Annotated in this window: 58 protein-coding genes (2 of these 58 cut by a window edge); 20 read left to right on the top strand and 38 right to left on the bottom strand. The window is 69.5% G+C overall.

The annotated features are described in order from the left end of the window. The 4 genes from P1K31_RS13660 to sufU form a co-directional block, all read left to right on the top strand. Positions 1–410: the 3' portion of a tetratricopeptide repeat protein gene (locus P1K31_RS13660; RefSeq protein WP_276303880.1), read on the top strand. The gene continues 319 nt to the left of window position 1, outside the view; only the last 410 of its 729 coding nucleotides appear in the window; its start codon lies off the left edge, out of view; its stop codon occupies positions 408–410. Between the two features lies 1 nt (position 411). After that, a complete protein-coding gene (locus P1K31_RS13655) occupies positions 412–702 on the top strand; it encodes a DUF424 domain-containing protein (protein WP_276303879.1) in 291 nt (96 codons plus the stop codon). 88 nt (positions 703–790) lie between these two features. Further along, on the top strand, positions 791–2,068 hold the full coding sequence (locus P1K31_RS13650; protein WP_276303878.1) for an aminotransferase class V-fold PLP-dependent enzyme: 1,278 nt from the start codon (positions 791–793) through the stop codon (positions 2,066–2,068). A 614-nt stretch (positions 2,069–2,682) separates the two neighbouring features. Beyond that, positions 2,683–3,099 carry a Fe-S cluster assembly sulfur transfer protein SufU gene (sufU, locus tag P1K31_RS13645; RefSeq protein ID WP_276303877.1) on the top strand — a complete coding sequence of 139 codons (417 nt, stop codon included), beginning with the start codon at positions 2,683–2,685 and terminating at the stop codon, positions 3,097–3,099. 57 nt (positions 3,100–3,156) lie between these two features. Here sufU and radA read toward each other — a convergent pair whose 3' ends face one another. From radA to htpX, 3 genes are all read right to left on the bottom strand, one after another. Then, on the bottom strand, positions 3,157–4,185 hold the full coding sequence (gene radA, locus P1K31_RS13640; protein ID WP_276303876.1) for a DNA repair and recombination protein RadA: 1,029 nt from the start codon (positions 4,183–4,185) through the stop codon (positions 3,157–3,159). 122 nt (positions 4,186–4,307) lie between these two features. Beyond that, positions 4,308–4,958 carry a PspA-associated protein PspAB gene (pspAB, locus tag P1K31_RS13635; protein ID WP_276303875.1) on the bottom strand — a complete coding sequence of 217 codons (651 nt, stop codon included), beginning with the start codon at positions 4,956–4,958 and terminating at the stop codon, positions 4,308–4,310. 762 nt (positions 4,959–5,720) lie between these two features. Then, entirely contained in the window at positions 5,721–6,590 is an 870-nt protein-coding gene (htpX, locus tag P1K31_RS13630; protein ID WP_276303874.1) for a zinc metalloprotease HtpX, read from the bottom strand. A gap of 298 nt (positions 6,591–6,888) precedes the next feature. On the opposite strand from htpX, the gene P1K31_RS13625 reads away from it, so the two are divergent. From P1K31_RS13625 to P1K31_RS13615, 3 genes are all read left to right on the top strand, one after another. Beyond that, positions 6,889–7,143, top strand: a complete 255-nt coding sequence (locus P1K31_RS13625; RefSeq protein ID WP_276303873.1) for a hypothetical protein — start codon at positions 6,889–6,891, stop codon at positions 7,141–7,143. Between the two features lie 31 nt (positions 7,144–7,174). Continuing rightward, a complete protein-coding gene (locus tag P1K31_RS13620; RefSeq protein ID WP_276303872.1) occupies positions 7,175–7,558 on the top strand; it encodes a hypothetical protein in 384 nt (127 codons plus the stop codon). Between the two features lie 141 nt (positions 7,559–7,699). Beyond that, a complete protein-coding gene (locus P1K31_RS13615) occupies positions 7,700–8,815 on the top strand; it encodes a 60S ribosomal export protein NMD3 (protein WP_276303871.1) in 1,116 nt (371 codons plus the stop codon). Between the two features lie 260 nt (positions 8,816–9,075). Here the strand turns inward: P1K31_RS13615 and P1K31_RS13610 are convergent, their stop codons facing one another. The 5 genes from P1K31_RS13610 to P1K31_RS13590 form a co-directional block, all read right to left on the bottom strand. Further along, complete coding sequence (locus tag P1K31_RS13610; protein ID WP_276303870.1) at positions 9,076–9,210, bottom strand: hypothetical protein; 135 nt, start codon at positions 9,208–9,210, stop codon at positions 9,076–9,078. A gap of 58 nt (positions 9,211–9,268) precedes the next feature. Next, entirely contained in the window at positions 9,269–10,033 is a 765-nt protein-coding gene (locus P1K31_RS13605; RefSeq protein ID WP_276303869.1) for a hypothetical protein, read from the bottom strand. Between the two features lie 549 nt (positions 10,034–10,582). Continuing rightward, the gene (locus P1K31_RS13600; RefSeq protein WP_276303868.1) at positions 10,583–12,304 is read right to left on the bottom strand and encodes a helicase C-terminal domain-containing protein; all 1,722 of its coding nucleotides are present in this window, start codon (positions 12,302–12,304) and stop codon (positions 10,583–10,585) included. A gap of 63 nt (positions 12,305–12,367) precedes the next feature. After that, entirely contained in the window at positions 12,368–12,574 is a 207-nt protein-coding gene (locus P1K31_RS13595) for a DUF7561 family protein (protein WP_276303867.1), read from the bottom strand. Between the two features lie 292 nt (positions 12,575–12,866). Beyond that, entirely contained in the window at positions 12,867–13,040 is a 174-nt protein-coding gene (locus P1K31_RS13590) for a DUF5786 family protein (RefSeq protein WP_276303866.1), read from the bottom strand. Positions 13,041–13,213: 173 nt separating this feature from the next. Here P1K31_RS13590 and P1K31_RS13585 point away from each other — a divergent pair, with 173 nt between their 5' ends. Continuing rightward, complete coding sequence (locus tag P1K31_RS13585; RefSeq protein WP_276303865.1) at positions 13,214–14,257, top strand: DUF5784 family protein; 1,044 nt, start codon at positions 13,214–13,216, stop codon at positions 14,255–14,257. 398 nt (positions 14,258–14,655) lie between these two features. On the opposite strand, the gene P1K31_RS13580 is transcribed toward P1K31_RS13585, so the two are convergent. Next, on the bottom strand, positions 14,656–14,943 hold the full coding sequence (locus P1K31_RS13580; protein ID WP_276303864.1) for a DUF5789 family protein: 288 nt from the start codon (positions 14,941–14,943) through the stop codon (positions 14,656–14,658). A gap of 95 nt (positions 14,944–15,038) precedes the next feature. On the opposite strand from P1K31_RS13580, the gene P1K31_RS13575 reads away from it, so the two are divergent. Continuing rightward, positions 15,039–15,824, top strand: coding sequence for a PHP domain-containing protein (locus P1K31_RS13575; protein WP_276303863.1), 786 nt, complete (start codon positions 15,039–15,041; stop codon positions 15,822–15,824). A 37-nt stretch (positions 15,825–15,861) separates the two neighbouring features. Then, the gene (locus tag P1K31_RS13570) at positions 15,862–16,026 is read left to right on the top strand and encodes a DUF6757 family protein (protein ID WP_276303862.1); all 165 of its coding nucleotides are present in this window, start codon (positions 15,862–15,864) and stop codon (positions 16,024–16,026) included. Positions 16,027–16,039: 13 nt separating this feature from the next. On the opposite strand, the gene P1K31_RS13565 is transcribed toward P1K31_RS13570, so the two are convergent. Beyond that, positions 16,040–16,381, bottom strand: coding sequence for a 4Fe-4S dicluster domain-containing protein (locus P1K31_RS13565; protein ID WP_276303861.1), 342 nt, complete (start codon positions 16,379–16,381; stop codon positions 16,040–16,042). Positions 16,382–16,476: 95 nt separating this feature from the next. Between P1K31_RS13565 and P1K31_RS13560 the strand changes: the two genes are divergently transcribed. Both P1K31_RS13560 and P1K31_RS13555 read left to right on the top strand, forming a co-directional pair. Then, positions 16,477–16,944, top strand: coding sequence for a cupin domain-containing protein (locus P1K31_RS13560; protein WP_276303860.1), 468 nt, complete (start codon positions 16,477–16,479; stop codon positions 16,942–16,944). Positions 16,945–17,045: 101 nt separating this feature from the next. After that, positions 17,046–17,417, top strand: a complete 372-nt coding sequence (locus P1K31_RS13555; RefSeq protein ID WP_276303859.1) for a thiol-disulfide oxidoreductase DCC family protein — start codon at positions 17,046–17,048, stop codon at positions 17,415–17,417. Positions 17,418–17,422: 5 nt separating this feature from the next. Here the strand turns inward: P1K31_RS13555 and P1K31_RS13550 are convergent, their stop codons facing one another. Continuing rightward, positions 17,423–18,358 (bottom strand): phosphotransferase enzyme family protein, encoded by a 936-nt coding sequence (locus P1K31_RS13550; protein ID WP_276303858.1) that lies wholly within the window; start codon positions 18,356–18,358, stop codon positions 17,423–17,425. Between the two features lie 182 nt (positions 18,359–18,540). Then, positions 18,541–19,704, bottom strand: coding sequence for an acyl-CoA dehydrogenase family protein (locus P1K31_RS13545; protein WP_276303857.1), 1,164 nt, complete (start codon positions 19,702–19,704; stop codon positions 18,541–18,543). Between the two features lie 106 nt (positions 19,705–19,810). Between P1K31_RS13545 and P1K31_RS13540 the strand changes: the two genes are divergently transcribed. Further along, entirely contained in the window at positions 19,811–20,347 is a 537-nt protein-coding gene (locus tag P1K31_RS13540) for an HPP family protein (protein WP_276303856.1), read from the top strand. Here the strand turns inward: P1K31_RS13540 and P1K31_RS13535 are convergent. The 5 genes from P1K31_RS13535 to P1K31_RS13515 form a co-directional block, all read right to left on the bottom strand. Next, a complete protein-coding gene (locus P1K31_RS13535) occupies positions 20,340–21,065 on the bottom strand; it encodes a type 1 glutamine amidotransferase (RefSeq protein WP_276303855.1) in 726 nt (241 codons plus the stop codon). The two genes, P1K31_RS13540 and P1K31_RS13535, sit on opposite strands and share 8 nt — an antisense overlap. Positions 21,066–21,187: 122 nt before the next feature. Further along, a complete protein-coding gene (locus P1K31_RS13530) occupies positions 21,188–22,381 on the bottom strand; it encodes a hypothetical protein (protein ID WP_276303854.1) in 1,194 nt (397 codons plus the stop codon). A 260-nt stretch (positions 22,382–22,641) separates the two neighbouring features. Then, positions 22,642–23,409: an alpha/beta fold hydrolase gene (locus P1K31_RS13525; protein WP_276303853.1), complete on the bottom strand. Its 768-nt coding sequence runs from the start codon at positions 23,407–23,409 to the stop codon at positions 22,642–22,644. A gap of 130 nt (positions 23,410–23,539) precedes the next feature. Further along, positions 23,540–26,428 carry an alanine--tRNA ligase gene (gene alaS / locus P1K31_RS13520; RefSeq protein ID WP_276303852.1) on the bottom strand — a complete coding sequence of 963 codons (2,889 nt, stop codon included), beginning with the start codon at positions 26,426–26,428 and terminating at the stop codon, positions 23,540–23,542. Positions 26,429–27,123: 695 nt separating this feature from the next. After that, complete coding sequence (locus tag P1K31_RS13515; protein WP_276303851.1) at positions 27,124–28,101, bottom strand: replication factor C small subunit; 978 nt, start codon at positions 28,099–28,101, stop codon at positions 27,124–27,126. Positions 28,102–28,276: 175 nt separating this feature from the next. Between P1K31_RS13515 and samp2 the strand changes: the two genes are divergently transcribed. Together samp2 and P1K31_RS13505 are read left to right on the top strand one after the other, a co-directional pair. Further along, positions 28,277–28,483: a ubiquitin-like small modifier protein SAMP2 gene (gene samp2 / locus P1K31_RS13510; RefSeq protein WP_276303850.1), complete on the top strand. Its 207-nt coding sequence runs from the start codon at positions 28,277–28,279 to the stop codon at positions 28,481–28,483. Further along, on the top strand, positions 28,480–28,890 hold the full coding sequence (locus tag P1K31_RS13505) for a GNAT family N-acetyltransferase (protein ID WP_368410812.1): 411 nt from the start codon (positions 28,480–28,482) through the stop codon (positions 28,888–28,890). Before samp2 ends, P1K31_RS13505 begins: the two co-directional genes overlap by 4 nt. Positions 28,891–29,058: 168 nt before the next feature. On the opposite strand, the gene P1K31_RS13500 is transcribed toward P1K31_RS13505, so the two are convergent. The 4 genes from P1K31_RS13500 to larB all read right to left on the bottom strand — a co-directional run bounded on the left by P1K31_RS13500 (position 29,059) and on the right by larB (position 31,859). Next, positions 29,059–30,435, bottom strand: a complete 1,377-nt coding sequence (locus tag P1K31_RS13500) for a phosphohexomutase domain-containing protein (RefSeq protein WP_276303849.1) — start codon at positions 30,433–30,435, stop codon at positions 29,059–29,061. A gap of 106 nt (positions 30,436–30,541) precedes the next feature. After that, positions 30,542–30,787, bottom strand: a complete 246-nt coding sequence (locus P1K31_RS13495; protein WP_276303848.1) for a GIY-YIG nuclease family protein — start codon at positions 30,785–30,787, stop codon at positions 30,542–30,544. Positions 30,788–30,842: 55 nt separating this feature from the next. Beyond that, a complete protein-coding gene (locus P1K31_RS22085; protein ID WP_438268316.1) occupies positions 30,843–30,992 on the bottom strand; it encodes a DUF7563 family protein in 150 nt (49 codons plus the stop codon). A 90-nt stretch (positions 30,993–31,082) separates the two neighbouring features. Next, complete coding sequence (gene larB / locus P1K31_RS13490) at positions 31,083–31,859, bottom strand: nickel pincer cofactor biosynthesis protein LarB (RefSeq protein ID WP_276303847.1); 777 nt, start codon at positions 31,857–31,859, stop codon at positions 31,083–31,085. A gap of 177 nt (positions 31,860–32,036) precedes the next feature. Here larB and P1K31_RS13485 point away from each other — a divergent pair, with 177 nt between their 5' ends. Then, on the top strand, positions 32,037–32,204 hold the full coding sequence (locus P1K31_RS13485) for a DUF1931 domain-containing protein (protein WP_276303846.1): 168 nt from the start codon (positions 32,037–32,039) through the stop codon (positions 32,202–32,204). A 71-nt stretch (positions 32,205–32,275) separates the two neighbouring features. Here the strand turns inward: P1K31_RS13485 and rpiA are convergent, their stop codons facing one another. Continuing rightward, entirely contained in the window at positions 32,276–32,959 is a 684-nt protein-coding gene (gene rpiA / locus P1K31_RS13480; protein WP_276303845.1) for a ribose-5-phosphate isomerase RpiA, read from the bottom strand. 210 nt (positions 32,960–33,169) lie between these two features. Here rpiA and glmM point away from each other — a divergent pair, with 210 nt between their 5' ends. Then, a complete protein-coding gene (gene glmM / locus P1K31_RS13475) occupies positions 33,170–34,462 on the top strand; it encodes a phosphoglucosamine mutase (RefSeq protein WP_276303844.1) in 1,293 nt (430 codons plus the stop codon). A gap of 8 nt (positions 34,463–34,470) precedes the next feature. On the opposite strand, the gene P1K31_RS13470 is transcribed toward glmM, so the two are convergent. Beyond that, positions 34,471–34,629 carry a DUF7563 family protein gene (locus P1K31_RS13470; RefSeq protein WP_254545546.1) on the bottom strand — a complete coding sequence of 53 codons (159 nt, stop codon included), beginning with the start codon at positions 34,627–34,629 and terminating at the stop codon, positions 34,471–34,473. Positions 34,630–34,855: 226 nt separating this feature from the next. Here P1K31_RS13470 and P1K31_RS13465 point away from each other — a divergent pair, with 226 nt between their 5' ends. Continuing rightward, positions 34,856–35,734 carry a ketopantoate reductase family protein gene (locus P1K31_RS13465; protein ID WP_276303843.1) on the top strand — a complete coding sequence of 293 codons (879 nt, stop codon included), beginning with the start codon at positions 34,856–34,858 and terminating at the stop codon, positions 35,732–35,734. A gap of 247 nt (positions 35,735–35,981) precedes the next feature. Here the strand turns inward: P1K31_RS13465 and P1K31_RS13460 are convergent, their stop codons facing one another. The 5 genes from P1K31_RS13460 to P1K31_RS13440 form a co-directional block, all read right to left on the bottom strand. Continuing rightward, positions 35,982–36,347 (bottom strand): NifU family protein, encoded by a 366-nt coding sequence (locus P1K31_RS13460; protein ID WP_276303842.1) that lies wholly within the window; start codon positions 36,345–36,347, stop codon positions 35,982–35,984. A gap of 50 nt (positions 36,348–36,397) precedes the next feature. Beyond that, positions 36,398–36,718: a DUF5783 family protein gene (locus P1K31_RS13455; protein ID WP_276303841.1), complete on the bottom strand. Its 321-nt coding sequence runs from the start codon at positions 36,716–36,718 to the stop codon at positions 36,398–36,400. Positions 36,719–36,845: 127 nt separating this feature from the next. After that, positions 36,846–37,538 carry an exonuclease/endonuclease/phosphatase family protein gene (locus P1K31_RS13450; RefSeq protein WP_276303840.1) on the bottom strand — a complete coding sequence of 231 codons (693 nt, stop codon included), beginning with the start codon at positions 37,536–37,538 and terminating at the stop codon, positions 36,846–36,848. Between the two features lie 178 nt (positions 37,539–37,716). Continuing rightward, on the bottom strand, positions 37,717–38,367 hold the full coding sequence (locus P1K31_RS13445; protein WP_276303839.1) for an alpha/beta hydrolase: 651 nt from the start codon (positions 38,365–38,367) through the stop codon (positions 37,717–37,719). Beyond that, positions 38,364–39,302 carry a ring-cleaving dioxygenase gene (locus tag P1K31_RS13440; protein ID WP_276303838.1) on the bottom strand — a complete coding sequence of 313 codons (939 nt, stop codon included), beginning with the start codon at positions 39,300–39,302 and terminating at the stop codon, positions 38,364–38,366. Before P1K31_RS13440 ends, P1K31_RS13445 begins: the two co-directional genes overlap by 4 nt. A gap of 127 nt (positions 39,303–39,429) precedes the next feature. On the opposite strand from P1K31_RS13440, the gene P1K31_RS13435 reads away from it, so the two are divergent. Next, positions 39,430–39,780: a winged helix-turn-helix transcriptional regulator gene (locus P1K31_RS13435; protein WP_276303837.1), complete on the top strand. Its 351-nt coding sequence runs from the start codon at positions 39,430–39,432 to the stop codon at positions 39,778–39,780. 59 nt (positions 39,781–39,839) lie between these two features. Here P1K31_RS13435 and P1K31_RS13430 read toward each other — a convergent pair whose 3' ends face one another. The 10 genes from P1K31_RS13430 to hemB all read right to left on the bottom strand — a co-directional run bounded on the left by P1K31_RS13430 (position 39,840) and on the right by hemB (position 51,839). Then, entirely contained in the window at positions 39,840–40,061 is a 222-nt protein-coding gene (locus P1K31_RS13430) for a hypothetical protein (RefSeq protein WP_276303836.1), read from the bottom strand. Positions 40,062–40,353: 292 nt separating this feature from the next. After that, positions 40,354–41,772, bottom strand: coding sequence for a RecJ family nuclease (recJ, locus tag P1K31_RS13425; protein ID WP_276303835.1), 1,419 nt, complete (start codon positions 41,770–41,772; stop codon positions 40,354–40,356). Positions 41,773–41,878: 106 nt separating this feature from the next. Next, on the bottom strand, positions 41,879–43,045 hold the full coding sequence (locus tag P1K31_RS13420; protein ID WP_276303834.1) for an MFS transporter: 1,167 nt from the start codon (positions 43,043–43,045) through the stop codon (positions 41,879–41,881). Positions 43,046–43,147: 102 nt separating this feature from the next. After that, complete coding sequence (locus P1K31_RS13415) at positions 43,148–43,888, bottom strand: uroporphyrinogen-III synthase (RefSeq protein WP_276303833.1); 741 nt, start codon at positions 43,886–43,888, stop codon at positions 43,148–43,150. Between the two features lie 222 nt (positions 43,889–44,110). Further along, positions 44,111–44,938 carry a uroporphyrinogen-III C-methyltransferase gene (cobA, locus tag P1K31_RS13410; RefSeq protein WP_276303832.1) on the bottom strand — a complete coding sequence of 276 codons (828 nt, stop codon included), beginning with the start codon at positions 44,936–44,938 and terminating at the stop codon, positions 44,111–44,113. A 1-nt stretch (position 44,939) separates the two neighbouring features. Further along, positions 44,940–46,043, bottom strand: coding sequence for a hydroxymethylbilane synthase (hemC, locus tag P1K31_RS13405; RefSeq protein ID WP_276303831.1), 1,104 nt, complete (start codon positions 46,041–46,043; stop codon positions 44,940–44,942). Positions 46,044–46,111: 68 nt separating this feature from the next. Next, complete coding sequence (locus P1K31_RS13400; RefSeq protein ID WP_276303830.1) at positions 46,112–46,540, bottom strand: hypothetical protein; 429 nt, start codon at positions 46,538–46,540, stop codon at positions 46,112–46,114. 114 nt (positions 46,541–46,654) lie between these two features. Continuing rightward, on the bottom strand, positions 46,655–47,995 hold the full coding sequence (hemL, locus tag P1K31_RS13395) for a glutamate-1-semialdehyde 2,1-aminomutase (protein ID WP_276303829.1): 1,341 nt from the start codon (positions 47,993–47,995) through the stop codon (positions 46,655–46,657). Positions 47,996–48,855: 860 nt separating this feature from the next. Then, complete coding sequence (locus P1K31_RS13390) at positions 48,856–50,523, bottom strand: ammonium transporter (protein ID WP_276303828.1); 1,668 nt, start codon at positions 50,521–50,523, stop codon at positions 48,856–48,858. Positions 50,524–50,840: 317 nt separating this feature from the next. Then, on the bottom strand, positions 50,841–51,839 hold the full coding sequence (gene hemB / locus P1K31_RS13385) for a porphobilinogen synthase (RefSeq protein ID WP_276303827.1): 999 nt from the start codon (positions 51,837–51,839) through the stop codon (positions 50,841–50,843). A gap of 616 nt (positions 51,840–52,455) precedes the next feature. On the opposite strand from hemB, the gene P1K31_RS13380 reads away from it, so the two are divergent. Further along, positions 52,456–54,582, top strand: the 5' portion of a protein-coding gene (locus P1K31_RS13380; protein ID WP_276303826.1) for a PAS domain S-box protein. Its footprint extends 1,596 nt past the window's final position; only the first 2,127 of its 3,723 coding nucleotides appear in the window; the start codon lies at positions 52,456–52,458; its stop codon lies beyond the right edge, outside the window.

The following is a 54,582-nucleotide window of genomic DNA, read 5'->3' as shown; positions in this document are numbered from 1 at the left end:
CGCACGCCCAGCTGGAGGAGTACGACGACGCCATCGGCGCGTACCGCGAGGCGCTCTCGATCGACGACGACAGCGAGCACGCGGCCACCGCCGAGACGAACCTCGCCTACGCGCTCTGGGAGGACGGCCGCACCGAGCAGGCGCTCGAACACGCGGAGCGCGCCGTCGAGATCGACCCGCGCTTCGGGCAGGCGTGGTACAACCGCGGCTTCTTCCTCGCGGAGCGCGGCCTCCACGAGGACGCGGTCAACTGCTTCGACAACGCGATGCGACTGGACTTCCGCACGCCCGAACTCCTGGAGGAGAAGGCCGCCTCGCTCGAACACCTCGGCGAGGACGAGGAGGCCGAACGCCTCGCGGAGGAGGCCGACGAGCTCCGACAGCGCGCCGAGCAGCGACTGGTGGAGTGAGATGCTGCTGACCGAACGCGAGACAGACGAGGGCCTGCTCGTCTCCGTCTGCGACCCCGACATCCTCGGCGAGACGTTCGAGAACGGCCAGGTGTCGCTCACCGTCGAGGCGGACTTCTACGACGGCGAGCGGGTCGACGAGGAACGGGTCGTGAGCGCGCTCGCCCGCGCGAGCGTCGCCAACATCGTCGGGACGCGCGCGGTCGCCCTCGCCGTCGAACACGGCTTCGTCGACGAGGCCACGGTGCTCGAACTGGACGGGACGCGACACGCGCAGCTAGTTCGGCTCTGATCCCTCGGTTCTACCCCCGCCGAACGCGTCGTACCGGTCGCTGACCCAACCGAAGGAGTGTTTTGTTCGCGGCCCCTCCCCTCCGGTAATGAGCACGCAAGAGATCGAGCCGCTCGACGTCGAGCGCATCCGGGAGGACTTCCCGATCCTCGCCCGGAAGGTCGGCGGCGACGTGACCGTTCCCGGCGAGGGGCCGGGCGACGACACGCCGCTCGTCTACCTCGACAACGCCGCCACGAGCCAGACCCCCGAGCAGGTCGTCGAGGTCATCGCCGACTACTACCGGAGCTACAACGCCAACGTCCACCGCGGCATCCACAGCCTCAGCCAGGAGGCCAGCGTCGCCTACGAGGAGGCCCACGACCGAGTCGCGGAGTTCGTCGGCGCGGACGGCCGCGAGGAGATCATCTTCACGAAGAACACCACCGAGGCGATGAACACCGTCGCCTACGCCTGGGGGCTGGCCGAACTCGGCCCCGGCGACGAGGTGATCCTGACCGAGATGGAGCACCACGCCTCGCTCGTCACGTGGCAGCAGATCGGGAAGAAGACCGGCGCGGACGTGCGGTACGTCCGGGTCGACGAGAACGGCCGCCTCGACATGGACCACGCCCGCGAACTCGTGACCGACGACACGCGCATGGTCAGCGCCGTCCACGTCTCGAACACCCTCGGGACGGTCAACCCGGTCGAGGAGCTGGCCGACCTCGCGCACGACCACGGCGCGCTGATCTTCGTCGACGGCGCGCAGTCGGTCCCCAACCGCCCCGTGGACGTGACGGAGCTCGACGCCGACTTCTTCGCCTTCTCCGGGCACAAGATGTGCGGTCCGACCGGCGTCGGCGTCCTCTACGGCAAGCGCCGCCTGCTGGAGGAGATGCAGCCGTACCTCTACGGCGGCGAGATGATCCGCAAGGTCACCTACGAGGACGCGACCTGGGAGGACCTCCCGTGGAAGTTCGAGGCCGGCACGCCCGTCATCTGCCAGGGCATCGCGCTCGCCGCCGCCTGCGACTACCTCGACGAGATCGGCCTGGAGCGCATTCAGGCCCACGAGGAGGGGCTGGCCGAGTACGCCTACGACCGCCTACGCGAGTACGACGACGTGGAGATCTACGGCCCGCCGGGCGACGACCGCGGCGGCCTCGTCGCGTTCAACCTCGACGGCGTCCACGCCCACGACCTCTCCAGCATCCTCAACGACTACGGCGTGGCGATCCGCGCGGGCGACCACTGCACCCAGCCGCTGCACGACAAGCTCGGCGTGGCCGCCTCCGCCCGGGCGTCGTTCTACCTCTACAACACGCGAGCGGAGGTCGACACGCTGGTCGAAGCGGTGGACGCGGCGCGCGACCTCTTCGCGTAGCCGCCGTCTCACCCGCCACTCGCGTCGGCGCGCCGTACCACGAGCGACCAACGGGAGCGAGCGGGCCGAGGAGCGACCAGAGGGAGCGATGAGGCTTTTGGTCCGGCTTTTGCCAGGGAGCGAGCGAAGCGAGCGACCGCAGCGAAAGGTGGACGAACAGGCGACGCCGCGGGCGATTCGCAGGGCGTGGCGTCGCGCAACCGCGGGCACCCTGCGACGGAAGTCAGCGCACGGGGGGTCTGGTCCCGCTCTCGGATATAAACGTACGGACGACTTGCTCGACATCACCGCCGACGTCAGTACGGCAGCCGCGAGGAGCGCGGGACTCGCTGAGCCCCTCGGACAACGCGAACGGGCGGCAGCGCCGGCCGTGAGCGAGCCGTCAGGCGAGCGAGCGGACCGAGGAGCGACTAACGGAGCACGAGCGAAGCGAGGGCTCCGGCAGTCCCGCGAGCCGGAGGCGAGCGGGAGCACGCCGGACGAGCACCGCGAGTCCGGCGGTGGGAGCGACGAGGGTTTTGGTCCAGATTTTGCCAGCGGGCGGCGAAGCCGCCCGCACAGCAAAAGGTGGGAGAGCAACCCTTTTCCCCCGCACTATCGTAACGGCGACAACAATGGGACTCGGCTCGGACATGTACCGGCAGCAGATCCTCGATCACTACAAGAACCCGCGCAACCACGGGACGATCGAGGACCCGACCTTCTCGCACGTCGGCGAGAACCCCTCCTGCGGCGACACCATCCGGATGGACGTGCGGCTGGCCGACGACGGGGAGACCATCGAGTTCGTCTCGTTCACGGGCGACGGCTGCGCCATCAGCCAGGCCAGCGCGTCGATGCTCACCCAACAGCTACCGGGCATGACCCTCGACGAACTCGACGCGATGGACCGCGACGACGTCACCGACATGCTCGGCGTCGAGATCAGCCCGATGCGAATCAAATGTGCCGTGCTCGCGGAGAAGGTCGCCCAGGACGGCGCGAAGATCCACACCGGCGAGATCGAGATCGAGAAGACCCAGACCGAATAACCCGACCTTTTGCTCTGCGCTAGGGCGCTTCGCGCCCTCGCTCGGCAAAAGGTCGGGTTATTCCGGTTTCAGCCCCGCGCCCTCGACGCGCATGACCGCCTCGCCGTCGGGGAGGTTGGGCGCGTCGACGAGCTTCACGATGCGCTTGTTGCCCTTGGACTTGCGGAGGTACATCCGGAAGGTGGACTTGTGGCCGAGGATGTTCCCGCCGATGGGCTTGGTCGGATCGCCGAAGAAGGCGTCCGGGTTGGACTGCACCTGGTTCGTGACGAGCACGGCGGCGTTGTAAAGGTTGCCGACGCGGTCGATGTCGTGGAGGTGCTTGTTGAGCTTCTGCTGGCGGGAGGCGAGCTGGCCGCGGCCGACGTACTCCGCGCGGAAGTGCGCCGTGAGCGAGTCCACGCAGAGCAGCCGGACGGGGAAGTCGGAGTCCTCGTGCTCCTTCGCGATCTCCTTTGCCTTCTCGGCGAGGAGGATCTGGTGGTTGGAGTTGAACGCCTTCGCGACGTGGATCTTGTCGAGGAACGACGCGATGAGCTCCTCCATCGCCGCCTCGTCGTCCGGCGATCCCTCGATCTCGCGGTCGTCCATCGTCGCCTGGAGGAGTTCGTCGTCGAGGCCGCGGATCATCTCCTCGATGCGCTCCGGACGGAACGTGTCCTCGGAGTCGATGAAGATGACGCTGCCGCCGAGCCCGCCCACCTCCTGGGGGAGCTGGACGTTGACCGAGAGCTGGTGGGTGACCTGGGACTTGCCGGCCCCGAACTCGCCGTAGACCTCGGTGATGGACTGCGTCTCGACGCCGCCGCCGAGCATGTCGTCGATCTCGGGGACGAGCACGCGGAGTTTCCCGATGCGCTCGCGGCGCTCGAGGACCTGCGCCCCCGTCTCGAACCCGCCGATGTCGGCGGCCTCACGGGCGGCCTGGATGATGTCGTGGGCGGTGCTCTCGCCGACGTCGGCGGTGTTCGACAGTTCGCCGGGGGAGGCGACCGCGATGGACTGGTACGAATCGTAACCGTTCTCCTGGAGTTTCTCCGCGGTCGCCGGCCCGACGCCGGGGAGGTCTTCGAGGTCTGCTGCCATGGACGTGGCTTGCGCCGGTTCGGGTATAAAGCCTCGTTAACAGGGTAGTGAAAGTGAAACCGGACGGCGGCGAGGCGGTCAACGGTCAGGAGGTCAGAACAGTTATCGGGGAGAGGGGACGCTCACTCCCAGGGGTGGCGGCCGCGGTCGGGCCAGAGGGGGTACCAGTATTCCTTCTCCTCCTCGACCGTCAGTTCGCCGTCGAGGACGCTCTGGAGTTTGAACTCCGCGCCCGAGTCGCGCTCGTGGCCCGGCCGCGGGGCGAAGGGGTAGTACGCGCCGCGGCGGAACGAGTAGATCCAGTAGACGGGCGTACCGCCTTCGACGGTCGCACCGTCTCCGGTCCGACGGCCCGACGGCCCGGCGCGCTTTTCGAAGGCGAACACCGCCGCGAGCAGGCGATCGCCGAACCCCTCCTCGATGAACGTGTCGGCGGCGAAGTGGATGCTCGTCACGAGGTCCTCGAAGTCGGTGTCCTCGAGGACGACCCACTGGTAGCCGTGGGAGTCAGTCTCGAAGCGCGCCGTCGTCCCCGTCTCGACCTCGCCGGCTTCGAGGATGCGTTCGACCTCCCGCTCGGTCCGCTCGAAGTCCGTGCTGTCCACCCCCGCGAAGCAGAGCGCCGCCGCGCCGGCGGGGTCGTAGCCCAGGTCCGCCTCCATCGTCATGTAGGCGGTACTCATACCGAAGAGGTCCTCGGGGCTGGCCGGACGGGTCGCGTCCGCCTCGGCGCTCATGCCGAGGGCCTGTCGGAGGGAGTCGAGGATGCCCATGGCGACGCGTACGGAGGCCGACGGCTTATACTGACGGCCGTGCGCGCGTCCCGAGCGGCAGCGAGGGCGCGCGACCCGGGGAAGGGCAGGCGTACTGCGCGGTACGGTGCGGTGAGGTGCTGTCTCCTGGCGTTCCGTGAGCGAGCGGCGCGAGCGAACGGAGGCTCGGGAGACGAGTACGACGAGTCTCCTGGCGGACTGAACGGGCGTTCCCGCGAGCCGGGCGGGACCTCCGGTCCCGCTGGAAGCCGGCCATCGGTCGGCGATGAGGCGAGCGGGAGCTCGTCGGAGCTGCGCTCCGACGGCGAAGGGGGCTTTCGAGGGGGTTCCGACTGCTGTCGAGGACGTGAACGTGGCCTCGAAAGCCCTCACGGTCCGGACTCGCGCACCCCGCTGTCGACGAAAGGCGCGTAGCGCCTTTCGTGATCTCGGAAGACCACCGGTCTTCCGATGACTCGTCGGAGCAGCGAAGCTGCTCCGAGATGACGAGAGACGCCAGAGGCGTCTCTCGAACCACGCTCCTCGGCTCACTGCGTTCGCCCGCAGTGCTTACGTCGTCGTGCCTCGCGAGACGAGCGAAGTGAGTCTCGCGGAGACTTCGCCCAGACCGCTCGCCCTTTCAGTCCACCAGGAGCCGCACCCTGTACACCCACCTTCCCGGAGGGCTTGCGAGGTTCTCGGAGCGTCCACATCGCGTTTCTCGACCCCGAAAACGCGCGGGATCCGCCCCCGTTTCGACGGAACGGGGAATCTTCGACGCCCTTACGCCTCCAGTTCGCGCTCCATCGCGCGGAGGCGCTCGACGCGCTTCTCGGTGCTCGGGTGCGTGCTGAACAGCCGCCCGACGATCCCGCTCTTGATGGGGATGATGAAGAAGGCGTTCATCTCCGCCTCCTCGCGCAGGTCGTTCTTCGGCACGCGGTCCATCTCGCCGGAGATCTTGAGCAGGGCGCTGGCGAGCGCGCTCGGCCTGCCCGTGATGATCGCCCCGCCGCGGTCGGCGGCGAACTCGCGGTAGCGCGAGAGCGTCCGGATCAGGAGGAAGGAGACGATCCAGACGACGAGCGAGGCGAGGATGGCGACGATCACGCCGCCGTTGTTCCGGTCGCGCCCGCCGGTGAACAGCCAGCCCCACCGCACGACGAGGAACGCGAGCGTCGAGAGGAACGACGCGATCGTCATCACCATCACGTCGCGGTTCTTCACGTGCGCGAGTTCGTGCGCGAGCACGCCCTCCAGCTCGTCGCGGTCGAGCGTCCGCAGGATCCCGGTCGTGACGCAGACCGCGGAGTTCTTCTGCGAGCGCCCGGTCGCGAAGGCGTTCGGTACGCGCGTGTCGGCGACCGCGACCTTCGGCTTCGGGAGGTCGGCCTGCTGGCTCAGCCGCCCGACCATCGCGTGCAGTTCGGGATACTCGTCCTCGTCGACGACCTTCGCGCCCATGCTGTAGAGCGCGAGCCTGTCGCTGAAGAAGAACTGTCCGAGCGAGAACAGTCCCATGACGATGACGATCGTCAGGATGCCGGCCCCATATGCGGCCAGCACCCCGATGAACACGATGTAGAGGGCGAAGAGCAGGAACATCGTGAGCGCCATCCGCCCACGCAGTCCCCAGTCTGGTTTCCACTGCATACCCCTACTATGCCGTCTGTGGATTAAATATCTCTTCCTCGTGGGACTCCACATCGCGGTGTCCGGGGGCGGAGGATCGGGACGCGATCGCCGTTTCACTTTCACTCGCGTGTTTCCGGGACCGAATCGGGCCGCGTTCGGGCGCGCGGGCGGCGTTCAGCGCGCGTATCGCTCCCGGCATCCGACGCCCCGTTCGTCCCCTCAACCGGACCGCCCTCGGTCACTTTCGCCGTGGCGTTCAGTTTCACCCCGCCCGTGAATCTCGATTAATATCCCCACCGGCATTTGTGAACTCAACATGCCCGCACTCGTAGCGCGTGCAGACGGGAGCAGCGAGGCCGACGCGGTCGGTCGCGTGGTCATCGACCGCGCCGATCCGCTGGTCCGCTGGCGGTTCGTCTGCCCGAACGGCCACGTCGATTGGGACCCGACGAACAACCACATCTGGTGCGCCGCCTGCGCGCAACTGCACGGCGTCCAGCCGGAGTACTGGGAGCTGTTCGACAAGAAGACCGGCGAGACGGTCCCCTGGGCGGCCGTCGAACTCCGCTAACCGCGAGCCCGGGAACACGATCACCACTGCCATGCCGACGACCTCAGAGCCGCGGCCCTCGACCGCGCACGACGCCGAGCCGAACCGCCCGCCGAACGACACCGAGGGGAACGACGGAACCGTCGAGACCGGCGGGACCGTCGGGACCGACGGGGAGCCGCGTCCGTCCCCCTGGACGGCGGTCGGGTGGCTGCTCGCGGCGACCGCGCTCCGGGCGCTGCTGGTGCTGTTCGAGAGCGCCGTCCCGCTGGTGACGCTCGCCCTGCTCGTCGGCGTCGAGGCGCTGGTCGCGGGGGGACCGCGCGTCGCCGTCTCGACGCCTGGCGGCGAGCTGTCGCTCCCGCTGACGGAGGCGCTCGTCGCGCTCGCGCTCCTCGAACTCGCCCGGCGGCTCTACGCGCTGAACGCGCCCTGATACTGTCGGACGTACCGGCGTGACGCTACTCGCCACCACGAGGTGGCGGGATTCGTGGCGGGCGTACGTCCGACAGTACGACGAGCGACACGCCGCAGGCGACACGCGGAACTTAAACGCGCGAGGGCGGTAGTACCGCCGATGAGTTCATCGGGCGAGTTCTGCCCGCGCTGCGGGAAGCCGGTCGCGCCGCGGGAGGAGCCGCGGGTCGGCGACCCCCGCGGCCGACGGGCGCACCTGTGCGACGCGTGTTACTTCGAGGACTTCGACCTCGTGGACGCCCCCGACGAGCTGACGGTGCGCATCTGTCCGCGTTGCGGGGCCGTCTACCGGGGCAATCGCTGGGTCGACGTCGGCGCGGAGGACTACACCGACGTCGCGATCGAGGAGGTGACGGCGGCGCTCTCGGTCCACGTCGACGCCGACGAGTTCTCCTGGCTGGTCGACCCCGAACAGGTGGACCAGAACACGGTCCTCATGCACTGTCACTTCTCCGGCGTCGTCCGCGGGACATCCGTGGAGGCCGACCGCGACGTGCGCGTCCGCTTCAGCCGCGAGACGTGCACCCGGTGCTCGCGCATCGCCGGCGACTACTACGCCTCGATCGTCCAGGTGCGCGCCGAGGGGCGCACGCCCACCGACGCGGAGCGCGAGCGCGCCGTCGAGATCGCCGAGGAGTACGTCGAGAACCGGGACGCGAAGGGCGACCGCAACGCCTTCATCTCCGAGGTGAAGGAGCATCGCGACGGCGTCGACGTCAAGATCTCGACCACGCAGATGGGCCGCGCCGTCGCCCAGCGCATCCGGCGGCGCTTCGGCGGGACGATCACCGACTCGCGGACGCTCGTCACCGAGGACGCGGACGGCAACGAGGTCTACCGCGTCACCTACGCGGTGCGCCTCCCGCCGTACCCCGCCGGGACGGTCATCGAACCCGAGGGCGACGATCCGGTACTCGTCCGCAGCGCCCACGGCAACCTGAAGGGCGACTACCTCACGACCGGCGAGCGCTACGAGGCCGACAGCGAGGCCGGGATCGCCCCCGAGGCCCGCCGCCTGGGGAGCGTCGACGACGCGCGGGAGACGACGCTCGTCGCCGTCGAGGACGAGCGCGCGGTGCAGGTGCTCGACCCCGACACCTTCGAGACGAAGACCATCGCCCAGCCGAGCTACCTCGACCCCGACGCGGAGACGGTCCACGTCCTCAAGAGCCGGGCGGGGCTGCACGTACTGCCCGAGGACGCCGTCGAGGGGTGACGATCGCGGTGCGTCGCGTCGCACCGAGCCGCGATCCGAGCGCACCACCGCCGAAACCCGTATCTCCGCTGACATTCTGTGGGGACCTATGACCGCAAAGCAGTGGCTGGTGCTCCTGTTCGTCCTCCTCCTCGTCACCTCGACGGCGGCCTACGGCATCGCGTCGGTGTTCCTCTAGCGCCGCGCGTCGGAGAGCGTTCAGCTTCGTCGAAACGATACCTGTTCAGAGACGGGTGATCCGGGCGACGAGGTCCCAGAAACTACTTCGACTTCTTCGCCTTCTTCCGCTTCTCGTCCGTGAAGTTACCCTTGAACACGGGCTGGCCTCGGATGTTCGGCCGTTTCGGAGTACCGTCTGAGCTGTCATCGCCGTCCGAGTTGCCCTTCTCGCCCATATTGCTCCTTTACAGACGCAAGGGTAAGAATCATTCGCAGCGATCAGAGTACACGACTTCACTCACTGTCGCTCACGTTAACCCCAGCCGCGGTCGGATCTTTGTTGGTATCCGAACCGTTTTCGCTATCGTGATCGCGCTCGTCGTCACCGACACCGTGAGACTCGGTCTCGTCCGCGGCGTCAGGGTCGTACTGTCTCACCTCGGTCCAGTAGCGGCGGAATTGCGTCAACATACCGGACCATTTCGCGAGTAAGAGCAGACCGATGGCCACAGCTCCGTCGGTGAGGATTCCGACCCCGACCGCCGCCTCTACGACTCCGAGGACGAAGAACGCCAGGGCAGCAACCGTCAGATAGATCGTCAGCGTGATGCCGAGGGCGTTCGTGATGTTCGTCCGGAAGTTTTTCTCTATGAACTCGGCGTAGCCGAGCGCGAGCCCTTGGTGTACGCCTTCGAGCGTATACTCTACCTCGACGAGATCGACGACGTCGGCTGCGGAGATGCCAGCACGATAGTCGCTCGCGTTGTACGTGAGCGCGCCGGACGCGATCGAGAGCAGCAACGCGACAGCGCCGAAGATCGTGTAGGTGTTTGCAACGATGTCGAATCCGACCTGATCTGTTCGCGCAATGATCGAGAGCCCGGTGAGGATAAGCCCGAGTAGAACACCGTCGAGGCGAAGGATCGCGATCGCCTTGCTGTCGATGTCCGTGAGCGTCTGTATCTGGTCGTCGACCGTCCGGCGAGCCTCCTCGAGCGCTAGCTTGGAGATCTCTTCGTCTTCGAAGAAGCTATCATTACAATCGGCGTCGGACGTCACTCGTCCAATCAAGACTGTCCTGATGGTTTATTTCTTTCCGTTGGTCGTTCCTTCCCTACGATCTCAGGGCCTTCGAACGGTCGACGTGTGCCCCGGTGAGCGTTCGGCTCCGCTCGACGCCCATCGATTACTCGTCCTCTCACCGGACGCATAGCCACGAGATACCCGGGGACCGATCACGACCCGCCAGTAGTGGTTCGTCTCCTCCTGGTCGCCGTCGCGGCGACCGACGCCGTCTCGTCGGTGTTCCTCTAGCGCCGCGCGTCGGAGAGCGGATGGTATTCCCACGATCAGGGGCACGCCCACCGGACGACCCGTCGGCACTCCTTCCAGCGTCCGGAATCGAACTGCGGTCGATTATCTAAATCTGAATTTTACTAATCGCTATTTTACTAATCGCCGGTCGGACGATCCCGTCCGTTCGACGCGAAGCTACGCGACGGCCGCATCGAGCACGACGGGCGAAGGAGGGTCGGAAGGTGCGTTCTACCGAGGTAACGAGCGGAGGAGCGCGGGAGAGATCGAACGAGCGCGGTCAGTCGTACGCACTCACCGCCACACGTCGGAGAGCGGGTGGTCGTCGAGCGAGCGGGGACGCGGCCGTCCGCGTGGCGGCCCGTCGCCCCCGCCGTCGCCGAGCGCCGCGCCGGGGTCGAACGCCGGGAGGTCCGGTTCGGTCATCCGGTCGACCTGCGCCGCGAACCACTCGGGCATGTCGCCCCTCGCGCGCTCGAAGAGGTCGAGCAGGCTGGAGTCGGCGAGGTAGGTCGCGCCGTGATCGTCCGGGGCGCGCACGACCCGCCCGCAGGCCTGGATCACCGTCCGGAGCGCGGCGCGGTAGTACCACGCCCACTGCCCGTCCTCGAGCCGCCGGGCGACCCGCGAGTCGCGCGTGTTCGGATAGGGGGCCTTGCAGAGCACCTGCCAGCGACAGAGGTCGCCCTTCAGGTCGAGCGCCTCCTCCATCTTGACGGCGACGAACACGTCCGCCCCGTCGCTCCGCTTCCACGAGTCGAGCGCCGCGTCGCGGTTCGCCCTGTCGTGCGTCCGGACCCGGTCCGCGACGCCGAACTCGGAGAGGCGGGCGACGAGTCGCTCCGCGATGGCGTAGGAGTGGGCGTGGATCAGTCCCTTCTCGTCGGGGTGTCGCCCCATGAGCCGGACGATCAGGCGGGCGATCCGCGGGAGCGTCTCGTCGCGGTGGTCGTAGGTCATCTTCCCCTGGGCCACGTCGTACAGCGGACGGTTCTCGACGGGAAAGGTGTGGGCTACGTCCACGAGCGCGACGCGGGCGGGATCGAGGCCGGAACTCCGGCAGAACGCCTCCTTGTTGAGGATCGTCGCCGAGAGGAGCGCGAACGTCTGTCCGCGGTCCCAGATGGTGTAGCGGAGGTACCGCTCGGGGTCCATCGGCTTGATCACCACCCGCGACCCCTCGCCGTCGGGCTGATCGACCACCCACGTCGTCGCGCTCTCCGGGTCCCGGGCGTCCTCCGCGAACCACCCCAGCTCGCGGACGAGTTCCGCCAGGTGGTCGCGCTCCCCGGCCTCCTCCGGGGTGAGCTCCTCCTTCCCGCGCAGCTCCTTCTGACGGCGCGAGCACACCGCCTTCAGCCCCTCCGCGTACCGGATCGCGTCCTCGGTGTCGCTCACGGCGGGCGCGGGCTTGGCCTCCCACATCGGTACCGTGTCCGGCCCGAGTTCGATGGTCGCGTACATCTCCGCCCACTCCGCGAGGCCGTGGGCCTCGTCGATCACCACGACGTTCCGCTGGCCGAACACCTCCGACCCGGCCATCTGCATGAAGTACGCGAGCGTCATCGCCGCGATCGGCCGGTTGGCCGCGACGTCGCGGTCCGCGAAGTACGGACAGCGGTGTCTCACCGGGCAGTCGAACCCCCGCTCGCGGGCGCAGGGCGCGCGGTCGACCGTCGTCGTCGTCTCGCCCGGCAGAATGCAGGAGTAGTTTCCCTTCCCGCGGATCACCGCGAGGTCGGAGAGCAGGTCGTCGCCGGCCACGTCGTCGAGCTGTGACACCTGCGGCGTCGTGTAGTACGCGCCGATCGGCTCCTCGGGGCGGGCCTCGCCGGGACGGCGGGCGCAGCCCGCGATGGCGCGCGCGAGCAGCGACTTGCCGCTCCCGGTCGGCGCGCGCACCAGCACCACGTCGTTACCGGCCTCGAACGCGGCGCGGATGTCCCGGAGCGCGCCCTCCTGCGCCCCGCGGTAGGAGGGCGCGGGGAACTCCTCGTCGATTCGCGCGGGGTTCACACTCGTGACAACGACGCCGTCGGGGTAAACTCACCGGTCGCCGAGACTCGCCGGTCGTCGGACTCACCGGCCGTCGAGCGCGGCGACGTCGTCCGGCGTCGGGTCGTCCGGGAGCCGACCGAGGCAGTCGAAACAGAGGAAGTACTCCGTGCCGTCCGCGAGCTCCAGCGTCAGCCCGCCGCTGGGCCCGCCCTCGAACGACCAGAGGTCGCCGATCCCGCCCGCGATCCGGACGCGCTGGCCGCAGCCGTCGCACCGCTTTCTCGCCATGGTCCGGGTTAGGGAACGAGCGGGATAGCCCTTCCGCGAGGGCGACCCACGGTATATTACGCAAGCCGTCTCTCCCGGCCGTGCGCGTTCTCGTCACCGGCGCGACGGGGGTCGTCGGCGGACGGCCGGTCCCCGTCCTGCTCACGACCGGCTGGCTCGTGACCGGCCTGTCCGCGCTGCTGGTCACGGCACGCCCGGGACGGGAGAGGGGGTCTCGACGGGTCGAGAGGTGGGGCTCCCCGAGTCGAATATCACCGCGAGTGGAAGAGCAGTCGTCGCGACCCGACGACGGTCACTGCGACTTGATTCGCTTGAACTGATCGAGGAGCGCCTCGGCGGAATCGCCCGACTCGAACGTCAGCTTCCCGTGGTACTGGATCCGCTCGTCGTCGAAGTCCGTGTCGACGGCCGTCGCCTTCGCCTCTCGGCGCTCGTGCTCGTCCTCGTCATAGGCACCCATTGACATGGTATATCATCACTTGCGATTTCTCGATTATCAATGTAACGGTGATCCGCCCGAATTTCCGATAACTGTTAAGCCGAAGTGTCTGGATCGCAAACACGCCGTGCCGCGAGACGCCCGGTACGGGGGCGGGCCGCGGTCGCAACCCATAACCGCACGGACGCGAAGTACCGACTGTGGCAGGTCCCCTCCGCTTTCGCCGGTCGCACGCGCGCTGGACGGACGAGCGCGTCCGCCGCGACCTCCTCGCTCCGCTCGACGAGTCGTTCGGAGCGACGGTCGGCCAGGGGCGCTTCGGTCCCCCGAAGGGCTATCGCGCCCACCGCATCGACATGAACAACGGCGACGTCGCGCTGTTCGCGTGGCGTCACGACCCGCAGGAGGCGTTCTGGCTCGGCAACACGACGACGCCCGAGGCGCTCTGGCGCACCGAGAAGTGCGGTCTCGAGGAAGCGCCGTACCCCGTCTCCCGGTGGGCGCAGCGCGAACTGCTCGCCGATCTCGAGGAGCAGGACCCGGAGCTCGCCGCCTACCGACACGTGAGCTGGTTCTTCCTCCCCGTCTTCTTCTCGAAGGACGGCCGGACGAGCACGCGGCGGTTCTTCACCGAACACGCCGCGGGCTTCCCCGACGCCGACCCCGAGACCGCCCTCCGGTTCTACGAGGAGTTCCTGCGCTCGGGCGTCCTCGACCCGTGTCGCGAGACGATGGCCGGCAAGCTCGGAACCAGCCCGCACGTCGACCACGTGCGGATGAACGCCGCCATGGGCGAACTGAACGCCGCGAAGCTCCTCCACGACGCGGGCCACGAGTTCGTCCCCGAGATCGCGCTCGACAGCGGCCACGCGCTCGACTTCGCCGTCGGCGACGGCGTCCGCGCGGTCCGCGCCGACGGCGGCGGTCACCGCACCTCCGACGCGCTCGTCGAGGTGACGCGCCCGCTGCCGCCCTCCCGTCGCACCGCAAACACGCCCGTCGCGGCGGTGCGCGCGACGGCCAACGCGAAGACCGACGATCAACTCGACGCCCACCCGGACGCCCTCCTGCTCGTCGACTGCTCGTCCTTCCGCGACGACGATTGGAACACGATCCGCGCCGAGCAGCCCCCCGTCAAGCACACCCCCGCGGTCATCTACCGGATGCGCCCGAACGGCTCCGCCGAGGCGTACGCCCACGGCGACCCCGGGATCGACCTCGGGGGCGCGGTGCGGTGGGCGTGACGCGGGCGGAACGGGCGTAGAGCCGGCCGCCGGCCCGCGTAACCTCGGCGTTCACGCCGGAAAAGCTCGGAGGCGCACCCCTCGATCGCGAACGGATTAAGCGACGTCACGGTAGCGTCCGCGAGCGAGTCAGCCTCCGGCTGACGAGCGAGCGGTTCACCGCGGACGCGGAGCGTCCGCGGCGTTTTTAGTCCACTGCTGGGCTCGCGTCGCTCGTCCAGCACCCTCCCGGCGGTCACTCGCGAGCACGGGTCGTTGCCGGGGTTCGATCCGTGTTGTACCGCGAGCGAGTGAGCGGAGCGACCGAGCGAGCGGCCTTTTTGGTCCAGATTTTTCGAGGGGGTTCGACTGAGCGCCCGCAGGGCGCGAAGGAGGACCCCCTCGAAAAAGGTGGTGGGCTAGAACGACACCTGCTCCGGCCCGAACTCCCCCACCGCGTACGGGTCGCGGTCGGAGTAGAACTTCCGCCCGATCGCCTTGCTCGAGACGCCGCTGTAGAGCGCGTAGCGCGCGTCGTCGGCGTCCGAGAAGACCTCGTCCGGCACGCTCCGGAGCGCCTCGCCGACCGTCTCCGAGCCGTTCGGGAGGTCGAGTTCGAGGTCGCCGTAGGCCTCGATGAGGTCCTCCGTCGTCGCCGGATAGTTGTGCGCGTCGAGCTTCTCGTTCGCGTCGGTGAACAGACGCATACCGGGACGAACTCGCGAATCCATCATAAACGTTCACCATAGACTCCTAGCCCAAATATAAGGAATTTACATGTCCCGGCCGCCTACCGACGACGATGGTCGTCGCCGACCTGCACGTACACACGACGAACTCCGACGGGACGCTGCCGCTGGCCGCGGTCCCCGGGGCGGCGCGGGAGGCGGGCGTCCGCGTCGTCGGGATCACTGACCACGACCGGCTCCACCCCGACCTGCGGACGCCGGTGGCGCACGTCGGTGGCGTCACGCTCGTCCACGGCATCGAGCTCCGCGTCGAGAGCGACGCCGGGGCGGTGGACCTCCTCGGCTACGGCGCGCGCCGCACCGACGCGCTCGCGGCGGAGCTGGAGCGCCTCCAGCGCGACCGGATCGAGCGCGCCCGGCGGATGGTGGAACGCGTCGAGGCCGAGACGGGGGTCTCGCTCGACGTGTCGTTCGAACCGGGCGTGGGGCGGCCGCACGTCGCGCGCGCCGTCGCCGAGAGCGACGCGCCGTACGACGTCCAGGGTGCGTTCGATCACCTGATCGGCGACGGCGGGCCGTGTTACGTCCCGCGGGACGTCCCGTCGTTCGAGCGCGGCGCGGCGCTGCTCGACGACGCCTGCGGGCTGGTAAGCCTCGCACACCCGCTGCGGTACGACGACCCCGAGGCGGCGCTCGCGCTGACCGCGGGGCTCGACGGCGTCGAGTATCACTACCCATACGGCCGCGTGGTCGATCTGCGGCCGGTCGAACGGGCCGTCGACGAACACGGCCTCGTGGTCACTGGGGGGAGCGACGCCCACGACCGGACGCTGGGTCGGGCGGGGTTGGACCGCGACGAGTACCGACTGTTTCGCAATCGCGTCCGATTGGGCCGGTAGCGCAGGGTTCAGTATCGTCGGGGACGGAAGGGGGCGTATGCAGTGTCACTACTGCAGCGACGAGGCGGACATCGCCGTCGAGCGCGGCGGCGTGAAGGTCGGACTCTGTCAGACGCACTTCCGCGAGCGCCTCGACGAGCTGCAGGACCAGGGGTGGCTCGACGACCTCAAGAGCGAACTCGAGATGGACCGGTTCGACTGATCGCGCCCGTTTCTCAGGCCCGACCGCCGTCGACGTCGATGGCGTCGACTGGACAGACGTCGACGCAGAGCATGCAGTCGATGCACTGCGCCTCGTCGACGGGCACGGCCTTCACCTCGCTCGCGGGGTGGCCCGGCGTCTCCACCCACTCGAAGACGTCGACCGGGCAGTTCTCGAGACACGGTCCCTCGCCCGTGCAGACGTCGAAGTCGACGGCGACGTGCGTCCCGTGGACACCCAGCGTCTCGGGCGGCTCGACCGGACCCCACGCGTCGTAGTCGGCGTCTACGTCGAGGCCCGTCTCCGCGACGGGGGTTCGCTCGCGGCTCGCGGCGAAGTTCGGATCGATGGACACGGAGGCGCTTCGCCGCTCTCGGTTAAACCGCACGCGATCCGGTCCGCTCCGACTCGATGAGCAGAGCTATCACCCCTCACTCCGACGGAGCGCGCATGAGGAAGGTGCGCATCGACGACGTGGCGGGGTGGATGGGTCCGGCTGACGTGAAGCGACCGCTCGGACGCGAACTGGGGACGGAGGACGTGGCCGTCAACTACTTCGAACTCGCCCCGGGCGAGAGCTTCGCGTTCGGCTACCACCGCCACGCCGACCAGGAGGAGGTGTTCTACGTCCAGCGGGGGACGGTCACGTTCGAGACGGAGGACGGCGAACTGCTCGTCGAGGCGGGCGAGGCCGCCCGCTTCGCGCCCGGCGAGTACCAGCAGGGGTGGAACCGTGGGGACGAGCGCGTCGTCGCGCTGGCGATCGGCGCGCCCGCCGACGCCACCGAGACGGAGATCCTGCGGGAGTGCGCCGACTGCGGCGACCGCACCCCCCAGCGCATCGAACCGACCGACGGCCGCGACGCGCTCGTGACGCTGTGTGCGGGCTGCGGGGCCGAGACGGGCCGGTTCACCTGACCGCGGTACGTCGCCGGGTGCGAAGGACCCATCGAGGCGGAGGCCCGCCGCGTGACGCTCCTCGTCTGAGCCTTCTTGCCCCCGGATCCCGTAGGGGGTGCATGGCCGATCCGCCCCTGCTCGTCTACGACGACGACTGCGGATTCTGTACGTGGTCCGCCCGCTGGGCGGTCCGCCACGCCGACGTCGAGCCCGTCGGGTTCTCCGAGCTATCCGACGACCTGCGGGCGCGCCTGCCCGCGGACTACGGGCGGTGCGCCCACCTCCTCGCCGACGGCCGGATCTACTCCTGCGGCGCGGCCACGGAGCGAACCCTCGAACGGGTTCACCCCGCCCTGCGGGGGTCGTTCGCCGTCCTCCGGCGGGTTCCGGGGTACGCCCACCTCCGCGAACGCCTGTACCGCTGGACAGCCGACCGACGCGCGTGGTGGGGGAAGGTACTGAGCGCAGGGGCGGCCCGCGATTCGGCGTAGTCCTCCTACGCGTAGCGCTCGCGCAAGCCGTCGAGCGCCTCGCGGACGTATCGGGTCATCCACTCCGCGCGGCGGGCGGTCCCCGCCGGTCCGTGCCGATCCTGGAGATGGAGCGACTTCAGGTACGAGACGGTATTGATCATCCGATAGAGGTCCGCACGCCGGGCGAAGCCGTCCGGGAGCGGCCGGACCGATTCGTAGCCGGCGCGGAAGGCGCGGCCGAGCGCCGGCCGGCCCCGCGCCTCGAAGGCCGGCAGCGCCGCACGCCAGTAGTCGTACTCGCCGGGGGCGACCAGCGCGTGCTCGAAGTCGATCGCCGCGACGACCTCGCCGTCCTCGACGCCGACGTGGTCGGGCACCCAGTTGCCGTGACAGAGCACCGGTTCCCCGGCACCCGCGAACGCCTCGGGGTGTTCGTCGACGAACGCGACGACCTCGACCGCGACCGCGCTCCCCTCGTCGCGCCCGCGCGCCGCGAGGAACGCACGGCAGTCGAGGAGGAGCGCCCGGAGGGTGTCGGTCCACGACGGATGACCGTCGAGCGCGAGTCCCTCCCCGGCGGTTCCCCGGGGGAAACCGGTCGCCGCACAGTCGCCCGCGGTCGCCGCGTGGAGTTTCGCCATCCCCGCCCCCGCGGCGCGCGCCCACGCCTCGTCCACGCGCGGTTCCTCCGGCACCCCCTCCAGCCACTCGGCGACGAAGTAGTCCGGCCCGACGGCGAGAATCCGGGGGACGGGTATCGGGGCGTGCCGCGCCACGTGCTCCATAACCCGGGCCTCCGTCGCCGGATCGCCCTCGTCGTTCGTGGCGAGTTTGCAGACCGCGCGACGGCCGTCGAGCGCCACCTCGTAGGTGGCGTGCGGCGGGACGCGGTGCAGTTCGCGGCGGACCTCGAACGCCGTCGCGTGCGATGCGAGCGCGTCGTGTACGTCTCGTGTCATGGGTTCGCCGCGTCACGCGCGGCCGACGGTCGCAGCGCGGGCGGTGCCGCAGCTACGACCGGAAGAAGCGGGTGAACGGGTATCGCCGAGAGACGACCTCGATCGTTCGGCGTTCGACCGCCGTTCGCGCCGCCGGGCGTCCGAACGGGACGGACCGCGACACCTCCAGCGGCGAGGGGGTACTACTCGAAGGCGGGGATCCCCGTCAAATCCTGGCCGAGGATGAGCGTGTGGATGTCGTGGGTCCCCTCGTAGGTGTAGACCGTCTCCAGGTTCGCCATGTGGCGCATCGGCGAGTAGTCCGCCGTGATCCCGTTACCGCCCAGCATCTCGCGGGCGATCCGCGACTGGTCGCGGGCCACCCGCACGTTGTGGCGCTTGGCCATCGAGACGTGCTGCGGGCGGAGGTCCCCGCGCTCCTTCAGGTCGGCCAGCCGGTGGGCCAGCAGTTGCGCGGTCGTGATCTGGGTGGCCATCTCCGCGAGCTTCGCCTGCTGGAGCTGGAACCGCGCGATCGGCCCGCCGAACTGCTCGCGGTCGAGCGCGTACTGGCGAGCGGTCTCGAAGCAGTCGCGCGCCGCGCCGATCGCCCCCCACGCGATGCCGTAGCGCGCCTGGGTCAGACACGACAGCGGCCCCTTCATCCCCTCGACGTTCGGCAGCACGTTCGCCTCCGGGACGCGAACGTCGTTCAGGCCGATCTCGCCGGTGATCGACGCCCTGAGCGAGAGCTTCTCCTCGATCTTGTTCGTGCTGACGCCGTCGCGGTCCGTCTCGACCAGGAACCCTCGAACGGGGGTGTCCTCGGCCGATCGGTCTCTCGCCCAGACGACGGCGACGTCAGCGATCGGCGAGTTGGTGATCCAGGTCTTCGAGCCGTTGAGGACGTACCCCTCGTCCGCGCGCTCCGCGCGCGTCTCCATCGCGGTGGGGTTCGAGCCGTGCTGGGGTTCCGTGAGGCCGAAGCAGCCCACTGCCTCGCCCGCGCCGAGCGCCGGCAGCCACTCCTCCTTCTGCTCCTCCGAACCGAAGGCGTAGATGGGGTACATGACAAGCGCGCCCTGCACGGAGGCCATCGAGCGCAGCCCCGAGTCGCAGGCCTCCAGTTCCTGCATCAGCAGGCCGTAGGCCGTCTCGCTCACCCCGGGGAGGCCGTAGCCCTCGAGGTTCGGCGCGTAGAAGCCCATCTCGCCCAGTTCTGGGATGAGGTCGGTCGGGAAGGTCCCCTCGATCCAGTGCTCGCCGATGTCCGGTCGCACCTGTTCCTCGACGAACTCGCGGGCGGTGTCACGGATCATCCGCTCCTCGGCGCTCAGATCGGCTTCGAGTTCCACGTAATCGAGCATGATACTCCTCCGGGGCGGGGGGGTAAAAACGCTCCTCTCGGTCGGGTCGGCGCTCGTGCCGAGTCGAAACGGCCGTCGTTATACCGCGGGCGGACGGAGCGCGAGTATGGCCCAGCGGACGCAGGTGCGCCGCGGCGTGCGGGCGAGCATCGTCGCCGGCGGACTCCTGACGGTACTCGGCGTACTCACGTGGGCGTCGGGACTGACGGGACTGTTCCCGAGTCTCGGTCCCTCCGCGTACGTCCTGGCCGTCAAGCCGGAGGCCGAGGAGGCCACGCCGCGACGCGTCGTCGGGGGGCACGTGCTGGGCGTCGCGGCGGGCTTCGTCGCCTACCACGCCGTGGCGGAGGGGCTGACGGTCGTCCGCCCCCATCCGGCGTGGTCGCCGGCGTCGCTCGCGCTCGCCGTCAGCGGGACGCTCGCGCTCGCGCTCACCGTCGCCGCGATGGAACTCACCGACCTCAGGCACGCCCCGGCGTGCGCGACGACGCTGATCGTGGCGCTCGGACTCCTCACGAGCGCGATCGAGGCGCTCGTCATCGTGGCGGCGGTCGTCGTGCTCGTCGTCGTCCAGCGGGGGCTGCTCGTCGCCCAGCACCGCTGGCTCGTCTCGGCGCTCAGGCGGCTCGGGATCGTCAGGTGATCGACTCGGCGGAGGGTTCGGCGGAGCGCACCCGCCGGACGTGCTCGGTGAAGTTCTCGAACAGCCGCTTCGTCTCGCAGGCGCGGGCGTAGTTCTCCTCGGTGATCCCCCCGAGCACCCGCTCGATGCGCTCCTCGCCGAGGAACTCCTTGGAGAGCGTCACCGCGCGGGCGGTCTCGCGGTCGTACTCGGGGTGGAACTGCACACCGAAGGCGTCCCCGACCCGGAAACCGTGGAGCCCGTAGTCGTTCTCCGCGGTGACCTCGGCACCCTCCGGAAGCGCGGTCACGGTGTCGCCGTGGGTCGTGAAGGCGGTGAACCGCTCGTCGAGCCCTGCGAGCAGCGTCGCCTCGCCGACGCGCCGCACCTCGCGGTAGCCGATCTCGAAGTTCCCCATCGACTCGACGGTGCCGCCGAGCGCGCTCGCGAGCAACTGGTGGCCGAAGCAGACGCCCAGGATCGGCAGTCCGCGCTCGTGGGCTTCGCGAAGCCACCCGCGCACCTCGTCGATCCACGGCGCGTCCCAGTACGTCGACGCGCCCGAGCCCGTGACGACGACGCCGTCGAAGCCCTCGACGCCGACCGGGGGCGGGAGCCGGCCGTCGCTGACGGTGAACTCCGCCAGGTCGGCGTCCAGTTCCCGCCGAAAGTTCCTGCTCGTGTCCTCTCGCGTGCCGTTCAGCGATGCGTTCAGTAACGCGATCCGCAACCGTGCCATCATGGCTACCTTCGCGAGTCGCCCGTTTGTGGGTTGCGTTTGTCGACATCTCTGCCGGCGACGGCGTTCGCCGTCGCTACCGGGGCGAGCGTCGAAGAAAAGCGAAGGCGGTCGTTCGGCGGTTACCCGTCGAGGTCGATCTCGAGCGTGGCGTTCTCGCCGGCGTCGAGCGTGACCGTCTGGCTGTCGACGAGTTCCTGTTCGTCCGCGCGGTCGCGGACGAACTCCTGGGTCCCGTCGGGCAGTTCGTAGCCCGCGAGCGAGAGCGTCACGCCGTCACAGTCCTGACCGGCCGAGACGTCCACGCTGAGGACGCCGGTCTCGGGGTCGTAGTCGTACTCGCCGTAGGAAACCGAGCACTCGCCGTGCTCGGCCGTCCGGTGTTCACCGTGGGCCGTCCGGAACGTGCGAGTGAACTCGCCGTCCTCGGTCATCGAGGCGGCCGTGATGAGCCGACCCTGCGCGCCGTAGAAGGCGTCCTCCGAGTCGCCCAGGTTCTGGATGGGCTCGCCGTAGGCGAGGTCCACCTGGTAGGCGTTCTCGTGACCATCGTGGCCATCGCCGCCGTCGCCACCGTCACAGGCGACGAGTTTGACGTCGATCGTCGCGACGACCTCGCCCCGGTGCTCGACCGTGACGACGCCGGAGTCCTCGTCGAACGAGGTCGTGAGAACTGCGACGACCTCGCCGTTCTCGCTGACCTCGATCGTACCGTCGTCGAGGGTCCCGCTGACGTTGAGGGTGAAGCCGTCGACGGTGTACTGGCCGGGCACGAACAGCTGCTCGGCGCTCTCCTTCGTCTCCTGACAGATTGTCACCTCCTCCTTGATCGGGAGGTCGACGGGGAGATCGCCGTCGGCCGGCATCTCGCCGTCGCCGCTGTCCGTTTCGTTGCCGTCGGTCCCGTTGCCGTCGGTCCCGTTGCCGTCGTCCGCCCCGCACGGCGTGTCGGCCGCGGGGAGCATACCGACGACCTCCTCGGTCTCGAGCGCCGCGACGACCGTGGTGGATCCGTCGGTGTTCAGGTCGACGGTGAACGTGGCGCTACCGCCGGCAGGGACGGTGACGACGCCCGTCTCGTCCGTCTCGAGTACCGTGAAGGCGACCTCCGTGTCCTGCGATCGCTCGCTGTCGATGCGGTAGGTGGCGGTTCCGTCGCCCTGGTCGGAGCAGACGGCCGTGAGTTCGAGGCCCGCTGCCGTCTCCTGGGTGGATGCGTTCCCCGCGCCCGACGACGCGAACGTGACGCCCGCGACGGCGAGGGAAGACGTGACCACCAGGAGGGCGGCGAGCACCGCTAACAGTCCCCGCTTCATGGTACCTTCGTGCGATACAGCTGCGCTGTTCTCTGCGCCTCACCTTTCGGCAAGATTTTTCTCAATGCCATACAGTGCTGCAATCATTATCGAGGATGTTAGTTATAGATCATATTCAGAACGTCAGAGACCTGATACCGTCTCGGGGGAGGGAACACGAAAACCGGACGACAGGATGGGGTTATCCGGCGACTATCACTGTAAAGACCAGGCGAACGTAACGATTATCCGAGAATAATGACGGCGAGGAGCTCACGGATCTATCGGGGTCGCTCGAGCGATTCGAGAAAGCCAACGACGGCGTCGTTCGCCGGTCTGGACGCCTCGACGAACGCGAGGTGGCGGCCGGGGAGCGTCTCGAATCGGCCCCGGGGGAGCGCCTCCGCGAGCGTGAGCCCCGCCGCGGGGGGGACGACCGGGTCGTCCGCGCCGTGCAACACGAGCGCCGGAATCGTCACCTCGTACGGCGCGTCGCACTCGAAGGCCCGCATCGCCGCCGCCTGCGCCGCCCGCGCATCGGGACCGGCGTCGTCGGTCTCGCGCCACGACCGTATCCCCTCGACGACCTCGCGCTGGCGCTCGACGAAGTCGGGCGAGAGACACGGCGACAGCGACTCCGGGCCCCGCCCTCCCATCGCGTCGAGCGCCTCGGCGTCGACCGACCCGCCGTCGAGGGCCGTCCCGAGGAGGACGAGCGAGCCGGCGCGACCGTACCGCCGGGCGTAGTCGAGCGCGACCATCGCCCCGAGGCCGGCCCCGACGAGGTGGGCGCGGCGCGCGCCGTGCTCGCGGAGGACGGCGTCGAGGTCGTCGGCCAGCGTCTCGACGGCGTACGGCCCCGGCGGGGCGTCGGACCGACCCGTCCCCCGCGGATCGAGGACGAGCGCCTCGAACGGCCCCGCGAGCGCGGCGTGCTGCCACCCCCAGAGCCACGCGCCGTACCCGACCTCGTTCAGGAACGCGACGGTCGGACCCGAACCGGCCGCCTCGTAGTAGAGGGCGACGCCGTCGTTCTCGGCGAAGGGCATACCCGTCGTCGGGTCGGGAGGCGGTTAGCTACTCCGACTCGGCCCCGACGCGGCGCTCTGCGGCGTCGCCGTCGTCGAGGTCGAAACGCGGAGATCGAACGGCGGCCAACAGCGCGGTCGATCCTCGGACCTATGCGTTCAGCACGTGCCGGAGGACCTCGGGGGCGTCGTCGAGCGCGTCGTCGAGCGCGTCCACGTCGGGGCCGCCACCCTGCGCGAAGTCGGCGGGCCCGCCGCCGCCGCCGCCGACGCGGTCCGCGAGCTCGCCGACGACCTCGCCCGCGTTGACGGCGACGCCGTCGGGGACCGCCACGACGAACTGCGCGCTCCCGCGGCCGCTCCCGAGTACGGCGATCTTGCCCTCCTCGACGATGGCGTTGGCCGTCGCCCGGAGCTCGTCCATGTCGGCGTCGAGGCGACGGACGACGGCGACGCTCTCGCCGACCTCGACCTCCTCGCCGCCGCCGGCCTCGGCGCGGGCCTCGGCGAGCTCCTCCTTCAGCTCCTCGATCCGCTTGCCGCGGGCCTTCCACTCCTCGAAGAAGCGCGCGGCGGTGTCCGGTACCTCCGTCGGCGAGACGTCGAGCACCGCCGCCGCCTCGTAGAGGGCGTCCTCGGTGCGCTGGGTAGCCTCGATGGCCGCGTCGCCCGCGGCGAAGACGATGCGCTCGACGCCGTCCTGGACGCGCTCCGTCGAGAGGATCTTGATCGCGCCCACGTCGCCGGTCCGCCCGACGTGGGTCCCGCCGCAGGCCTGGACGTCGTCGTCGACGTGGATCAGCCGGATGTTCGTCCCCGGCGGGATGCCGCCCTGGTAGAGGTCGAAGCCGTACTTCTCCTCGGCCTCGTGGCGGTCGGGCCACTCCTGGAGGACCGGCGTGTTGTCGGTCACGATGGAGTTCGCCACGAGTTCGATGCGCCGCACCTGCCCGCGGGAGATGCGCTCGTAGTGCTGGACGTCGATGCGCGAGCTGTCGACGCCCTTCTGCGCGCCCGCCTGCCGGATGTGCTCGCCGAGCACCTGCCGGGCGGCGTGGACGACGATGTGGGTCGCGGTGTGGTGGGCCATCAGCCGACGGCGGCGCGGCGCGTCGATCCGCCCGCGGACGAACTCGCCCTTGCCGAGCGGCTCGTCCGTGCGGTGGAGGATGACCCCCTCCTTGCGCGTCACGTCCTCGACCTCGACCGTCCGGTCGTCCGTCGAGAGCGTCCCGTAGTCGGCCGGCTGGCCCCCGCCCTCGGGATAGAACATCGTCTGATCGAGGACGACGTCGTAGGCCTCGCCCCCCTCGCGCTCGATGACGTCGATGACGACCGCCTCGAACTCGGTGCGGTCCTGATCGTCGTAGTAGAGGCGGTCGGTCTCCGGCAGGCCGGCGATGCGCTCGTCCACCTCCGTCCGCGCTGCCGCGCCCGCGCCCGCGTCCTCGCTACCGTGGCGCGCGGCCACCTGCGCGTGGAAGTCGTCCGGGATCTCGACCCTCGCGCCGCGCTCGGCGGCGATCTCCTCGACCATGTCCGGCTGGATGCCGTGGGAGTCGTACAGCTCGATGACCTCGGAGAGCGGGATCGGCTCGTCGCGGTCGGCGTACGCGTCGGCCAGCTGCCGCACCCGGCGGCCGCCGCGGTCGAGCGTCTCGCGGTACTTCCCCACCTCGGTGCGCACCATGTCGCGGATGGTGTCGCGGTTGCGGTAGCCCAGCCGCTCGGCCTGCATGTCGACCAGTTCGTCGAGCGGCGCGTCGACGCCCACCTCGTCGACGAGGCGCTTCGTCCGGCGCAGGACCATCCGCACGAGGTAGCCCGAGCCGACGCTGGAGGGGACGATGCCGTCGCCGAGCATGTACGCGAGCGTCCGGCAGTGGTCCGCGACGGCGTAGATCGTCTCCAGGGGCTCCATCAGCGCCTCGAGTTCGTCGGGATCGACGCCGAGCTGCGCCGCGATGTCGGCGCGCGCGGTCTCCATGTCCTCGGCCTCGTCGATGTCGAGGTTGCCCGCCAGCTTGGCGGCGTCGTGGACGATGCGCTCCTCGTCGTCGGTCAGCTCGATCCCGGCGTTGCGCTTGAGGAACGCGATCATGTCGGGGTAGACCGCCTCGTACACCGTCGGCGTCCCCTGGCTGACCCACGTCCAGCGCTCCAGGCCGTAACCGGTGTCGACGATGTACGTGTCCATCTTCGAGTACCGGTTGCCGTCCTTCATCAGGTACTCGCCGTCGGGGTCCTGCTCCATCGACATGAAGACGAGCGTCGCCAGTTCGACGCCGCGGTAGATGACCTCGATGGCGGGACCGGCGTTGCCGCCGCCGACCCACGGGTCCTCGATGTAGGTGATCTCCTCGACGTTCGCGCCCAGCGAGTCGAAGAACTGATCGCAGTAGCGCACCGTCTGGTCCTTCCAGTAGACCTCGCCGTGGTAGGCGTAGCCCTCGGCGTGTTCTCGCGGGCTCTGCCCGCTCGAATCGTCCGCGGAGTCCTCGGAAACGCCTCGCGTTTCCGGGCTCCGAGAAATCGAAGATTTCTCGGGACTTCGCTCCGCGCTATCCTCCCGTGTGTTGAACGCGTGGTGGGCCATCATCTCGAAGGCCATCGTGTGCCGGCCAGTCTTGCCGACGTTGTCGATGTCCTGCATGCGGATGCACGGCTGGCTGATGCACAGCGGGTTCGCCGGCGGCGGGGCCCGCCCCGAGGTCACCAGCGGCTGGAAGTCGTAGATCGACGCCTGCGTGAGTAGCACGTCGTCGCGCCAGCGGCTCGCCGCGACGGGGTAGGGGTCGATGCGCTCGTGGCCGTGCTCCTCGAAGAACGAGAGGAACGCCTCGCGCATCTCCTCCAGCGTGTACTCCTCGTCGAAGCCCGGCGCGTCGATGAAGGCGTACTCCGCGCAGGGGGGTTCGCCGCAGTTCTCGCGGTCGGGGTCGCGACTCCAGAAGTGCGCCCCGCAGGAGGGGCACTCCCGTCGGGTGAATCCCTCCTCCTCGAAGTACGCAAGTCGGTACTCCTCGTCGAGTTCGCTCATTGCCTTCACCTTGGCCAACGTGCGCCTAAAACCCTTCCGAACGAACGGGTGGAACGGCGAACGGGACGCGCTAAGTATCCGTCAGTGGCTACCGAATGTAGAACCGGAGAGCAGGATCCGTCCATCTTATTTGGAGAGCGAGAACCGTAACAGCCAACAGCACCTCGAAAGCCCTCACGTCCTACGCACCCGGGAGACACGCCGCGCTCCTCACTCGGTCGCGTCGCCCCCTCGTTGCGGTGCTTGCGGCCCCCGGGTGCGTAGGACGTTCGCCCTTTCAGTCCACCAGGAGACGCGCTCTGCGCCATCCCGCACCGCCCGCCTGCCCTCCCCCGGGTCGGGCGACGGGACGCCCTCCCGGCCGCACGGCTGGGCGCGCTTCCATGCGCGCCCGACGGAGTCGGGTAGGGATCCTGGTGGACTGAAAGGGCGAACGCTCTCGTTGGCTCCCGGACGAAGCAAGCACTGGAGCCGAACGGAGTGAGGCGAAGTCGTTCGAGAGAGCTTCGCTCTCTCGTGATGTGACCGGACATCGGAGATGTCCGGTTGGCTTGCCGAGCGAAGCTCGGCAATGACGAAAGGCGCGAAGCGCCTTTCGAACCACGCACAGCGAGGCCCGGAGTCACGAGAGCGTGAGGGCTTTCGAGGTGTCTACGGGACGCGAGCGGCTCTCATCAAAACGGAGAAATGTAGCCTCACTCCTCTCCCTCTAGCGCCAACGAGGCCAGCAGCGCCTCCAACTGCACCTGCTCGTTCGCGCCCACCGTGATGCGGTAGTCGGCCTCGCCGATGCGGTCCATCAGGCGCACGGCCTCGCGGTCCGACAGGCCGAACTCCCACACCGAGCGGTGGAGCTGGTCGATGACGTCGCCCCCGGCGATTCCCTCCTCGGTGAGCAGGGTGTCGAGCTTCGAGCGGGCGGCGATGAAGTCGCCGTCGAGGGCCGTTCGGACCATCTCCTCGATCACCTCCGGGCGGGCGGTGGAGGTGATGGCGAAGACGGCCTCCTCGTCGACCGTCCCGCCGAGCACGCTCGCCGCCTGCAGCCCGTTGATGGCCTTGCGCATGTCGCCCGCGGCGGCGTAGACGAGCGCGTCGAGGCCGTCCTCGGTCACGTCGATGCCCTCGTTCTCGGCGATGGCCCGGAGCTGCCCCGCGATCGCCTCGTCGGACAGCGGCGCGAAGCGGAAGACCGCACAGCGCGACTGGATCGGGTCGATGATCCGGCTGGAGTAGTTACACGAGAGGACGAAGCGCGTGTTGTTGGAGAACTGCTCCATCGTGCGGCGGAGCGCGGACTGGGCGTCGCTCGTGAGCGCGTCCGCCTCGTCGAGGAAGATGATGCGGTAGTCGTGCCCGCCGAACGACGAGCGCGCGAAGTTCTTGATGCGGTCGCGCACCACGTCGATGCCGCGCTCGTCGGAAGCGTTCAGTTCGAGGAAGTTCTCCCGCCAGTCGTCGCCGTAGATCTCCTTGGCGATGGCCGTGGCTGAGGTCGTCTTTCCTACACCAGCAGGGCCAGCGAAAAGAAGGTGCGGCAGGTCGTCCTTCGCGATGTAGCTCTGCAGTCGGCTGACGATCTCCTCCTGGCCGAAGACCTCGTCGAGCGACTGCGGCCGATACTTCTCGATCCAGACCTCGCGCCCGCGCTCCTGCGGTTCGGCCTCGCTCATACCGACACCAGTCACCCTCCTCACTTAACTACCGCGAGAGCGTCGCGACCGACGGCGAGTCGCCGCGGTTCGCCGCGGTTCGTCGGGATTGGACGGGACACTGCCGTGGCGCGGCCCGAGACCGAGCGCCGGGGAGCCTCGACAGGCTGAAAGCCCACTCTCCCCTCCCTCGGATATGCGCGTGACCGTCGAGGTCGTCGGGGAGGGGACGCACGCCGTCGAACTGGACGAGCCCGCCGAATCCACCTACGGCGACCTCCTGCGCGAGGTCGGACTGAACCGCCACGAGGCGTCAGTGCTGGTCGACGGCCGGCCCGTACCCGAGGACGCCCCCGTCGAGGCCGAGTCGGTGCGGGTGCTGCGGCTCATCAAGGGCGGGTGAGCGACGTGACCGACGCCGAGGTGCGGACGGCGCGGCCCGACGATCACCTCGACGTACGGCGCGTGCTCGACGCGGCGCTCCTGGAGGTCGGCGACGTGGCGGCGGCGATCGACCGCGGCGAGGTGCTGGTCGCCGTCGAGACGGGGCGCGAGGACCGGGCGGACGAGACAGAGCGGGTGCTCGGCGCGCTCGTGCTCGACAGCGACCGCGTCGAGGCGGTGGCCGTCCGGCGGCGACGGCGCGGGCGGGGGATCGGGACGGCGCTGGTCGAGGCGGCGAGCGAGCGCCGCGGGCGGCTGACCGCCGACTTCCGAGAGGCGGTGCGACCGTTCTACGAGGCGCTCGGATTCGCCGTCGAGGAGCGCGACGGCCGGCTGTGGGGTGTCCGCGGCGAGGACGAGGCGTAGGCTCGGCCGAAGGGGTGAGAGGCGAACAGGCGGCACGGCCGCTCCACGAGGTGCTGTGCCGCGCAACCGCAGGGCGACCCCGTGGCGGGAGTCAGCGCACGGGGACGCTGGTCCCGCTCTCGGATATAAAGGTACGCGTTGAGTGGGGAAAGGAGAGCGGAGTCACGCTCAGATCCGCGGTTCGACGAGGTCGCGTCCGGCCGCGAGTAGCTCCTCGACGCGCTCGCTGCTGGTGGCCTCCGCGTAGACGCGGAGCTTCGGCTCCGTGCCGCTGGGGCGGACGAGCACCCACGTTCCGTCCTCGAGGAAGATCTTGAACCCGTCCTTCGCGCCCACGTCGGCGACGGCGACGCCCGCCACCGCCGCCGGGAGGTCGCCGTCGAGCGAGCCGAGGACGGCCGCCTTCCGCTCGTTCGGGCAGTCGAGGCTCGTGCGACCCTGGTGGATCTCGCCGTACTCGGCCTCGATGGCGTCCGCGCGCTCGTCGATCGGGCGCGCCGCGTGCGCGGCGGCGAGCACGAGCGCCAGGAGCACGCCGTCCTTGTTGCGGAGGTGTTCGGTGATGCCGAAGCCGCCCGACTCCTCGCCGCCGACGAGCGCGCCGTGCTCGCCCATCGCCTCGGCCACCCACTTGAATCCGACGGGCACCTCGACGGCCTCCTCGCCGTGGGCGGCCGCGAGTCTGTCGACGACGAACGTCGTCGAGACGGTGCGGACGGCGGGCCCCTCGCCCGATTCCAGCAGGTAGTCGTAGAGCACCGCGTAGAGCATGTTCGGGTCGAGGTAGCCCCGCTCGGGCGTGACGACGGCCAGGCGGTCCGCGTCGCCGTCGTTGGCGAATCCGAGGTCGGCGCCGCCCTCGGTGACGCGCTCGACGAGCGACTGGAGCCGTTCGGCCGTCGGCTCCGGGGGCGTGCCGCCGAACTCCGGATCGCGCTCCGTCCGGAGGGACTCGACGGTCGCGCCCGCCGCCTCGAGCAGGTCGTTCGTGACGCCGCGGCCGCTGCCGTGCATCGCGTCGTAGGCGATCCGGATCCCAGAGACGTCCGGGTTGTCGGCGAACGCGAGCGCGTGCTGACAGTAGGCGGTCGTGAACGTGTCTTCGCGAACGGTGCCGCGCTCGTCCTCGGGGAGCGCCGTCGGTTCCGCGAGCCGCGCCTCGAGGTCGTCGGTCACGTCCGGGAGCGCCGGCGCGCCGGCGCTGGGGAGGAACTTCACGCCGTTGTACTCCGGCGGGTTGTGACTCGCCGTGACCACGAGGCCGCCGGCGAGCCCCCGGTCACGGACGGTCCACGCGAGCACCGGCGTCGGGCAGTCCCGCTCGCTCACGAGGACGTCGAAGCCGTTGTCAGAGAGGACCTCGGCGAGAGCGTCGGCGAACCCGCGGGAGGTGTCGCGGGCGTCGTAACCGACGGCGACGGTCCCCTCGCGCCCCTCGGCGCGCAGGTGGTCGGCGACCGCCTGGCCGACCATCCGGACGCGGGGTTCGGTGAACGTCTCGAGCGTCGCCCGCCAGCCGTCGGTGCCGAACGAGATGTGCTCCATACGACAGCCGCGACGGCGGAGAGTAAAAAACCAACAGGCCCGCGGGATCACGGGACGAGGAGCGACCGTAGGGAGCGACGACTCGACGGTGCGAAGCGGACCTCCGTCACTCGACGAGGCGCTCCTTCCCGGTTCGGGTGAGCTGTTTGATCGCGTACTCGCGGGACATCGCCGCGGACCTGCTCGCGTACGTCTCGACGTGGACGACCTCGAGTGGCCCCCGACCGCGGGTGTACTTCGCACCTCGCCCCGCCCGGTGGTCGCGCAGGCGGCGCTCGACGTCGGTCGTGTAACCGGTGTAGAGCGTCCCGTCGCCGCACCGCAGCACGTAGACGTAGTGGGACTCGATCATCCGGCCGAAGTGAGCTTCGCGTGGTGGTTAACCACGATCCGCTGGTCCATCGCCATCACGGCTCACGGGCACGTTCTCTGGAGGCTTCCGCGATACCGGCGTTCGCCGAACAACTGGGGCACGCAAGGATCCGGCCGTACTCGTCGGCGAACACCCGCGCGAAGCGCTCGGAAACGTGCGCCTTACAGTGGTCGCACTTTGCCATTGCTCTGCCGACGGACGTGTCGGCGGGAACCACTACTCGGGCGGTGATTATATACTCTCGTCATTATCTCATACAGGAATAAAACGAAAACTACCGGGAGTTTTCGGTCCGAGCGGCGTCGATCGCCCGGGCGACGAGCGTCGCCTGCACGCCCGCGGCGAACCCCGCGTCGATGTTCACCACCGCGATCGGGGCGCAGGACTGGAGCATCCCCGCGAGCGCCGCCTCGCCCTCCCCGCCGTAGCCGTACCCCGTCGACACGGGGACGCCGATGAGGGGGACGTCGACCAGCCCGGCGAGCACCGTCGGAAGCGCCCCCTCGCGGCCGGCGGCGACGACGAGTACGTCCTGCGCGCGCAGCGTCTCCAGCTGGTCGACCAACCGCGCGAGTCCCGCCACGCCGACGTCGTCGATCCGCGTCACACGCACGCCGGACTCGCGGAGGACGACCGCGGCCTCGCCCGCCGGAACCGCGTCGGAGGTGCCGGCGGTGACGACGCCCACCCGCGCGTCGAGCGTCGGCGGGTCGTAGCGCGGCCCGTGCACCACGACGGTGCCGGCCCTGTCGTCGACGACGACGGTCGACTCGGGGGCAGTCGCGTCGATCCGTTCGCGGACGGCGGCGACGACCGCCGCCTCGGCCCGCGTGACGAGCGCGTGATCGGTCGTCTCGACGGCGAGCGCGACGAGTTCCGCCACCTCCTCGGGCGTCTTCCCGGCGGCGAGGATGCCCTCCGGGACGCCGACGCGATCCCAGCGGGCGGCGTCGAACCGCCCGGCGTCGCCGGTCACGTAGCCGGCGAGTTCCGCCTCGGCCGCGTCGACGGAGAGCTCCCCCGCCGCGACGGCCTCCAGTAGTTCGCGCATACGGCCGCCTCCGCGCCCGAGCCTCACGTATCCATCGAATCGGCAATCTTTACCTGATGTCACCCTACCGATTGACTTTCTCTCATCAATCTATCGGCCTGAAAATCCCGCTAACCCCGTCGAGAGGGACCGATATTGATAAAGTTTATAAAGTATGTCCGAGAACGGGGCTCTTGCATGGCAGACCTAATCGTCAAAGCGGCCGTCAAGGACGCTCTGCAGGACATGAACGTCGCATCGGACTTCTACGACGCGCTCGATCAGGAAGTCCAGGAACTGCTCGACGACGCCGCGCGTCGCGCCGAGGAGAACGACCGCAAGACCGTCCAGCCCCGCGACCTGTAGGGCGGACGTCTTCGCGTTCCTCTTTGTTTTCGCCCGCCAGTGGCGACGCCGGGGACTCGACCGCGCTCGGCTCAGAACCGCTCGATCGACACGCCCGTCCCGGTCCCGACGTGGACCTCGTCCGCGAGTTCGACGAACAGCCCGTGTTCGACCACGCCCGGCACCGCCGAGAGCGTCGCGGCGAGGTCGGCGGGCGCGTCGATCCGCCCGAACGCGCAGTCGAGCACGAGGTTGCCGTACTCGGTCACGACGGGGCCGTCCTTGCGCTCCGCGTCGCGGAGCGTCGGGTCGCCCCCGAGATCGCGGACCCGCGCCTCGACCGCCGGGACGGCGTCGGGGAGTACCTCTACCGGGACGGGGTGATCGAGCGCGTCGACGCGCTTCGTCCCGTCGGCGACGACGACGAGACGATCGGCGCTCGCGTCGACCACCTTCTCGCGCGCGTGGGCGGCCCCACCGCCCTTCACGAGGGACCCCCCGGCGAACTGGTCGGCCCCGTCGATGGCGATATCCGGCGTCGCGTCCGCGAGGGCGACGATCGGGATGCCGACCTCGCGGGCGAGCGCGCCCGACTGGTAGGACGTGGGGACGCCCCGAACGTCGAGGCCCTCGGCGACGGCCTCGCCGAGCGCGCGGATGGCGTGGGCGGTCGTGCTCCCGGTGCCGAGGCCGACGACCGCGCCGTCCTCGACGAGCCCCGCGGCGGACTCCCCGGCCCGCCGCTTCGCCTCGTCGCTCCCGTCCGTTGACTTCATGGGTGGGGGTTCAGCGAGGGAGGACAAAAGCGCGTTCCTCCGGGCGCGCGCTGACCGGCGGTCGGATCGGGTCTGACTGGTCGGATCAGGTCGGTCGGACCGAGGCGCTCGGGTCAGGCCGGTCGTGGCGGTCGGTATCGGACCGGATCGGTCGGGCCGGGGACCGCCGCGGTCGCAGTAGCTATTATCCAGGTCGCTCTCTCCCGAGATATGTTCGGCACCAGCGGTATCCGAGGACCGGTCGGTGACGTCGTGACCGCAGAACTCGCGCTCGCCGTGGGGCGCGCGGTGGGCGTCGACGCGGAGCGCGTCGTCGTCGGGCGCGACCCCCGGGAGAGCGGCCTCGTGCTCGTCGACGCCCTCGCGGCCGGCCTGCGCGAGGTGGGGACGGACGTGATCGACCTCGGCGGCGCGGCGACGCCGACGGTCGCCCGGGGGGTCGAGTGGTACGACGCCGACGCGGGCGTCGCGGTCACCGCGAGCCACAACCCCGCGGAGGACAACGGACTGAAGCTCTGGCAGCCGAGCGGGCAGGCGTTCGACGAGGGGATGCGCGCGACCGTCGAGGAGCGCGTCCGCGGCGACGAGTTCGACCTCCGGCCGTGGAACGGACTGGGGACGCGAACCGCCGCGGCCGACGCGGACGCGCGCCACGTCGAGGCGCTCTCCGACGCGGTCTCGATCGAGACGCCGCTGTCGGTCGTCGTCGACCTCGGCAACGGCGCGGGCGGCGTCACGATCGACGCACTGCTCGAACAGGGCTGCACCGTCGAGACGTTCAACGCCCAGCCGGACGGGCGCTTCCCCGGTCGGCCGAGCGAACCCAACGAGGAGACGCTGTCGTCGCTGTGCGCGCTCGTGGGCGCGAGCGACGCCGACCTCGGCGTCGCCCACGACGGCGACGCCGACCGCATGGTCGCGGTGGACGAGACGGGGGCGTTCGTCCCGAAGGACGCACTGCTCGCGCTGCTCGCCGTCGAGAGCGCCGCGTCGGGCGAGCGCGTCGCCTTCCCCGTCGACACCAGCCTGGCGGTCGAGGACTACCTCGCCGAGCACGGCGTGGGCGCGGAGCGCACGCCCGTCGGCGACATCTACGTCGCCGAGGCGCTCGGCGGCGACGTGACCTTCGGCGGCGAACCCAGCGGCGCGTGGATCTGGCCGGAACAGACGCTCTGCCCGGACGGTCCGCTCGCCGCCCTCCGCCTCGCGGAACTGGCCGCGGAGCGCCCCCTGAGCGAGCGCGTCGCCGACGTCCCCAGCTACCCGATCCGCCGGGCGAGCGTGGAGGTCGCGGACAAGCGCGCGACGATGGACGACGTCCGCGAGCGGGTGACGGCCCGCTACGACGACGTGACGACGCTCGACGGCGTGCGCGTCGACCTCGGGGACGCCTGGTTCCTCCTCCGGGCCAGCGGGACCCAACCGCTGGTGCGCATCACGGCCGAAGCCCGGGACGAGGAACGGACGGAGGAGGTATTCGAGGAGGCGAGGGAACTGCTGTAGCGCGACGCTCAGGCGCGACGGGTGGACCGGGCCTCGCGGACGCCCGCCCCCTCGCGGATCTTGTCCTCACAATTGGGACAGACTCGCGGGTTCTCGACGCCGTCGGGGGTGAAGACTCGCGCGTACGCAGTCGTCACGAAGGAACCGCAGTTCTGGCATTCCGGCATGCGTACAGGTACGTACGCATCCACTATAACGATGGGTGTCTCCGCAACGCGAGCGCCGCCGGAGACCCACGGAGACGAGGTCGAGAGCGCTTTCGTCGGCGTACGTGACATATATGTTATAACCATTCCCTGTCCGCTACGTGAAGCTCACAGACGGTGATACGCGCGTCCAGCGGGGTCGAGCGGGGGACGGAGCACTGATGTGTCCGCCTCGGAAAGGTGGCGTATGGACGTAGTCGTGTTCGGTGCGGGGAGCCTCGGTAGCCTCGTCGGGGGGTTGCTCGCTCTCGAACACCGCGTGACGCTGGTCGGACGGGATCCGCACGTCCGCCGGGTCCGCGAGGCCGGTCTCCGGATGGAGGGGGCCGTCGAGGGGATCGTCCGGCCGGCGGCCGACACGGCCCCGCCCCCGCGGGCCGACCTCGCCGTCGTGACGGTGAAGGCGTTCGACACCGACGACGCCGGCCGCAAGCTGGCCGCGTGCGACCTCGACGCCGCGCTCTCGCTGCAGAACGGCCTCGGCAACGAGGAGACGCTCGCCGAGCACCTCGACGCGCCCGTCCTCGCCGGGGCGTGCACCTACGGCGCGCGCCTCCTCGAACCCGGCCGGGTCGAGTGCACCGGGGTCGGCGAGATCGCGCTCGGTCCGCGCGAGGGCGGGCGCTCCGCGCTCGCCGATCGGGTCGGGACGGCGTTCGAACGGGCGGGGCTCGTCACGGTCGTCGCCGACGACATGCCGCGACGTCAGTGGGAGAAGCTCGCGGTGAACGCCGGCATCAACGCCCCGACCGCGCTCGCCCGGGTACCGAACGGCGCGCTGCCGGACGGCCCCGCCCGGGAGACGATGCGCGCCGCCGCCCGCGAGGTCGCCCGGGCGGCCCGCCGACGGGGCGTCGATCTCCCGGACGAGACGGCCCTCGCGAGCGTCGAGCGCGTCGCGGGCGACACCGCGCGAAACACCTCCTCGATGCGCCGGGACGTAGAGCGCGGGCGGCGCACCGAGGTCGATCGCATCAACGGCGTCGTCGCCGGCGACGACGCCCCCGTGAACGCGACGCTCGCGGCGCTCGTGCGGGCGTGGGAGCGGGAGCGCGGACTGCGGTAGCAGCGAGAGCGCTATCGGTGTAAATCATTCCGATGAATCACGTTACTGAGCGTGTCATAGAATTGTACTCACCGGAAATAGATCAAGAGACGACCACGCTGAAATATCAACCGCTCGCAGTGTATTGTACCGGGAGCGACCGAAGGGAGCGAGCGGGCCAAGGAACCCCCGAGCGAGGGGGTTTCGCCGTGCTTTTGGTCGAGCTTTTACAGGGGTGCGCCCGGCGCACCCCGTAGTAAAAGGTCGTTTAGAACGGGGCCTGTGGCCCCTCGTCGTCGTCGCTGTCGAGGCCGCCCCCGCGCGACTCGCCGGGGAACGACGGGGACGTGCCGCCCATGCCGCCTCCGCCGCCCATGCCGGTGTCGGCGTGGACCTCGGTGATCTCGGGGATCTCCTTCGTCATGCGGGTCTTGATCGCCTGGATCGTCATCGGCGAGATGCCACAGCCGCTGCAGGCCCCGCCCAGCTGGAGGGAGACGGACCCCGACTCCACGTCGAGATTCGTGATGGCCGCGCTCCCGCCGTGCATCTGGATCTGCGGGAAGTTGCGTCGGAGGAAGTTCGTTACCTCCTCGCGCAGGTCGTCCTCGGTCTTGGCGGATTCCGTGCTCATACCTTTCCGTATCGGGTCTATCGCCTTAGGGCTTTGGACCGCGCCGGCCGCTATCGCTCCTGGAGCCCGAACACCCGCCGGAGCTGCGCACGGAGCTCCTCAACGTAGCGGTCGAGGACGGCGTCGAGGCGGTCGGGCTCGACGACGACCCCGTGCAGGCGGTCGTGGGGGTTCGGCGGCAGTTCGATGCGGAACTCGCCGTCCCGATAGAACGGCTCGGACTCGTTCAGGATCTGCTGGTCGATCGCGTGGACGAGCGTCGAGTCGTACTCCTCGTTCATCACGTCGAACGCCCGCCTGTACGCATCCTGGAGCTCCGTCATGTAGTGGACGTACTTGTCCTCGAACCGCTCCGGGTCGAACTCGGCCATGGCGGGTGGTCGGCCGGAGAGGGATAAAAACCGGGCGGTCGGCCGCCGTGTACCGTATGTCGCTATATCGAATTGGGTCGGGTAGCTGCCCCGTTTTCGGCGTTCGGTGAACGACGGTTCGCAAACCTTAGTTCGCTATCAGAAGCGGCATATGGTCGCTCAGTTCGATCCAGTTGTTGTACTCACCGATTGAGACTCTCGGACTCGGGTTCAGCAATTGTTCGGGGACGAACGCATAGTCGATATGGTAGCTCCGATTTTCCTTCTTGTGCATATGGAACGTTGAATCCATCTCCATGCCGAATTCATTACCTTGCGCCTCGTGGTACGCGCTCTGGAGTCCGGCCTCATTCAACGTCTCTCGTACGTCGGTAAAGTCGCCGCAGAGTGGGCTATTCGGGGATTCATCCCACTTTACATTCCAATTGAAGTCGCCGACGACGGTCGTGTTCTCGTCAACCAGTTCTGGGTGGTTTATGAGGACTGTGTAGACTTGGCCAATGTAACGTTGACGCGGGTTCTCCCGGTCGTTCATCGCCCACACGGCCAGAACGTCTAGAAAATCGGTTTCGATATGGAGGAAGTAGTCGGCCTCAGCGACCTCGGTAGTGTCGGTGATAGAAATGTTATTTCTAGTGAACACCGCGAGACCTTGGTGTGGATTGTCGCCCGTCCAGCGCCAGTCCGTGAACGCCGACCAGTCGCCCTTCTTTGCTGGATTCTCGCACTCCGGCACGACTGCGATGTCCGGTTTGAGTTCGAGGAGTCGGTGTTGCTTCTTTCGGAATGCCTGATTGCAGTTCCACGTGACCAATCGCATGTCTAATGAGATGTTTTGCGCGTTATCGTTTCTTTGTATTGGTATTTTCTATCGCATTCAACTCAAGAAACGGGAGCTCATATCAGGAGTTAGACGTTGGCGGGATGGTCGTAGTGGTGTTGTTGCATAATTTCTGGAATTCAGGACTAGTAGGACAGGTACGGTCGGAGCGCGCTCCTCAATCCGTCGCGACGCCCGCGACCAGCCCGCCCACGGCGTCGAGTTCGTCCCGGTTCACCCCGTGGCCCATTCCGGGATAGATGCGCTCCGTCACGTCCCCGTTCAGGTTCTCGAGGACGCGCGTCGTCTCCGTCACCCGTTCGAGGGGGATGTGCGGGTCGTCGTCGCTGCAACCGAGGAAGACGGGCGTGCCGTCGAGCGACCCGTCGTAGTCCCTCGGCGTGCCCCCCGAGCCGATGAGACCGCCGCTCAGGACCGCGAGCCCGCCGTACCGCCGGGCGTTCCGGGCGACGAACTCCGAGGCGAGACAGGCCCCCTGTGAGAAGCCGACGAGGACGACCCGCTCGGGAGGGACGCCGGCGTCAGCGGCCGTCTCGACTCCCTCGCCGACCGCTCGCAGTCCGGAGGACAGACCGGGCTCGTTCCGCTCCATCGGCGCGAGGAAGGAGTAGGGATACCAGCTGTTGCCCGCCGCCTGCGGCGCGAGGTAGGCGACGCCGCGCGCGTGGAACTCCGCCGCCATCTCCAGGATGCTCTCGGCCGTGGCTCCGCGGCCGTGGACGAGCACGACTGCGGCGTCCGCGGCGTCGAGCGGCGTGCCCGCGCTAGCGAGCGGCTGGCCCTGGTGCGGGCCGGACGCGTCGCTCACGCCGTCTCACCCCGGGTCGAGATCGGCGGCAGCTGTTTCTCGATCGTCTCCCGGTCCGCCTCCAGCCACGGCGGAAGCTTCAGGTCGGAACCCAGTTCCGCCGCGTCCTCGTCCCGGGTGAACCCCGGCGCGTCGGTGGCGATCTCGAAGAGGACGCCGCCGGGTTCGCGGAAGTAGATCGAGCGGAAGTACTGGCGATCCTTCACCGGCGTGACGGACAGGCCGGCGTTCGTCAGCCGCTCGCGCCACTCCCGCTGGGTCTCGTCGGTCGCCGTGCGGAAGGCGACGTGGTGGACGGTGCCGACGCCCTGGCGGCCTCGCGGCCCCTCCCGCGCGAGCAGGTCGACGACGCTCGCCCGGTCGCCGGGGGCGCGGTACCGCACGCGATCGCCGTCCGACGCCTCGCGCTCGTAGCCCATCGTCTCGAGGACGGCGGCGGTCGACTCGGGATCGGCCGAGTGGAGCGTCACGCCGTGGAAGCCGCGAATCGCGTACTCGGCCAGGACGGGACCCTCGGCCCACGGTTCGACGGACGACTCCCCGGCGACCAGTTCGAGCGGCTGGCCGTCGTGATCCCGCAGCGGGATCACCGTCTCGTCGAACCGCTGCTCGGGATCGTCCCGATCGACGTCGAGGTCGTCGAGGCGGTCGAGCCAGTAGTCGATCGCGTCGGGCGGGACGACGAACGCGGTCGCGCTCGCCTGGCCCACGCCCACGGTGCCGCGCGTCGCCCCGACGAACGGGAAGAACGTCAGGATCGTCCCGGGCGTCCCCGTCTCGTCGCCGTAATAGAGGTGGTAGGTGAACTTGTCGTCGAAGTTGACCGTCCGCTTCACGAGGCGCAGGCCGAGGACCTCGGTGTAGAAGTCCACGTTCTCCCGCGGGTCGCTCGCGATGGACGTCACGTGATGGATTCCGGGAATGGTGTCGGTCATGGTGTCGGTAGTGTCAGCGATGGTGTGTCGACGGGGGCGGTTCCCCAGTGTAGTGTAACTACGTTACCTGATACGCATCCGAACCGCTATATGCGTTCGCGGACGTAGCCGTCACCAGGTGACATCCGTGCCATCAGCGACGGACGACCGGTACAGCGAGGAGGCGTGCTTCGTGATCGACTCGCTCGAGCAGATCGGCTCGCAGTGGCGGCTCATCGTCCTCCACGACCTCCAGGACGGCGAGAAGCGGTTCAACGAACTGAAGCGCTCGACGGGCGCGAGTTCGCGGACGCTCTCGCGCGTGCTCGACGACCTCCGGGAGACGGGATTCGTCCACCGCCGGGTCGAGGAGGACGCGCCGATCGCGACCTACTACAGCCTCACCGAGAAGGGACGGTCGCTCTGTCCCGTCTTCGACGAGATCGAGGCGTGGGCCGAGCGGTGGCTCGGCGAGTCGGTCGTCGAACCGGACGCGTAGCTCCCGACGAGCGAGCGTCTCGGGCGGAGAAACGGCGAATCGAGGGTTCGAAGGGGGCGCTACGTCGTCTCCGTGGAGTCCCCCTCGGACTCCGCCGTCGGATCGTTGCCGACCCAGAACAGGAACGCGCCGAGCGCCGCGAGGACCGCGACGATGAGCGTCAGGCCCGGGTCGAGGATCGAGTCGGCGACGTTCGTCACATCGAGGACGTACAGCGCACCCATGATGATCGCCCCCGCAACCGAGAACCACCCGAGCGTACCGAAGTCGTTCGTTGCCATGGGCGTGGATTGGCCCTTGACGCGGGTAAGCATCGTCCTCGAATATGCAAGTACGGACACCCATAACCGATCGTTCCGATACTTTGTCCAGCGATTGTCGGTCTCGGAATCTCGTTATTCAGAAATTCACCACGTGTTTCGGCGATATCGTCGGAGCGGATCCACCGAGCGACGCACGCCGTAACCCGGATTTCCTATAGCGGAATGCAGTTTATCGTCCGAGTTGCGCCGTCGCTCACCGACAGCAGACGAGAAACCGGTATCGGCGGAACGCGGCCGCGGCCGGCCCGAGCTAGCCGATCTGCTCGCCGACCACGCGGTCCACCCACTCGACGAACGTCCGCTCGCTCCCGGCAGGGATGGTCGCGCCCGCCGCGACGTCGTGTCCGCCGCCCTTACCGCCGACGCGCGCGCTCGCCTCGCTCATCGCCCGCGAGAGGTCGAGTCCCTGGCGGACGAGCGCGTGCGTGCCGCGGGCCGAGACCTTGGTCTCCTCGTCGCTCTTCTCGGCGAAGGCGACGATCGGGACGTCGCGGTCGATGCCGTCCGTGCCGACGGCCATCCCGGCGACGATGCCGACGATGGTCTCGCGGATCCGCGCGCCCGCGTCGAACCACTGGACGTGCTCCTCGCGCGTGACGCCCTCGTTCTGCACCCACCGCAGACCCTCAGAGAGGTTTCGCCGGTGGTTGCGAAGCAGGTCGCGCGCGCGGTCGAGCGCGCCGTCCCGGTTGCCGAGGCAGACCGCGAGGCCCACGTCGGCGCGCTCGTAGCGCGCGGTGGCGTTGAGGAGCGTCGAGAACTCGCTCGCGTCCCTGAGTTCCGTCCCCGTCCGCTCGTCGAGCAGCGTGTAGGAGGTGCCGACGAGCCCGTCGATCCGGTGGGCGGGGACGCCGCGGGCGACGGCGCGGCGAACCAGCGCGCTCGCGACCGTCCGTCGCTCCTCGTCATCGAGCGAGGCCCACGTCCGCCACTCGCCGTCCTCCTTCAGGTCCAGGCCGAGGTCGGAGAGGAAGGCGACGCTGCCCGACTGGCTGTTGGCGATGCCGGGGATGGGAACGTCGGCGTACTCGAGTAGTTTCGGGAGGGGACGGGTCTGCCGACCGTAGAGCGCGAGGTCGGTCGCCTCCCCCAGCACGCCCGCCTCGACGCCCTCGCGGACGATCGCCTCGTTCGCGCCGGAGAGCGCGCCGTCCGCGGCCTGCATGTCGCCCACCGCACCCACCACCGCGAGCGCCGCGAGGTCCGCGTTCGCCGCGCTCGCCCGCCCGTCGCTACCCAGCGCTCGCGCGAGCACGTACGCCGCGCCCGCCCCGGAGAGCTCGCTCGCGCCGTCGATACCGAAGAGCAGCGGGTTGAGGTGGAACTCGGTGTCCGCGTCCGCGGGCTGGTGGTGGTCCGCGACGACGGGGGTGAAGTCCCCGCGCTCCTCGTGGCGGACGACGTCGTCGAGTTGTCCGCTCCCGAAGTCGGTGAACAGGACGGTGTCGTAGTCGGTCGCCGCGATGGTGGCGATCTCGTGGGCGTCGAGTTGCTTCTTGAACACCGCCTCGAAGTCGATGCCCGCCCGCGCGAGCGCGGTGCTCGCGATCGCGGCGCTCGTGAGTCCGTCGGCGTCGATGTGGGAGGCCAGCAGGACCGAGTCGGCCTCGCGCAGTCGCTCGGCGCAGGCGTCGGCGCAGTCTGCGAGTTCGGGGACGGGACCGGTCACGGTAGGAGGTACGACCCGTCTCCGATTTAAACTCTCGTTCCGGGATCGTGTCCGCGCCAGTGGGGTCGCCCGGAGTCCGAGTCGCCGGCGTGCGGGGTACGGGCGTTCACGCCCGTCTCCGAACGCCAGCGAGCAGCAGTGTCGCGAGCAGCGCGCACCCGGCGAGCAGGCCCCACCCCGCCGCGTAGCCCGCGGAATCCGCGAGCAGCCCGAACGCCGGGGGCGCGACGATGCCCCCGACGTTGATGGCCGTCTGGCCGCCCGCGGTCGCCGCGCCTACCTCGTCGACGTCGACGAGGTCGCTCATGCAGGAGTAGAAGACCCCCATCGCCCCGAGGACGGAGACGCCGACGCCCGCGAACAGCGCGACCGTCACGGGGAGCGATTCGATCTCGAGCGCGAGGAGGGCGAACAGGCCGACCGCGACCGCGACCTGGGCGAGCGCGACGGTGGCCGCCCCGCGCGCGCCGCCGAGTCGGTCGGCGAGGCCGCCCGCGCCGACGCGGCCCAGGCTCCCGGTCACCTGCGCGAGCGCGAGGACGACCCCGCCCACGGCGGCGCTCCGGCCGACCACGTCCTCCACGTAGAGGATGACGTACCCCAGGGTGGTGAAGATCGACGCGCCGACGAAGAACCCCGCGAGGACGAGCAGGACGTACGCGCGGTTCGCGCCCAGCCCCGAGAGGTCGGGCGGCGCGACGGTTCCCGACCCCTCGGTCCCATCGTAGAGGGCGAGAAAGCCGAGCGCGTAGCCGCCCGCGACCGCCGCGATCACCCAGAAGCCCGCCTGCCACGCCGCGACCGCCGCGACGCCGGTGACGACCAGCGAGGCCGCCCCGCTCCCGGCGGTGACGCCGACCTGCTTCAGCCCCATGGCGAGGTTCTCGCGGCCGGCGGGTGCGCTGGCGACGATCCCCCGGTTCGAGGCGGGCATGGCCGTCGAGTAGGCCGAGCCGAGCGCCGCGCCCGCGAGGAGCAACAGCGCGTAGGAGGGGGCGAACGACACGCCGACGGCGGCCGCCGCCAGTCCAACGAGGCCGACGAGCATCACGCGCTTCTCGCCCAGCGCGTCGACGGCCGCGCCGCTGGGAAAGAGCGCGACCGTGTACCCGACCATCGCCGCCGTCAGGAACACGCCCACGAGCGCCGCCGAGAGGTCGAACGCCTCGCGGACGAACCCCGTCGCGGCGAAGACGCTGTAGTAACAGAGGCTCGCGGCGGTCTGCCAGCCCGCCACGGCCGCGACCGAACGCCAGTTACCCTCACCCGACACGGGAGTCCAGAAGCACCTCACATCGCGGTACAGAGCACCGCCCGATAACCCTGACGAGTCCCGGCGGTCACCCGTCTCGACGGCTCCCCGCCGGCGAGTCCCTCACCCGCCGTCCGCGCTCCCGAGGCGCTCGACCGCCGCGCGCGCCAGCGCCTCGAACGTCGCCGTCTCCGGCACCACGTCCACCTCGACGCCCGCCGCCGCGGCCCGGTCGCGGGTCGGTTCCCCGATCGCGCCCACGACCGCCCCGTTCAGTCCCGCCACGGCCGCCTCGCGCACGCCGCGCTCCGCCGCGGCGTCGAGGAAGTGCGCGACGGTGAGCGAGGAGGTAAAGAGCGCCGCGTCGAGGTCGCCCGCGGCGGCGAGTTCGGCCGAGTCGCCCGACTCGGGGGGGCGGACGAGGCGGTAGAGGACCGTCTCGTGGACGTACGCCCCGTCGTCGTTCAGGCCGTCGGTGAGCACCGACGAGCCGTGGTCGCTCCGGGCGACCTCGACGCGCGCCCCCGCCGCGCGGTCGCGCAGCGCCGCCACCAGGCCCGCGGAGGAGAACTCCTCGGGGATCAGGTCGACCCGGTAGCCCGCCCGCCGGAGCGCGTCCGCGGTCCGCTCGCCGATGGCGCACACCGCCGCGTCGTCGGCCGGACGCCACCCCGCCTCGGCGACGAGTTCCGCACCGGTCCTGCTCGTGAGGACGACGCAGTCGGCGTCCTCGCGGGGGATCGCGCCCGTCGGTTCGACTGCGAGCATCGGGTCGGTGACGGGCACGGCGTCGAGGTCGCGCAGGAGATCGCACGCCCGCGCGAGGCGCTCGTCGTCGGGGCGGAAGACAGCTACCCTATGCACGGGACATCACCTCGGGCGTGCCATCCGCCAGTACGATCCCCCGCGTCCGGCACCCCTGGCGGACTCGAAGGGCGAGCGTTCTCGGCGAAGTATGCCGACGCAAGCACGCGAACGAGCGTAGCGAGCGAGCGCGCGCAGCGAGGTGCACGAGTCGAGAGTGCGAGGGCTTCGAAGGCGTTCTCGATTCCTCTCCCGGCTCCTTCACTCGTTCAAGCGGCGCGTTCATCGATCGTTCACCTCGTTCTCGAGGAATTCGGCCACGCGCTCGCGGGTCGCCGCCACCTCGCCGACGACGGTGATAGCGGGCGGTTCGATCCCCTCGCGATCGCGCACCTCGACGATCGTCGCGAGCGTGCCGACGGCGACGCGCTGGTCGGGCCACGTCGCCCGCTCGATCAGCGCGACGGGCGTCTCGGGGGCCATCCCGGCCGCCCGAAGCGCGCCGACGTAGTCGGGGAGCCTCCCGACGCCCATCAGCACGACGAGCGTGCCGCCGGTCGCCGCGAGCGCCTCCCAGTTCACCGCGGACTCCGCCTTGGTCGGGTCCTCGTGGCCCGTCACGAACGTCACCGACGAGGCGTGATCCCGGTGGGTGACGGGGATTCCCGCGACCCCCGGCCCGGCGACGGCGCTGGTGACCCCCGGGACGACCTCGAAGGGGATCCCGCGCGCGGCGAGGTGCTCGGCCTCCTCGCCGCCGCGCCCGAAGACGAACGGGTCGCCGCCCTTCAGCCGGACGACGGTCTTCCCCTCGCGGGCGAGTTCGACCAGGCGCTCGTTGGTGTACTCCTGGGCGGTGCGCTCCCCACCGGCGCGCTTGCCGACGTCCTCGCCCCGCCCCTCGGGGATCAGGTCGATCACGTCGGGTCCCGGTAGCTTGTCGTGGAGGACGACGTCGGCCGCCGCCAGCAGTCGGCGGGCCTTCACCGTGAGCAGGTCGGGGTCGCCGGGGCCGCTGCCGACGAGGTAGACGCGACCGACCGCGTCGGGTTCGTGGGCGTCGTCGTCGGTCTCGCGCGACCCGCGCGTCTCGGGAGGCGTATCGCTCATCTCACTCCTCGCGGGTGCCCTCCGTCGTCCGGCGGGCGTCCTCGATCAGGTCGGCCGCGCCGCGCTCGCGGAGCGCCTCGGCGAAGCGGCGGGCCTCCTCGGGGTGCTTCTCGACCGACAGCGAGCGCGTCTCGCGCACCTCCTCGCTGCCGTCGGGGGCGAGCACGCGCGCGACGACGGTGACGCGCTCGCCCTGCAGGCGCGCGTGGACGCCGATCGGGGCGATACAGCCGCCGCCGAGGTGCTTCAACACCGTGCGCTCGACGGTCGTCGTCACCCGGGTCGGCGGGTGATCGAGCGCGTCGCGCAGGCGTTCGGCGACGTCGGCGTCGCTCGCCGTCACCGCGAGCGCGCCCTGTCCGGCCGAGGGGACGAACGCCGTTGGGGAGAACTGCCGGAACGAGAGGTGGTTCGTCAGCCCCGAGCGGTACAGCCCCGCCTCGGCCAGGACGATGGCGTCGAACGCCGTCTCGACCTCGCGGCCGAGCGCCCGCCGCTCCAGTTCGGAGCGGTCGTCGAACCACTCCTCGGTGGTTCGCTCGTAGGGGCCGTCCTCCCCCTCCTCGCCCTCCTCCGCTTCCTCGGCTTCGAGGCGCGCCTCGTGTTCGCGCTGGAGCGACGGCGCGAGCAGCTTCTCGGCGCGAGTGTCGACGTTACCCCGGAGCGGTCGCACGTCGAGGTCCGGCCGGGCGGCGAGCAGTTGCGCCTTCCGACGGAGGCTTCCCGTCCCGACGGTCGCCCCGTCGGGGAGGTCCGCGAGCGCGGTGCCGTCCGGCGTCACGAGCACGTCGCGCGCGCTCGCCCGGGCGGGGACGCCGGCGACGACGAGGTCCTCGGGGAACTCGGTCGGCATGTCCTTCATCGAGTGGACGGCGGCGTCGACCTCGCCCGCGAGCACCTTCTCGTCGAGGCTGCGGACGAACGCGCCGGTCTTTCCGAGGCGGTGGATGAGTTCGTCCCGGATCTGGTCGCCCCGCGTCTCCACCTCGACGAGTTCGACCGTCCGTCGGGGGGATTCGAGGGCGGCCCGTACCTCCCCCGCCTGTCGGAGCGCGAGCGTCGACCCGCGCGTGGCGAGGCGGAGCGTCTGGCCGCGTGCAGTCATACGCGTCCCTCGGCAGTCGGGAGGGAAAAGCGGTTCTATGACCGCCCCGGGCCGCGGTCCTCGCTCACTCACGGCTCGCCGACGTGCTGGTGACGGCGGTAGAGGTAGTAGACCGCGACCGCCGGCTGGATCGGCACCCCCTGGGCGAACAGCCCGACGACGGCGACGAGCGCGTAGAGCACGGGATCCGGCTCCCAGCCGACGGCCGCCCCGCGGACGGCCGTCGCGTCGAAGTAGAGCGCGACGGGCAGCGCGACGGCGAGTGCGAAGCCGAGGAGGACGAAGGGGACGATCACGAGGAGCGCGAGGCCGAACGCGCCGGGCAGGAAGAGCGACGGGTCGAGGAAGAACCCGCCGACGAACGCCGCCATTCCGACGAGGAACGCGAGCGCACCGACGGCGAACGCGAGCACCCAGAAGGCCGCGGCGGCCGCGACGACGAGCCACCAGCGCGACTCGACGGCCGCGCGGTCGGTGGTCGTGACGGGATGCTCCATGTCGGTAACACTCGCTTCCGAGGCGATAAGCGTTAGTGGGTCGACCGTCGCACCGACGCGGCCGTCGGAGACGGCGTCCCGACCCGATTCCCGCCCCTCGGGGCTATCGGGGCGTCACTCGAAGTACGCCTCGTACGCTTCGAGCGTCTCCTCCACGTCCTCCTCGGTGTGGGCGTAGCTCACGAACTGGCACTCGAACTGGTTCGCCGTCAGCATGATCCCGCGCTCCGCCATGAACGGGCGGAAGAGGCGCTCCCAGCGCTCGGTCTCCGCGCGGCGCACGTCGCCGCCGGTCTTGGGACACTGCTCGTAGCGGGCGCAGTCGGGATCCTGCGCGCAACCCGCGGTGCACGCCTGGTCCTGGGCGGGCGTGCTCGCGCGCGTGAAGACCACCTTGAATAGGCTGTCGGTGCCGACGACGGTGTACTCGGGCGCGTGATCGGCGACGACGTCGACGAGCCCCTCGCGCAACCGCTCGCCGAGCGCGTTCACGTGGTCGTACACGTCGTGTGCGGCGGCGTACTTGAGCGTCTCTAGGCCGGCAGCCATGGTGACCGGGTGCCCCGAGAAGGTTCCCGACTGGAAGACGTCACCCGCGGGCGAGAAGTGTTCCACGATCTCCGCGCGACCCCCGATCGCGCCGACGGGGAACCCGCCCCCGACGATCTTCCCGAACGTGGTCAGGTCGGGCGTGACGCCGAACGTCCCCTGGGCACACTCGAGGCCGCCGACGCGGAAGCCGGTGATCACCTCGTCGAAGATCAGCAGCGAGCCGTACTCGTCACAGAGGTCGCGCAGCGTCCCGTGGTAGCCGTCGACGGGCATCGTGATGCCCGTGTTGCCGAGGATCGGCTCGACGAGGACCGCCGCGATCTCCTCGCCGTGGCGCTCGAACACCTCCCGGGCGGCCTCCTCGTCGTTGAACGGCACGGGGATCGTCTCGCGCGCGAACGCCGCCGGCACGCCGCTCGTGGAGGGCGTCGGGTGCTCGGCATCGCCCTCCACGAGCGTGGACTCCTGTGCGCCGTGGTAGCCCCCCCGCATGACGACGATCTTGTCCCGCCCGGTGTACCCGCGCGCGAGGCGCACCGCCGACACCGTCGCCTCGGTGCCGGAGTTGACGAAGCGGATCATCTCGACGCTCGGGACGTGCCGGACGACGAACTCCGCGAGGTCCACCTCGACCTCGGTCGGCGCGCCGTACATCGGTCCCTCGCTCGCGGCGCGCTGGATCGCCGCCTCGACAGGTTGGGGCAGGTCGTGGCCGAGCAGCAGCGGGCCGTAGCCCATCACGTAGTCGATGTAGCGGTTGCCGTCCACGTCGATCACGTGCGCACCGTCGCCACGCCGGACGAACGTCGGGTACGGCTGGACCGCTCGCACGGAGGAGTTGACGCCACCGGGCATGACCGACAGCGCCCGGTCGTAGAGGTCACGAGACGTCTCGCGGTTCATGAGCGGGGGTTCGGACGGGGCCGGCAAAGACGTTTCTCAACCACCGCCTTTTGCTGCGCGGGCGGCTTCGCCGCCCGCTGGCAAAATCTGCATTGTGAGACGCGTCGCGTCTCACAGGCTTCCAGAACCGCGAGCGGTTCTGGAAGGACCAAAATCCTCCTCACCCCCTCAGTCGCTGCGCTCCTTCGGGGGTTTGTCGGTCCGCTCCCTCGCTCACTGCGTTCACTCGGTCGCGGTGGGAACTCGTAGTGCGACGGTGGAAATCGGGTTCGCCGTCGCCAGATGAGCTTTTCCGATATCGCCGGCGGATTCGCCGCGAGCGAGCTGACGCACCCGATCCCCGGAGCTCCCGCGAGCCGACGGCGAGGGGGAGCACGCTGAACTCGCAGTATTCGTCCGGCGGAGGAGGTGAGACCTGGTCGCCGGAGAGATGTTATCCTGCGCTTGTCAGCGACGCGAAGCGCGACGCTAGCGACGTGTTAGCAACGCGTCTTGGCGAACAGGCGACGCCGTGGCCGGGGGTCGCGGGGCGTGGCGTCGCACAACCGCGAAACACCCCGCAACGAGCGTCAGATCACGGGAGCCTCTGGCCCCGCTTTCGGTTATAAAGGTACGGGGCGGTAGGCCGGTTTACCACCGCCGCCGCCAGCGTAGCAGCCGCGAGTGAGGGCCGGCAGGCCCGAACGAGCGGACCGAGGAGCGACCGCAGTTCCCGCGAGCCGGAGGCGAGCGGGAGCACGCCGGACGAGCACCGTGAGTCCGGCGGTGGGAGTGACGAGGGTTTTGGTCCAGATTTTGCCAGGGAGTCGGCGGCGACCGCGAAGCGTGTCGCCGCCACACGACCGCAGCAAAAGGTGGTGTTACACCGCGTCGACGCCCGTCTCGCCCGTCCGGATCTGGTAGGCGTCCTCGACGGGCAGAACGAACACCTTCCCGTCGCCGGGTTCGCCGGTGCGGGCCGCGTCGCGGATCGCCTCCACGACCGTCTCGGCGGGGATCTCCGCGACGACGCACTCCACCTTCACCTTCTGGTGGAGGTCGACGACGTACTCCTCGCCGCGCCACTGGCTCGTCCGCGCGGGCTGGGAGCCCCGCCCGCTGACGTTGGTGACGCTGAGCGAGGGAGCTCCCGCCTCGGCGAGCGCGCGCTTCACGTCGGCGAGTTTGTCCGGCCGGATGTACGCCATGACGAGCTTGATGCCGCCCTCGTTCGGAAGGCTGCCGCCGTCGGTGCGGATGCGTCCGCCGTCGGCCACCACCGGCTCGTCGCCGAGGTTGAATTCGGGGTAGGTCTCGACGCCGTGTTCGGAGATGTCGAGGCCGTCGATCTCGTGCTCGCGGGTGACCCGGAGCTGATCGATCGCCTTCAGTCCGCCGAAGACGAGCGCCGTCGCGAGGAACGTCCACCCGGCGATGACGGCCACGCCGACGAACTGCGGGACGATCAGCTCCGTGCTGACGACCCAGCCGCCGGCCTCGCCCACCGTGAAGAACGGCAGGAGGAGCGCGCCGAGGATGCCGGAGCTCCCGTGGACCGGGAAGACGGCGCACACGTCGTCGATCCGCAGGCGCTTCTCGACGAACTCGAAGACGAGCGGGAGCTGCGCCCCGGCGAGCAGGCCGATGATCGGCGCGGCCCACCAGACGATGGCGTCGGTGTTGCTCGTGATGCCGACGAGCCCCGCGAGCATCCCGTTCGCGACGTACAGCGTGTCCACCTTCCGGGTCCGGACGAGCGACACGGCGCTCGCGCCGATGGCCCCGGCGGCCATGCCGAGGGTGGTCGTGAGGGCGACGCGACCGAGCGCCGCGCCCAGGTACTCGCCGTCGGCGGCGTCGAGGACGGTCGCCTGGGTGCCGACGTTGAACCCGTACCAGCCGAAGCAGAGGATGAGCGTCCCCAGCACCGCGAACGTGATGGAGTGACCGGGGATGACGTTCGCGCCGCCGTCGGCGTTGTAGCGGTCGATCCGGGGGCCGAGGATCCACGCCGCGGTGAGCCCGGCGACGCCGCCCATGCCGTGGACGATCATGCCGCCGGCGAAGTCCGAGAAGCCGACACCGAAACCGAGCGCCCCGGCCGCCGAGAGGAGACCGTCGCCGGCCCACGTGAAGCCGAGGACGACGGGGTAGATGACCGCCGCCAGTACGATCGTGTAGGTGACGTACGCGCGGAGCTTCATGCGGCCCGCGACCGCCCCCGAGACGATGGTGGCGGCCGTCATGGCGAACACCGCGCCGAACAGCCAGCCGACCCACGCGTTCGGGTCGTTGACGTACTCGAAGCCGCCCGCCGCGCCGACGACGTTCGCGACGCCCTGGCCGACGAGGAAGAACGCCGTGACGCCGACCGACCACGTGAGCATGTTCTTGGTCAACTGGTTGGCGACGTTCTTCGAGCGGACCTGCCCCGCCTCAAGCATCGCGAAGCCCGCGTGCATGAAGAAGATGAGGAAGGTCACCGTCAGCACCCAGATGCCGTTGACGCTCTCGGCGATCGTCGCCAGGTCGGCCTGCAGGGGGATCATCCGACCACCCCCGGACTGTCGGATTGACTTTCGCCCAACTTTACCGCGTATTCCGCGAATACGTGTTTCGAATTCACGTTGAAGTGGCACGGAATCACGATACATAAACGCTTGCTTGACATATGGAAAATTACCCCCATTGTCAGGCACGAACGTCCAAAATTACCAATAATATTATCGATAATAGGCTGTCTTTCGTTCAGAAATTAGCCGTTCGTGGGGCAGAAATCCGAACGAACGTCGAACGCAAATATTGCCAGGCGGTCGGTTCGCGGTCGCGCGCGCCGGGATCTACCCCCTCCCCTCCGGCTGCCGAGTTACCGCCCGCGGTCGGTGGGGAGTTGTTCCGCGATCCGCTCGGCGAAGTACGTCAGGATCAGGTCCGCGCCGGCGCGCTTGATCGAGAGCAGCGACTCGCGGGCGACCTCGTCGAGGTCGAGCCAGCCCCGCTCGGCGGCTGCCTGGAGCATCGCGTACTCCCCACTCACGTTGTAGGCCGCGACGGGGTGGTCGAACTCCCGTCGGATCGCGCTCACGACGTCGAGGTAGGGGAGCGCGGGTTTGACCATCAGCACGTCCGCACCCTGCTCGACGTCGAGGCGCACCTCGCGCATCGCCTCGCGGGCGTTCGCGGGGTCCATCTGGTAGTGCCGCCGGTCGCCGAACGCGGGCGCGCCGTCGGCCGCGTCGCGGAACGGCCCGTAGAACGCCGACTCGAACTTCGCGGCGTAGCTCATGATCGGCAGGTCGGCGAAGCCCGCCCCGTCCAGCCCCTCGCGGACGGCCCCGACCATCCCGTCGGTCATGCTCGACGGTGCGACCATGTCCGCGCCCGCCTCGGCGTGGGAGACGGCGATCCGCGAGAGCAGGTCGAGCGTCTCGTCGTTTCTCACGGTGAGGGTGGGATCCTCTCGGGCGGACTCCTCCACGATACCACAGTGACCGTGGTCCGTGTACTCACAGAGGCAGACGTCCGTGATGACGTAGGCGTCGGTCTCCTCCGCGATCGCGCGGACGGCGCGCTGGACGACGCCGTCCTCGGCCCACGCGCGCGACCCCCGGGCGTCCTTCGACTCCGGGATGCCGAACAGAACGATCGCCTCGACGCCCGTTTCGCGTACCTCCCCGACGCGCGCGACCGCCTCCTCGACCGGGACGCGCTCGTGGCCGGGCATCGAGTCGATCGGGACGCGCTCGTCGGTCGTCGCGTCCACGAAGACCGGCGCGATCAGGTCGCTCGGCGAGAGAGTCGTCTCGCGCACCAGCGGGCGGACGCCGTCGGTGCGCAGTCTGCGCGGTCGGCGAACAGGGTCCATGGGCGCACTCGACGCTCCCGGAACATGCCGTTATCGCATCCGTCGCGGCGGCGCGCCGCTCGGGGAACGTCACGTTTCGTTCGAGTACGATTATGTCGCATCGATCAGCGAAAGGACTACGTGCGAGGCCGGGCCAGTGGTTCGCCGAGGGCCCTACGTCAGGGATGCGGCTTCACGATCGTCGCATGAAGAGTCGCACGGTCCAGTGCGAGGCGAGCAGACCCCGTACCGTCCCGCGCTAGTCGGATTGGCACACGAGAGGGCGATCACCGCTGCGGCTCTCCCCTCCATTCCCACCTGTGTCGAGGTCTTCGGAGCCCGTGGGTGAGCACGACGACCGAACCTCGTTTCCCACCTGTGTTCTGCGTTCACCGCCTCGTTCGAAGCGGCGGGGTCGGGAGCCAGCCTCGGCCTGCGACTAGCCCCCGTCTCCGAGAGACCTCAGTCCTCGGCCCAATCCTTGAGGTAGTTACCGACCGCGATAGGTCCGGTCGAAATACGGTCCTTCAGCGTCCGCTTTTCGGCTCGACACTACTACCCCGTGCGGATCGTTCGATGACCGACCACAGTTCCGTCAACGGAAGCATTAGTAGCGACGGGTGTCCACCCCACTCACATGGATTCCGGGGACGCTACCCGAGGTATTCGCGACGAGACGCTCGCCGTGTTCACGCAGTCAGGGTCTCCTCACGCGCCGCTGAGCACGAGCGAGGTCGCGGACGGACTCGGATGCGGGCGGCGAGCCGCCTACGATCGTCTCACGCGGCTCGTCGATCGAGGCGACCTCAGGACGAAGAAGGTCGGCGCTCGCGGCCGCGTCTGGTGGCGTCCGGTGGAGCCGTCGGATGCGGAACGCACCGGGCGCGAGCGCCCGCCTCGCGAACGGGAACGCCGCTTCCGCACGCTCGTGGAGGGGATCGAGGAGTACGCGATCTTCATGCTCGATCCCGACGGCCACGTGCGGACCTGGAACGAGGGGGCCGCGCGCATCAAGGGGTACGACCGGGGGGAGATCCTCGACGAACACTATTCGGTCTTCTATACGGAGGACGACGTCGAGGCGGGCGTCCCGGAGCGGAACCTCGCGAGCGCCGTCGAGGACGGTTCGGTCGAGGACGAGGGGTGGCGCGTCCGCGCCGACGGATCGCGTTTCTGGGCGAACGTGACGATCACCGCGCTCTACGACGACGGCGACCTCGAAGGGTTCGCGAAGGTGACCCGTGACATGACCGAGCGCCACGAACGCGAGAGGCAGCTCCGCCGCGAACGCGACGTCACCGACCGAATCCTCGAGGTCGCCCCGGCGAGCATCGCGGTCGTCGATCCGGACGGGGGACTCGTCCAGGCGAACAGGCGGATCGACGAGCGGCTCTCAGTGTTCGATGCGAGCGCGGACGACTACGCGGTGGGCGACTGGGACCTGTTCGACGAGACCGGCGCGTACGTCCCGACGGCGGAGCGCCCGTACATGCAGGTGTTCGAGACGGGCGAGCGCGTCTCCGACTGGCGTGGACAGGTCGAGACGCCCGACGGCGAACGCCGGTGGCTCTCGATCGACGCGGTCCCGCTCGACGCCGACGGGAACGAGATCCGATGGGTCGTCATGAGCGCCGAGAACGTCACTCGGATCGAGGATCAGGCCCGACGGCTGGAGCGACAGCGAGCGGATCTCGAACGCGAGTTGGACGAGGTGTTCGAGCGGATCGACGACGCGTTCTTCGCGCTGGACACCGAGTGGCGCTTCGCGTACGTGAACGAGCGGGCCGAGCACTTCCTCGAGAGGACCGAGGCGGAACTACTCGGCAACAGCGTCTGGGAGGAGTTCCCCGAAGCCGTCGGTTCGACCTTCGAGGAGGAGTACGAGCGGGCGATGGGAACCCAGCGCTCGGTCAGCTTCGAGGAGTACTACCCCCCGCTCGACGGCTGGTTCGAGGTCCGCGCGTACCCGTCAGAGACGGGACTCTCCGTGTACTTCCGCGACGTGACCGAGCGCAAGGAGCGCGAACGCGACCTCGAACGATACGAGACGATCGTCGAGACCATCGACGACGGCGTCTACGTCCTCGACGAGGAGTATCGCTTCACGGCGGTCAACGAGGCGTACGCCGGGATGACCGGCTACGGCCGCGACGAACTGCTCGGCGCGCACTGTTCGCTCGTCGGCGGCGAGGAGACCTCGGCCGACGCTGCGGCTCTCTCGCGGGAAATGACCGCGGCGAACGGCGAAAGCGAGACCCTCGAAGCCGAACTCCTGTGCGCCGACGGCGATCGACTTCCCGCCGAGAGTCGGTTCACGGCCCTCCCCGCCGCCGACGGGGAGTTCCGAGGAACCGTCGGCGTTGTACGCGACCTCTCGGAGCGCAAGGAACGCGAGCGGGCGCTCGAGAGATCGGAGCGTCGCCACCGTGCGCTCGCCGAACACTTCCCCAACGGGGGCGTTGCGCTGTTCGGCACGGACCTGCGGTACACCCTCCTCGAGGGGACCGTCTTCGACGACTACGAGGTTCCGACGCACGAACTCGTCGGGCGTCGGGTCGGAACCCTCGCTCCCGACCCCGAGACGCGCGAGCTGGTGGAGCGGTACTACGCCGCCGCACTCGACGGCGAGACGAACTCGTACGAGTTCGAGTGGAACGGCCGGGAGTTCCAGGCGTGGACGCGCCCCGTGACCGACGAGGACGGAAACGTGTTCGCGGGGATGGTCATGACCCAGGACGTGACGGACCGAAAGCGGCGCGAGCGC

The sequence above is a fragment of the Halomarina halobia genome, from assembly GCF_029338575.1.
Lineage (GTDB): Archaea > Halobacteriota > Halobacteria > Halobacteriales > Haloarculaceae > Halomarina > Halomarina halobia.
The sequence above is the reverse complement of the archived record's forward strand: the minus strand, read 5'-3'. Positions and strand labels throughout refer to the sequence as shown.

Bases quoted from the DNA above. Each gene is read 5' to 3' on its own strand.
- radA (WP_276303876.1), bottom strand. From the start codon at position 4,185: ATGGCAGCAGACCTCGAAGACCTCCCCGGCGTCGGGCCGGCGACCGCG.
- P1K31_RS13620 (WP_276303872.1), top strand. From the start codon at position 7,175: ATGCCGACGACCTCAGAGCCGCGGCCCTCGACCGCGCACGACGCCGAG.
- htpX (WP_276303874.1), bottom strand. From the start codon at position 6,590: ATGCAGTGGAAACCAGACTGGGGACTGCGTGGGCGGATGGCGCTCACG.
- P1K31_RS13525 (WP_276303853.1), bottom strand. From the start codon at position 23,409: ATGCCCTTCGCCGAGAACGACGGCGTCGCCCTCTACTACGAGGCGGCC.
- P1K31_RS13625 (WP_276303873.1), top strand. From the start codon at position 6,889: ATGCCCGCACTCGTAGCGCGTGCAGACGGGAGCAGCGAGGCCGACGCG.
- P1K31_RS13650 (WP_276303878.1), top strand. From the start codon at position 791: ATGAGCACGCAAGAGATCGAGCCGCTCGACGTCGAGCGCATCCGGGAG.
- P1K31_RS13555 (WP_276303859.1), top strand. From the start codon at position 17,046: ATGGCCGATCCGCCCCTGCTCGTCTACGACGACGACTGCGGATTCTGT.
- P1K31_RS13390 (WP_276303828.1), bottom strand. From the start codon at position 50,523: ATGATCCCCCTGCAGGCCGACCTGGCGACGATCGCCGAGAGCGTCAAC.
- P1K31_RS13440 (WP_276303838.1), bottom strand. From the start codon at position 39,302: ATGACCGACACCATTCCCGGAATCCATCACGTGACGTCCATCGCGAGC.
- P1K31_RS13550 (WP_276303858.1), bottom strand. From the start codon at position 18,358: ATGACACGAGACGTACACGACGCGCTCGCATCGCACGCGACGGCGTTC.
- P1K31_RS13495 (WP_276303848.1), bottom strand. From the start codon at position 30,787: ATGATCGAGTCCCACTACGTCTACGTGCTGCGGTGCGGCGACGGGACG.
- hemL (WP_276303829.1), bottom strand. From the start codon at position 47,995: ATGAACCGCGAGACGTCTCGTGACCTCTACGACCGGGCGCTGTCGGTC.
- larB (WP_276303847.1), bottom strand. From the start codon at position 31,859: ATGCGCGAACTACTGGAGGCCGTCGCGGCGGGGGAGCTCTCCGTCGAC.
- samp2 (WP_276303850.1), top strand. From the start codon at position 28,277: ATGCGCGTGACCGTCGAGGTCGTCGGGGAGGGGACGCACGCCGTCGAA.
- pspAB (WP_276303875.1), bottom strand. From the start codon at position 4,958: ATGGGCATCCTCGACTCCCTCCGACAGGCCCTCGGCATGAGCGCCGAG.
- glmM (WP_276303844.1), top strand. From the start codon at position 33,170: ATGTTCGGCACCAGCGGTATCCGAGGACCGGTCGGTGACGTCGTGACC.
- P1K31_RS13610 (WP_276303870.1), bottom strand. From the start codon at position 9,210: ATGGGCGAGAAGGGCAACTCGGACGGCGATGACAGCTCAGACGGTACT.
- P1K31_RS13460 (WP_276303842.1), bottom strand. From the start codon at position 36,347: ATGAGCACGGAATCCGCCAAGACCGAGGACGACCTGCGCGAGGAGGTA.
- P1K31_RS13575 (WP_276303863.1), top strand. From the start codon at position 15,039: ATGGTCGTCGCCGACCTGCACGTACACACGACGAACTCCGACGGGACG.
- P1K31_RS13470 (WP_254545546.1), bottom strand. From the start codon at position 34,629: ATGCCGGAATGCCAGAACTGCGGTTCCTTCGTGACGACTGCGTACGCG.
- P1K31_RS13400 (WP_276303830.1), bottom strand. From the start codon at position 46,540: ATGGAGCATCCCGTCACGACCACCGACCGCGCGGCCGTCGAGTCGCGC.
- hemC (WP_276303831.1), bottom strand. From the start codon at position 46,043: ATGACTGCACGCGGCCAGACGCTCCGCCTCGCCACGCGCGGGTCGACG.
- P1K31_RS13590 (WP_276303866.1), bottom strand. From the start codon at position 13,040: ATGTCAATGGGTGCCTATGACGAGGACGAGCACGAGCGCCGAGAGGCG.
- P1K31_RS13500 (WP_276303849.1), bottom strand. From the start codon at position 30,435: ATGGAGCACATCTCGTTCGGCACCGACGGCTGGCGGGCGACGCTCGAG.
- P1K31_RS13515 (WP_276303851.1), bottom strand. From the start codon at position 28,101: ATGAGCGAGGCCGAACCGCAGGAGCGCGGGCGCGAGGTCTGGATCGAG.
- P1K31_RS13580 (WP_276303864.1), bottom strand. From the start codon at position 14,943: ATGCGTCTGTTCACCGACGCGAACGAGAAGCTCGACGCGCACAACTAT.
- P1K31_RS22085 (WP_438268316.1), bottom strand. From the start codon at position 30,992: ATGGCAAAGTGCGACCACTGTAAGGCGCACGTTTCCGAGCGCTTCGCG.
- sufU (WP_276303877.1), top strand. From the start codon at position 2,683: ATGGGACTCGGCTCGGACATGTACCGGCAGCAGATCCTCGATCACTAC.
- P1K31_RS13615 (WP_276303871.1), top strand. From the start codon at position 7,700: ATGAGTTCATCGGGCGAGTTCTGCCCGCGCTGCGGGAAGCCGGTCGCG.
- alaS (WP_276303852.1), bottom strand. From the start codon at position 26,428: ATGAGCGAACTCGACGAGGAGTACCGACTTGCGTACTTCGAGGAGGAG.
- P1K31_RS13570 (WP_276303862.1), top strand. From the start codon at position 15,862: ATGCAGTGTCACTACTGCAGCGACGAGGCGGACATCGCCGTCGAGCGC.
- P1K31_RS13485 (WP_276303846.1), top strand. From the start codon at position 32,037: ATGGCAGACCTAATCGTCAAAGCGGCCGTCAAGGACGCTCTGCAGGAC.
- rpiA (WP_276303845.1), bottom strand. From the start codon at position 32,959: ATGAAGTCAACGGACGGGAGCGACGAGGCGAAGCGGCGGGCCGGGGAG.
- P1K31_RS13545 (WP_276303857.1), bottom strand. From the start codon at position 19,704: ATGCTCGATTACGTGGAACTCGAAGCCGATCTGAGCGCCGAGGAGCGG.
- P1K31_RS13535 (WP_276303855.1), bottom strand. From the start codon at position 21,065: ATGGCACGGTTGCGGATCGCGTTACTGAACGCATCGCTGAACGGCACG.
- P1K31_RS13450 (WP_276303840.1), bottom strand. From the start codon at position 37,538: ATGCGATTGGTCACGTGGAACTGCAATCAGGCATTCCGAAAGAAGCAA.
- P1K31_RS13430 (WP_276303836.1), bottom strand. From the start codon at position 40,061: ATGGCAACGAACGACTTCGGTACGCTCGGGTGGTTCTCGGTTGCGGGG.
- P1K31_RS13560 (WP_276303860.1), top strand. From the start codon at position 16,477: ATGAGGAAGGTGCGCATCGACGACGTGGCGGGGTGGATGGGTCCGGCT.
- P1K31_RS13540 (WP_276303856.1), top strand. From the start codon at position 19,811: ATGGCCCAGCGGACGCAGGTGCGCCGCGGCGTGCGGGCGAGCATCGTC.
- P1K31_RS13530 (WP_276303854.1), bottom strand. From the start codon at position 22,381: ATGAAGCGGGGACTGTTAGCGGTGCTCGCCGCCCTCCTGGTGGTCACG.
- P1K31_RS13465 (WP_276303843.1), top strand. From the start codon at position 34,856: ATGGACGTAGTCGTGTTCGGTGCGGGGAGCCTCGGTAGCCTCGTCGGG.
- P1K31_RS13655 (WP_276303879.1), top strand. From the start codon at position 412: ATGCTGCTGACCGAACGCGAGACAGACGAGGGCCTGCTCGTCTCCGTC.
- P1K31_RS13595 (WP_276303867.1), bottom strand. From the start codon at position 12,574: ATGGCGAGAAAGCGGTGCGACGGCTGCGGCCAGCGCGTCCGGATCGCG.
- cobA (WP_276303832.1), bottom strand. From the start codon at position 44,938: ATGAGCGATACGCCTCCCGAGACGCGCGGGTCGCGCGAGACCGACGAC.
- P1K31_RS13455 (WP_276303841.1), bottom strand. From the start codon at position 36,718: ATGGCCGAGTTCGACCCGGAGCGGTTCGAGGACAAGTACGTCCACTAC.
- hemB (WP_276303827.1), bottom strand. From the start codon at position 51,839: ATGGACCCTGTTCGCCGACCGCGCAGACTGCGCACCGACGGCGTCCGC.